This is a genomic window from Cryobacterium sp. TMT2-42-4, assembly GCF_004402645.1.
Taxonomy (GTDB): domain Bacteria; phylum Actinomycetota; class Actinomycetes; order Actinomycetales; family Microbacteriaceae; genus Cryobacterium; species Cryobacterium sandaracinum.
The window spans coordinates 1-57,671 of sequence record NZ_SOFT01000037.1; the positions used below are offsets into that span (position 1 = coordinate 1).

General features: G+C 64.2%; 45 protein-coding genes and 1 pseudogene (1 of these 46 running past the window's edge). 36 read left to right on the forward strand and 10 right to left on the reverse strand.

What is annotated here, in order from left to right; translation table 11 throughout:
• Window positions 1-286: transposase (locus E3O18_RS12805; RefSeq protein WP_174722120.1), on the reverse strand; the 286-nt coding region annotated here is incomplete at its 3' end.
• A gap of 1,390 nt (window positions 287-1,676) precedes the next feature.
• Here E3O18_RS12805 and E3O18_RS12820 point away from each other — a divergent pair.
• The 3 genes from E3O18_RS12820 (at window position 1,677) to recR (ending at window position 5,574) form a co-directional block, all read left to right on the forward strand.
• Window positions 1,677-2,087, forward strand: coding sequence for a YccF domain-containing protein (locus tag E3O18_RS12820; protein WP_134418243.1), 411 nt, complete (start codon window positions 1,677-1,679; stop codon window positions 2,085-2,087).
• Window positions 2,088-2,271: 184 nt separating this feature from the next.
• On the forward strand, window positions 2,272-4,971 hold the full coding sequence (locus E3O18_RS12825) for a DNA polymerase III subunit gamma and tau (protein WP_174722121.1): 2,700 nt from the start codon (window positions 2,272-2,274) through the stop codon (window positions 4,969-4,971).
• 3 nt (window positions 4,972-4,974) lie between these two features.
• Complete coding sequence (gene recR, locus E3O18_RS12830; protein WP_104099829.1) at window positions 4,975-5,574, forward strand: recombination mediator RecR; 600 nt, start codon at window positions 4,975-4,977, stop codon at window positions 5,572-5,574.
• A gap of 81 nt (window positions 5,575-5,655) precedes the next feature.
• Here recR and E3O18_RS12835 read toward each other — a convergent pair whose 3' ends face one another.
• Window positions 5,656-6,633 carry a DUF5692 family protein gene (locus tag E3O18_RS12835; RefSeq protein WP_134395693.1) on the reverse strand — a complete coding sequence of 326 codons (978 nt, stop codon included), beginning with the start codon at window positions 6,631-6,633 and terminating at the stop codon, window positions 5,656-5,658.
• A gap of 51 nt (window positions 6,634-6,684) precedes the next feature.
• Window positions 6,685-7,305 carry a TetR/AcrR family transcriptional regulator gene (locus tag E3O18_RS12840; protein WP_134418246.1) on the reverse strand — a complete coding sequence of 207 codons (621 nt, stop codon included), beginning with the start codon at window positions 7,303-7,305 and terminating at the stop codon, window positions 6,685-6,687.
• 202 nt (window positions 7,306-7,507) lie between these two features.
• On the opposite strand from E3O18_RS12840, the gene E3O18_RS12845 reads away from it, so the two are divergent.
• The 21 genes from E3O18_RS12845 to E3O18_RS12950 all read left to right on the forward strand — a co-directional run bounded on the left by E3O18_RS12845 (window position 7,508) and on the right by E3O18_RS12950 (window position 35,721).
• Window positions 7,508-8,845: an aspartate kinase gene (locus E3O18_RS12845; protein ID WP_134395690.1), complete on the forward strand. Its 1,338-nt coding sequence runs from the start codon at window positions 7,508-7,510 to the stop codon at window positions 8,843-8,845.
• Between the two features lie 270 nt (window positions 8,846-9,115).
• Window positions 9,116-10,222: an aspartate-semialdehyde dehydrogenase gene (locus E3O18_RS12850; protein ID WP_134395688.1), complete on the forward strand. Its 1,107-nt coding sequence runs from the start codon at window positions 9,116-9,118 to the stop codon at window positions 10,220-10,222.
• Between the two features lie 40 nt (window positions 10,223-10,262).
• Window positions 10,263-12,785, forward strand: coding sequence for an EAL domain-containing protein (locus E3O18_RS12855; protein WP_134395686.1), 2,523 nt, complete (start codon window positions 10,263-10,265; stop codon window positions 12,783-12,785).
• The gene (locus E3O18_RS16610; protein WP_134395685.1) at window positions 12,782-13,234 is read left to right on the forward strand and encodes a DUF1801 domain-containing protein; all 453 of its coding nucleotides are present in this window, start codon (window positions 12,782-12,784) and stop codon (window positions 13,232-13,234) included. The genes E3O18_RS12855 and E3O18_RS16610 overlap by 4 nt, the downstream gene beginning before the upstream one ends.
• Window positions 13,235-13,333: 99 nt before the next feature.
• A complete protein-coding gene (locus E3O18_RS12865) occupies window positions 13,334-14,803 on the forward strand; it encodes a malate:quinone oxidoreductase (RefSeq protein ID WP_134395684.1) in 1,470 nt (489 codons plus the stop codon).
• 1,057 nt (window positions 14,804-15,860) lie between these two features.
• Window positions 15,861-17,159, forward strand: a complete 1,299-nt coding sequence (locus tag E3O18_RS12870; RefSeq protein WP_134418247.1) for an ATP-binding protein — start codon at window positions 15,861-15,863, stop codon at window positions 17,157-17,159.
• Window positions 17,156-18,496 carry a hypothetical protein gene (locus tag E3O18_RS12875; protein ID WP_134395682.1) on the forward strand — a complete coding sequence of 447 codons (1,341 nt, stop codon included), beginning with the start codon at window positions 17,156-17,158 and terminating at the stop codon, window positions 18,494-18,496. The genes E3O18_RS12870 and E3O18_RS12875 overlap by 4 nt, the downstream gene beginning before the upstream one ends.
• A 92-nt stretch (window positions 18,497-18,588) precedes the next feature.
• A complete protein-coding gene (locus E3O18_RS12880) occupies window positions 18,589-19,218 on the forward strand; it encodes a thymidine kinase (protein ID WP_134395681.1) in 630 nt (209 codons plus the stop codon).
• 241 nt (window positions 19,219-19,459) lie between these two features.
• The gene (locus tag E3O18_RS12885) at window positions 19,460-20,113 is read left to right on the forward strand and encodes a response regulator transcription factor (protein WP_134395680.1); all 654 of its coding nucleotides are present in this window, start codon (window positions 19,460-19,462) and stop codon (window positions 20,111-20,113) included.
• Window positions 20,110-22,401, forward strand: a complete 2,292-nt coding sequence (locus tag E3O18_RS12890; protein ID WP_134418248.1) for a hypothetical protein — start codon at window positions 20,110-20,112, stop codon at window positions 22,399-22,401. Before E3O18_RS12885 ends, E3O18_RS12890 begins: the two co-directional genes overlap by 4 nt.
• Window positions 22,402-22,559: 158 nt before the next feature.
• Window positions 22,560-24,002 carry a polysaccharide biosynthesis tyrosine autokinase gene (locus E3O18_RS12895; RefSeq protein ID WP_134418249.1) on the forward strand — a complete coding sequence of 481 codons (1,443 nt, stop codon included), beginning with the start codon at window positions 22,560-22,562 and terminating at the stop codon, window positions 24,000-24,002.
• Window positions 24,002-24,607, forward strand: coding sequence for a low molecular weight phosphatase family protein (locus E3O18_RS12900; RefSeq protein WP_134418250.1), 606 nt, complete (start codon window positions 24,002-24,004; stop codon window positions 24,605-24,607). The genes E3O18_RS12895 and E3O18_RS12900 overlap by 1 nt, the downstream gene beginning before the upstream one ends.
• Window positions 24,608-24,615: 8 nt before the next feature.
• Window positions 24,616-25,605 carry a hypothetical protein gene (locus E3O18_RS12905; RefSeq protein ID WP_134418252.1) on the forward strand — a complete coding sequence of 330 codons (990 nt, stop codon included), beginning with the start codon at window positions 24,616-24,618 and terminating at the stop codon, window positions 25,603-25,605.
• Between the two features lie 94 nt (window positions 25,606-25,699).
• A complete protein-coding gene (locus E3O18_RS12910; RefSeq protein ID WP_241978189.1) occupies window positions 25,700-27,262 on the forward strand; it encodes a sugar transferase in 1,563 nt (520 codons plus the stop codon).
• 247 nt (window positions 27,263-27,509) lie between these two features.
• Window positions 27,510-28,118 carry a WecB/TagA/CpsF family glycosyltransferase gene (locus E3O18_RS12915; RefSeq protein ID WP_166784926.1) on the forward strand — a complete coding sequence of 203 codons (609 nt, stop codon included), beginning with the start codon at window positions 27,510-27,512 and terminating at the stop codon, window positions 28,116-28,118.
• A gap of 24 nt (window positions 28,119-28,142) precedes the next feature.
• Window positions 28,143-29,303: a glycosyltransferase family 4 protein gene (locus E3O18_RS12920; protein ID WP_134418254.1), complete on the forward strand. Its 1,161-nt coding sequence runs from the start codon at window positions 28,143-28,145 to the stop codon at window positions 29,301-29,303.
• Window positions 29,304-29,307: 4 nt separating this feature from the next.
• The gene (locus tag E3O18_RS12925) at window positions 29,308-30,426 is read left to right on the forward strand and encodes a glycosyltransferase family 4 protein (RefSeq protein ID WP_166784927.1); all 1,119 of its coding nucleotides are present in this window, start codon (window positions 29,308-29,310) and stop codon (window positions 30,424-30,426) included.
• Entirely contained in the window at window positions 30,423-31,256 is an 834-nt protein-coding gene (locus tag E3O18_RS12930; protein ID WP_134418256.1) for a glycosyltransferase, read from the forward strand. The genes E3O18_RS12925 and E3O18_RS12930 overlap by 4 nt, the downstream gene beginning before the upstream one ends.
• A gap of 472 nt (window positions 31,257-31,728) precedes the next feature.
• Complete coding sequence (locus E3O18_RS16615) at window positions 31,729-31,929, forward strand: DapH/DapD/GlmU-related protein (RefSeq protein ID WP_233191214.1); 201 nt, start codon at window positions 31,729-31,731, stop codon at window positions 31,927-31,929.
• Window positions 31,930-33,190: 1,261 nt separating this feature from the next.
• Window positions 33,191-34,249 carry a hypothetical protein gene (locus tag E3O18_RS12945; protein ID WP_134418260.1) on the forward strand — a complete coding sequence of 353 codons (1,059 nt, stop codon included), beginning with the start codon at window positions 33,191-33,193 and terminating at the stop codon, window positions 34,247-34,249.
• Complete coding sequence (locus tag E3O18_RS12950) at window positions 34,246-35,721, forward strand: oligosaccharide flippase family protein (RefSeq protein ID WP_134418261.1); 1,476 nt, start codon at window positions 34,246-34,248, stop codon at window positions 35,719-35,721. The genes E3O18_RS12945 and E3O18_RS12950 overlap by 4 nt, the downstream gene beginning before the upstream one ends.
• Before the next feature lie 124 nt (window positions 35,722-35,845).
• Here the strand turns inward: E3O18_RS12950 and E3O18_RS12955 are convergent, their stop codons facing one another.
• Window positions 35,846-37,168, reverse strand: coding sequence for a hypothetical protein (locus tag E3O18_RS12955; RefSeq protein ID WP_134418262.1), 1,323 nt, complete (start codon window positions 37,166-37,168; stop codon window positions 35,846-35,848).
• A 725-nt stretch (window positions 37,169-37,893) separates the two neighbouring features.
• On the opposite strand from E3O18_RS12955, the gene E3O18_RS16620 reads away from it, so the two are divergent.
• The 3 genes from E3O18_RS16620 to istB are packed head-to-tail and all read left to right on the forward strand — an operon-like array spanning window position 37,894 to window position 39,721.
• A complete protein-coding gene (locus E3O18_RS16620; RefSeq protein ID WP_241978191.1) occupies window positions 37,894-38,055 on the forward strand; it encodes a hypothetical protein in 162 nt (53 codons plus the stop codon).
• Between the two features lie 11 nt (window positions 38,056-38,066).
• Complete coding sequence (locus tag E3O18_RS16625; protein WP_241978192.1) at window positions 38,067-38,885, forward strand: hypothetical protein; 819 nt, start codon at window positions 38,067-38,069, stop codon at window positions 38,883-38,885.
• A complete protein-coding gene (gene istB / locus E3O18_RS12965; protein ID WP_134418263.1) occupies window positions 38,882-39,721 on the forward strand; it encodes an IS21-like element helper ATPase IstB in 840 nt (279 codons plus the stop codon). Before E3O18_RS16625 ends, istB begins: the two co-directional genes overlap by 4 nt.
• A gap of 175 nt (window positions 39,722-39,896) precedes the next feature.
• On the opposite strand, the gene E3O18_RS12970 is transcribed toward istB, so the two are convergent.
• The 3 genes and pseudogenes from E3O18_RS12970 to E3O18_RS12980 all read right to left on the reverse strand — a co-directional run.
• The gene (locus E3O18_RS12970; RefSeq protein ID WP_347232350.1) at window positions 39,897-40,145 is read right to left on the reverse strand and encodes an integrase core domain-containing protein; all 249 of its coding nucleotides are present in this window, start codon (window positions 40,143-40,145) and stop codon (window positions 39,897-39,899) included.
• 25 nt (window positions 40,146-40,170) lie between these two features.
• Window positions 40,171-41,547 (reverse strand): IS30 family transposase, encoded by a 1,377-nt coding sequence (locus tag E3O18_RS12975; protein WP_206750813.1) that lies wholly within the window; start codon window positions 41,545-41,547, stop codon window positions 40,171-40,173.
• Between the two features lie 68 nt (window positions 41,548-41,615).
• Window positions 41,616-42,519 (reverse strand): annotated as a pseudogene (locus E3O18_RS12980) (IS3 family transposase); the annotation flags it as partial.
• 235 nt (window positions 42,520-42,754) lie between these two features.
• On the opposite strand from E3O18_RS12980, the gene E3O18_RS12985 reads away from it, so the two are divergent.
• The 9 genes from E3O18_RS12985 to E3O18_RS13025 all read left to right on the forward strand — a co-directional run bounded on the left by E3O18_RS12985 (window position 42,755) and on the right by E3O18_RS13025 (window position 56,019).
• A complete protein-coding gene (locus E3O18_RS12985; protein ID WP_134418266.1) occupies window positions 42,755-43,936 on the forward strand; it encodes an acyltransferase in 1,182 nt (393 codons plus the stop codon).
• 308 nt (window positions 43,937-44,244) lie between these two features.
• Window positions 44,245-45,375 (forward strand): acyltransferase, encoded by a 1,131-nt coding sequence (locus E3O18_RS12990; protein ID WP_166784929.1) that lies wholly within the window; start codon window positions 44,245-44,247, stop codon window positions 45,373-45,375.
• A gap of 520 nt (window positions 45,376-45,895) precedes the next feature.
• Window positions 45,896-46,735 (forward strand): glycosyltransferase family 25 protein, encoded by an 840-nt coding sequence (locus E3O18_RS12995; RefSeq protein WP_134418268.1) that lies wholly within the window; start codon window positions 45,896-45,898, stop codon window positions 46,733-46,735.
• Window positions 46,736-47,069: 334 nt separating this feature from the next.
• Complete coding sequence (locus tag E3O18_RS13000; protein WP_134418269.1) at window positions 47,070-48,314, forward strand: IS256 family transposase; 1,245 nt, start codon at window positions 47,070-47,072, stop codon at window positions 48,312-48,314.
• 1,008 nt (window positions 48,315-49,322) lie between these two features.
• Window positions 49,323-50,375 carry a GDP-mannose 4,6-dehydratase gene (gmd, locus tag E3O18_RS13005; protein WP_104099793.1) on the forward strand — a complete coding sequence of 351 codons (1,053 nt, stop codon included), beginning with the start codon at window positions 49,323-49,325 and terminating at the stop codon, window positions 50,373-50,375.
• 2 nt (window positions 50,376-50,377) lie between these two features.
• A complete protein-coding gene (locus E3O18_RS13010) occupies window positions 50,378-51,382 on the forward strand; it encodes a GDP-L-fucose synthase (RefSeq protein ID WP_134418270.1) in 1,005 nt (334 codons plus the stop codon).
• Window positions 51,383-51,480: 98 nt separating this feature from the next.
• Window positions 51,481-52,794, forward strand: coding sequence for a UDP-glucose/GDP-mannose dehydrogenase family protein (locus E3O18_RS13015; RefSeq protein WP_134418271.1), 1,314 nt, complete (start codon window positions 51,481-51,483; stop codon window positions 52,792-52,794).
• Window positions 52,794-53,837, forward strand: coding sequence for an LCP family protein (locus E3O18_RS13020; protein WP_134418273.1), 1,044 nt, complete (start codon window positions 52,794-52,796; stop codon window positions 53,835-53,837). The genes E3O18_RS13015 and E3O18_RS13020 overlap by 1 nt, the downstream gene beginning before the upstream one ends.
• Window positions 53,838-54,183: 346 nt before the next feature.
• Window positions 54,184-56,019 carry a DUF4012 domain-containing protein gene (locus E3O18_RS13025; RefSeq protein WP_134418274.1) on the forward strand — a complete coding sequence of 612 codons (1,836 nt, stop codon included), beginning with the start codon at window positions 54,184-54,186 and terminating at the stop codon, window positions 56,017-56,019.
• A gap of 84 nt (window positions 56,020-56,103) precedes the next feature.
• Here E3O18_RS13025 and E3O18_RS13030 read toward each other — a convergent pair whose 3' ends face one another.
• The 3 genes from E3O18_RS13030 to E3O18_RS13035 all read right to left on the reverse strand — a co-directional run.
• Window positions 56,104-56,838 (reverse strand): hypothetical protein, encoded by a 735-nt coding sequence (locus E3O18_RS13030; protein WP_134418275.1) that lies wholly within the window; start codon window positions 56,836-56,838, stop codon window positions 56,104-56,106.
• A gap of 15 nt (window positions 56,839-56,853) precedes the next feature.
• Entirely contained in the window at window positions 56,854-57,000 is a 147-nt protein-coding gene (locus E3O18_RS16170) for a hypothetical protein (RefSeq protein WP_166784930.1), read from the reverse strand.
• Window positions 57,001-57,196: 196 nt separating this feature from the next.
• Window positions 57,197-57,671 carry the 3' portion of a hypothetical protein gene (locus tag E3O18_RS13035; protein ID WP_134418276.1) on the reverse strand. 68 nt of this gene lie beyond the right edge of the window, so the window shows 475 of its 543 coding nt (coding positions 69-543); the start codon falls outside the window, past its right edge; it ends in the stop codon at window positions 57,197-57,199.

Consider the following 57,671-nt stretch of genomic DNA (forward strand, 5'->3'; position numbering starts at 1 on the left):
GGCGGCGGCGCTCCAATAGCGCCGGGAAGAACGACCCGGCGCGCAGCTTCGGGATCTTCAGGTCGAGGTCCCCGGCCGTCGTCGTCAACGTCCGCGGCCGGGTGCCGTTGCGGTGGGTGGTGCGGTCACCGGAGCGCTCGAACGGGGCGGCACGGATGAACGCGGTCGCTTCCGCATCGATCAGTTCTTGATACAGGGTTTCGGTCGCGACGCGGATGCGGTCGGTGACATCGGTGAGTTTGAGTTCTCCCAGCAGGTCGAGCAGGGCAGACTGGTCTAGAGCCATCGTGTGGTGTCCTTTGTGAGTTCTTTGATCGGTACTCACTGACCATCCCACGGTGGCTCTTCACGTTGACGAAGCAACACTCAAGAGCGGGAAACCACACCACTCACNCACGGGGACGTAACCGATCTTCGTCGCCGATGCCTGCCACCTTCACCTGCGCCACCACCGAGTAGCCCACATGCCGCAGCCGGCGCCGCACGATCGTCTCCATGCCGGAGCCCGAGGTGAATTCCAGCTCGCGAATGCCTCCCGCCAGCCGGACCGGCGCCCGTGCGCACAGCTCGCGCACCTGGTCGATCGTGAGGAATCCCTCGTGCACCGCCGACTCGAGGCAGGCGATCGCATGCTCCTCGTCGAGGCAGTGGATGGCCTGCCAGACCGCCTCCATCGGCGAGACCAGCCAGGATCGCTCGGTGGTTCCCGGGAACCGCGGCTGCGCCCAGTGGTAGTGGATTCGCTGCCCGCCCTGATCCCGCACGGGCCGAGTGCCGGTCGCGTGCGCGGGCACCTGCAGGTGCAGCGAACGGTCGATTCCGGCCCAGACGTTGGCCCGGCGCAGGGCGCTGAGGCAGCTGATCCGGCCGTGGGCAACGGCGGCATCGCGCTGGTCGCGGTCGGCGTGGGCGCAGAGGTAGACGCCCCGCGCGGCGCGCACGACGGTTCCGCGCGCAATGGCCATGCGCAGCTGCCGGGGAGTGACGCCGAGCCGGAGCAGTTCGTCGGTCATGGCGGCGTGTCCGAGGGTGCAGATGAGGGTCGCTGTGCTGCGCATTCGTTCAGGATGCCCGCGGGCCCGGCCCTCTCCCGGGGGGAGTGGCGGCCTGGGGAGAAGGTTTTGCCCCGGCTGTCTGTGGGGGAGTGCCGTGTGGGTGCCCGTGGGCGCGTGGCGGGGGGTGCGGGTGCGATTGTCGGCCACCGGCTGTTTTTGTTCTGCGCTGGGCCACGCGAGTGATGCAAAGTCGGAGATTTTCGGCACACGCCGCATCCGTGGGCGCCGTGGGCGGCGTGTTGCGAAATTCTCCGAGTTTAGAGTCGAGCCCGGTCGTGGCGGCGACGGATGCTTTGCTCGCCTGGTCCGCTCTCCTCCCGGCTGTTCTTTGTTCTTTGTTCTTCGCTGGGCCTCGCGGGTGAAGCAAAGTCGGAGATTTTCGGGACACGCCGCATCCGTGGGCGCTGTGGGCGGCGTGTTACGAAAATCTCCGAGTTTAGTGTCGAGCCGGGAGCCGGGAGCCGGGAGCCGGGAGCCGGGAGCCGGGAGCCGGGAGCCGGGAGCCGGGAGCCGGGAGTCGGGAGCCGGGAGGGCAACACGCGGCCGGCGACGGATGTCCGCGCTCGCCACGCCCGATTCCAATTCCGCGACCTCCACCTCCGGCGCGGGTAGTATTTTCGCGTGAGCACACTCCTGAACGTGATCTGGCTTGTGCTGAGCGGGTTCTGGCTGTTCCTGGGCTACCTCGCCGCGGGCATTCTGCTCTGCGTGCTGATCGTTACGATCCCGTGGGGCCTCGCGTCGTTCCGCATCGCCGCCTACACGCTCTGGCCGTTCGGCCGCACCGTCGTGGCCAAACCCACCAGTGGAGCGTTCTCGTTCATCGGCAACGTGATCTGGGTGATCCTCGCGGGCTGGTGGCTGGCGCTGGCGCACATCGTCTCGGGAATCGCGCTCTGCCTCACTATCATCGGAATCCCCCTCGGCATCGCCGACTTCAAGATGGTGGCGGTCTCGCTCGCGCCCCTCGGCAAGCAAATCGTGAGCAATCGCCCCGGCGCGTTCGACCAGGCCGTCGCGCGCCGCGCCTGAGCCCGCCGCGCCTGAGCCTCGCCCGCCTGGCAAACGGATGTCGCCCGCCCCGCTACACACGCCACCACACCTCACCTCACCCCACCCCACCCACACCCACCCCTCACCCCACCCACACCTCACCTCACCCCACCCCACCCCACCCCACACCGCACTGTCAGTGGCTCCGGCTACGATTGACCTCGTGGTTACCGCCCTGTATCGCCGCTACCGGCCCGAGACTTTTGCCGAAATGATCGGTCAGTCTCAGGTGACCGATCCGCTGATGACGGCCCTGCGCACGAACCGGGTGAATCACGCCTATCTGTTCAGCGGGCCCCGAGGTTGCGGCAAGACGACATCCGCCCGCATTCTCGCGCGCTGCCTGAACTGCGCCGACGGTCCCACCGACACACCGTGCGGGGTCTGCCCGAGCTGTGTGGAGCTCTCCCGCGACGGCGGCGGATCCCTCGACGTGGTCGAGATCGACGCGGCCAGCCACAACGGGGTCGACGATGCCCGGGACATCCGTGAGCGCGCAATTTTCGCTCCCGCCCGCGACCGATACAAGATCTTCATCCTGGACGAGGCGCACATGGTCACGCCGCAGGGCTTCAACGCGCTGCTGAAGATCGTCGAAGAGCCGCCCGAGCACGTCAAGTTCATCTTCGCGACAACCGAGCCCGAAAAGGTGATTGGCACCATCCGTTCGCGCACGCATCACTACCCGTTCCGGCTCGTGCCGCCCGGGCCGATGCTCGAATACGTGCAGCAGATGTGCGACACCGAGCAGATGACCGTCGCGCCGGGCGTGCTGCCGCTCGTGGTGCGGGCCGGCGGCGGGTCGCCGCGCGACACCCTGTCGCTGCTCGATCAGCTGATGGCCGGATCCGACGGGCACTCCGTCGAATACGACCGCGCCGTGGCGCTGCTCGGCTACACGAACGCGTCGCTGCTCGACGAGTCAATCGACGCGATCGCCGACCGCGACCCGTCCGCCGCGTTCGACGCCGTCGACCGGGTCGTGCAGACCGGCCAGGACCCGCGCCGCTTCGTCGAAGACCTGCTCGAACGCCTGCGCGACCTCATCATCGTGGGCGCCACGAGTGCCGCCGCCGCTGCCGCCGTGCTGCGCGGCGTGCCGCAGGAGGAACTCGACCGCATGGCCGTGCAAGCCGCGAAGTTCGGCCCCGCCGAGCTCTCCCGCACCGCCGACGTGATCAACGCCGCCCTCACCGAGATGACCGGCGCGACCAGCCCCCGCCTGCACCTCGAACTCATGATCGCCCGCGTGCTCATCCCCGCGAGCGACGATTCCACCCGCGGCGCGCTCGCCCGAGTCGAACGCCTCGAGCGCCGCATCGGGGTCGGTTCCGGTTCGGGTTCCGGGTCTGGGTCTGGTTCTGATCCCGGCGGCAGCCCGGCGACGGATGCCCCAGCCACCAGCCCGGTCGGCTCGCCCCCGCGCGCGGCTGCGGTCTCGGCGACGCATGCCTCCGGCCGGCCCGCGGTCTCCGGCGGTGCGTCTGGTGCTGCAGCTTCTGCCGCCGCGCCTGCTGCCGCTGCGCCCGCGACCCAAGCCGCGGCCCCGCCCCGCCCTGTCGGACCCGTCACCCTGCAGCAGGTAAAGGACTCTTGGCCGCAGATCCTCGAGGCAGTCAAGGCCGCCAAGATCAGCGCCTGGCTCGTGCTCTACACGGCCCGCGCCATGGAACTGCGTGGCGGCGACCTGCTGGTGCTCTCCTTCCCGAGCCAGAACGACGTCGCCGGACTCAAGCAGTCGGCGGCCCCCGGGCAGGGCGTCGGCGACTATCTCAAGCGCGCCGTCAACGAGGTGCTCGGCTTCACGCCCCAGCTCACCGCCCGGGTCGACTCCCCGAGAACGGATGCCCAAGCCACCCCCAACGCATCCGCCCCCGCTCCGGCACCGGTCGCCCCGGTCTCCCCGGGGTCAGGTTTCGGCGTGCAGGACTCCACCGCGCCGAGCCCTGTCGCGCAGGCCGCAACCGTCAGCGGCTCGGCCGCAGCCGGGTCCGGAAGCGGCGACACCGGCTCCAGGACGATACCCAAGTCTGCTGCTGCTACAACAACCGACGAGGCGTCGCCCGCCGACGACGACCCCGATCCGGCTGCTGCCGACGCCGACGCCGACCGGGCTGCTGCTATCGCCGACTCCGATCCGGCTGCCGCCGTGAACGCTGCAGCCGGTTGCGCACCGGCCGGCGTTGGCAAGGTTGACGCCCCAGAAGCGCCTGCGGCATCGACTGCCAGCCCCACGGTGACCAGCCCCACGGTCAGCAGCCCGATGGCTGCCAGCTCGACAGTGCCCGAGTCGCCGGTGACCAGCCGCGCAATCGCCAGCCCGGCGGTCGCCTCGCCCGCGACCGGCTGGGCGACCGCTGCCATCCCGAGTCCCTCGGATGCCGGCACCGGCTGGGCCACGGTAGCCATCCCGGGGTCAGCCCCGACTGCTGAAACCGCTGCACCTGCGTCTGATGCCTTCGCTGGGGCCTCCGCTGCGACCCCCGCGGCGACCCCCGATGACCGCGCGCACGCATCCGCACCGCGGACCGTCCCGCGTTCCACGTCGAGCGCGCCGGCGCCCACGACGCTTCCCGCGTCCGGGCGAGACCCTGAGCCGCAGCCGCCCTACGACGACGAGCCCCCGCCCTACGACGAAGAATTCCCGCCGGACCTGAACCCGAACGGCGCCCAGCCCGGAACCCCGCCGCGCACCCAGGTGCAGGCTCCGAACCGGGCGGGCGGCGCGGCATCCGTTGCCCGTCGCGGGCCCGCCTTTGCGGACAAACAGCGCTACGGCGAGTCGGTGGTGCGCGAAATCCTCGGCGCCACCTTCCTAGAAGAACAGCCGCACGATCCGGCACCCCGAACCAGAGGCGACTAAACCATGTACGAAGGCATCGTTCAGGAACTGATCGACGAGCTCGGCACACTGCCCGGAATCGGGCCCAAGTCCGCGCAGAGGATCGCGTTCCACATCTTGCAGACCGAGCAGTTCGACGTGACCCGGCTCGCCAACGTGCTGCTCGAGGTGCGCGACAAGGTGAAGTTCTGCGACATCTGCGGCAACGTGTCCGAGCAGAAGACCTGCATGATCTGCCGTGATCCGCGCCGCAATCCGGCGATGATCTGCGTGGTGGAAGAGGCCAAGGACGTCGTCGCGATCGAGCGCACCCGCGAATTCAAGGGGCTCTACCACGTGCTCGGCGGGGCGATCAGCCCCATCGACGGCGTCGGACCGGACGACCTGCGCATCCGTCAGCTGATGCAGCGCCTTGCCGACAACACGGTGCAGGAGGTCATCATCGCCACCGACCCGAACCTCGAGGGGGAGGCGACCGCGACCTACCTGTCGCGCCTGCTGACCACCCTCGAGATCAAGGTCTCCCGGCTCGCGTCAGGGCTGCCGGTCGGCGGCGACCTCGAGTACGCCGACGAGGTCACCCTCGGGCGGGCCTTCGAGGGCCGCCGTACCGTCACGAACTAGCCCCCGCGCCGCCTGCCCGCTGCCAGAAGTGGCGGGGCGACGGATGCCGCGTGTCGCGAAATTCTCCGCAGTTACGGCGTTCTATTTCGCGCTGGCGGTCGCCCGCGGGGGCGCGGCCGGAGCAGCAGCCGCCGGCACCAGCGGCTTGTTCGCTTCGAGCACCGTGCGGTACGCGGGCAGGTGCGTGAACAGCTCGTCGGTGAGCGGGTTGCGGCGTCTCTTCACGATCGTGTAGATCTGGTAGACCACCACGGCGATGTTGGCCGCGAGGGCCACGGCGCTCACCCAGAATAGGGCGACCGGGTCGTGCGACGACTTCACTGCGAACTGCGAGCTCGACACGAAGGTCGGGAAGGCCATGGTGAACATCATCCAGAACGCCAGGGTCTGCGCGCGGTGCTGCAGCCAGGCGCCGCGCTTGATGAAGAAGGCGGGGATCGTGCACGACACGAGCAGCGCCGCGCCGGCGTAGAACGAGTGGTCGCCGACCGCGTTGTAGACGTAGGCGAAGTTCCAGAGGTCGTAGGCGATGATCCAGAACCACAGCATGTCCGGCCAAATCATGTCCTTCTTGGGGCCGCGGCTGATGATGATCCCGGCCCAGCCGCAGATCGTGAGCAGGTTCAGCAGCCCGGCGATACCGTTCATGATGTTCCACGGCCCGCCCACCATGAACACTCCGTCGACCATCCCGTTCAGCCCGTAGACCTGGAAGTCGCGAATCACGGCCTCGAAGATGTTGAGCGCCAGAATGAACGCGGGGAACATCAGCGCGTACCGGTTCTTGGCCAGACGCGGAATGAAACGGATGGCCATGAAGCCCAGGCATCCGGCGAGTGCCGAGTAGACCTTGACCCAGTGGAACCAGGTGCCCGTGCTGGACCCGGCGCCCGCGGTGGTGGGCCACACGAAGATCGTCAGCGCCACCGGCAGCGCGATAAACAGTGCCAGCGACGCCCATTTGCTCGACCGTGCGACCTCGTTGGCGATCATCAGCCCCGCGACGACCGCGACCCACATCAGGGTCGACGACCACGGAATGGTGTCGAATAGGAACATATGCAGATACTCCTTTGTACTGGGTGAAAAAGTGGTGCTGCAGGAAAAGTCTTAGGCCGGCGCGTTGTGGTCGAGGTGGAGCGTCTGGCGCACAATCGCCACGAGCACATCGTCCAAGACGGTGGGCTTGGAACGCACGAGCCCGATCAGCCCGAACACCAGCACAGAGAACACCTCGGAGACGTTGTCGATCCGGATCTTGTGCCGCCGCGCGTAGGCCTCGACGGTGGTGACCTGCAGCCGGTCGACGACGGCCTTGACGGCCCGGTCGACGAACTCGTTGTAGAGCCCCGCGTACTCGGTGCGGCCGAGCTCCTCGCGGAAGAGGTCGGTGCGATGCAGGTGGTGACGGAACAGTGCCACGCAGTCGACCAGCGCGCGGTCGATGTCGCCGGGGATGCGGGCGGCGTCCCAGAGGTTGAGGTCGGTCACGAACTCCGCGATGTGGTCCTCGCAGATGAGGTCGATGATCGCGTCTTTGTCCGGGAAGTAGTGGTAGATCAGGCCGCGGGTGACGCCGACCCGGGCGGCGATGTCGGTGATCTTCACGCGGGCCACGCCGCGCTCGGCGACCAGTTCCCGGGCGGCACGCAGAATGTCGTCCCGGCGCTCGTCCGGCTGCTTGCTCTGGCGCACCGGCACCGGCGCTTTCGATGTGAACTCGTCGGGCATCGGAGCCTCCTCGGCAACTGGGTTGAACCGCGTGGCGGGGCGGGATCCGCCTTCTGCCCCGATCCTACGACCGTGATTAACATAGTGTCAATGACGGGGTGTCAATGGTTGCCGCACACCGTCACATGGCCGCTGTCGAATACAACAGCATTTATGATGGGAGCTTGCCTGTGCCCGCGTACCCGAACCCTTGGAGTGCCACGTGAGCTTGATCGTGCAGAAGTTCGGCGGATCATCCGTCGCCGACGCCGAAAGCATCAAACGTGTGGCCAAACGCATCGTCGACACCCGCAAAGCGGGCAACGAGGTCGTCGTCGCCGTCTCCGCGATGGGAGACTCCACCGACGAGTTGCTCGACCTTGCGCATCAGGTCACCCCGATCCCCGCGCCGCGCGAGCTCGACATGCTCCTCACCGCGGGCGAGCGCATCTCGATGGCACTGCTCGCCATGGCGATCAAGAGCATGGGCTACGACGCTCGCTCCTTCACCGGCAGTCAGGCCGGCATGATCACGGATGCCCAACATGGCGCCGCCCGCATCGTCGACGTGACTCCCGGGCGCATCCGCGATGCCCTCGACGATGGTGCCGTGGCGATTGTCGCCGGCTTCCAGGGCTTCAATCGCGACACCAAAGACATCACCACGCTCGGCCGCGGCGGCTCCGACACGACCGCCGTCGCGCTGGCCGCCGCGCTCAACGCCGATATTTGCGAAATCTACACGGATGTCGACGGCGTCTTCACCGCCGACCCGCGCGTCGTTCCGCGCGCGCACAAACTCGACCGCATCTCCAGCGAGGAAATGCTCGAACTCGCCGCCGCGGGGGCGAAGGTCCTCTATATTCGGGCGGTGGAATATGCGCGTCGGCACGGTGTGACGCTGCATGTGCGGTCCTCGTTCAACAACAACGTGGGAACCATCGTCTACAACCCCGATACCACGAGCCCGCATGTCGCGATCCCGAATTCGTCGGCCACCGAGCGCACACATCCCAATAACGCATCCGCGAATGGAGAGATAGTGGAAGAGCCAATCATCGCCGGGGTCGCCGCCGACCTGAGCGAAGCCAAGGTCACGGTCGTCGGCGTTCCCGACATTCCGGGCAAAGCCGCGCAGATCTTCAAAATCGTCGCGAAGACCAACGCGAACGTCGACATGATCGTGCAGAACGTCTCGGCCGCGTCCACGGGACTGACCGACATTTCCTTCACCCTGCCCAAATCGGAGGGCCAGCAGGTGCTGACCGCGCTGAGCAACGAGCAGGCCAACGTCGGGTTCGCCGGTCTGCAGTATGACGACCAGATCGGCAAGCTCGCGCTCGTCGGCGCCGGCATGCGCACCAACACGGGCGTGTCCGCGAAGTTGTTCGAGGCGCTGTTCGAGGCCGGGATCAACATTGAAATGATCTCGACCAGCGAGATCCGAATCTCCGTGGTCACCCGCGCCGACACCATCAACCAGGCGCTGCGGGTCGTGCACACCGCATTCGGCCTGGACTCCACCAACGACGCCGTCGTGCACGGCGGCACCGGCCGCTAGCCGGCGCCCGTCGGCCCAGCCGGGCTCGGCCCCCACCCCGACTCACCCCACCCTGACCCACCCCACCCTGACCCCGTTCAACCGGTTTCCCTGGGGCTAATTCAGGAGAATCAGAGCACACAGGCGCGATCCGGCCGGAATTCGGGCCAAATCGCGAGAATCTCCTGAGTTAGCCACAGGGCAAGGGCAAGGGCAGGGGCGCGAGCAAGGGCACGCGCGAGAGCGAGACCACCAGCACCAGCAGCCACGGCATCCAGCGGAGGAAACACAGTGAACAGCACCGCAGCAAACAGCACCGCAGCAACCAGCACCGCAGCAACCAGCACCACAGGAATCCAGATCGGCGTCGTCGGGGCCACCGGCCAGGTCGGCGCCGTCGTGCGCAGCCTGCTCGAGGAACGGAACTTCCCGGTCGGAGGCATCCGTTTCTTCGCGTCGTCCCGGTCCGCCGGCTCCGTGCTGCACTTCAAGGGCGAGAAGATCGTCGTCGAAGACGCCGCCACCGCCGACCCCAGCGGACTCGACGTGGCCATCTTCTCCGCCGGCGCGACGCTCTCGAAAATTCAGGCTCCCCGGTTCGCGGCGGCCGGCGTCACCGTGATCGACAACTCCTCCGGCTGGCGGATGGACCCCGACGTGCCGCTGGTCGTCAGCGAGGTCAACCCCGAAGCCATCAAGCTCGCCACCAAGGGCATCATCGCGAACCCGAACTGCACCACCATGGCGGCCATGCCCGTGCTGAAGGTGCTGCACGACGAGGCCGGCCTCGAGCGCCTGATCGTCAGTACCTACCAGGCGGTCTCCGGCAGCGGCCTGGCCGGCGCCCGCGAGCTCGCCAGCCAGGTGCGCGCCGCCGCGCTGAGCGACAACCTGCTCCAGCTGGTGCACGACGGGTCCGCTGTGCCCATGCCGGCACCCATCGTCTACGCCCGCCCGATCGCGTTCGACGTGATCCCGCTGGCCGGTTCCATCGTCGACGACGGCGAATTCGAGACCGACGAGGAGAAGAAGCTCCGCAACGAGAGCCGCAAGATCCTCGAGCTGCCCGATCTGCTCGTCTCCGGCACCTGCGTGCGCGTGCCCGTCTTCACCGGCCACGCCCTCTCGATCAACGCCGAGTTCGCCAACCCGTTGACCGTCGCCCGCGCCCTCGAATTGCTCGCCACCGCCCCGGGCGTGGTCGTGACGGATGTCCCCACACCCCTCGAAGCGGCCGGCCAGGACCCGAGCTTCGTCGGCCGCGTGCGTCAGGACCGCGGCGTGCCGAACGGGCGTGGATTGGCCCTGTTCATCACCAGCGACAACCTTCGTAAGGGTGCGGCCCTCAACGCCGTGCAGATTGCGGAACTCGTCGCCGCGGACCTGCTCGCCCGCTGACCTCAGCGTGGTGGTGTATGACCGGCCGCACACTCCGCTAGTGTCAGACCTCGTGGGCGAGATTCGGAACTCCAGAGGCGTTAAACGCCTGGCTTTCCTCGTGTTCGCCAGCGTCGGCCTCGCTCTCATTGCCACGTCATTCGTGCTGCTCCTGAATGACCCCTCAGACAGCTGGCTGATCGCCGGGGTCGGCGTGGTCTGCGCGGCCACCCTCGAACTCACCTGGGTGCGCGTGGGCGCCGTGGCGCACCGCAGCCCGATGATCAGCCTCCCCGTCCTGGCGCTGCCGGCGCTGGCTTCGACCCTCTCCCTGCCGGTCTCGGCCGGGCTGATCGCGCTCGGCGTTCTGCTGGCCATCCTGATCGAGTCCGGGCGGGCATCCGTCGCGCTCTACAGCGCCGGCCTGCAGGGTGCCGGCGCCCTCGTCGCCATCGGCCTGTTCACCTGGTTCGGCGCGGGCGGACTGCCGATTCTGGCGGGCGTGGCCGCGGCATCCGTGGGCTATGTCTTCTTCATCATCGCGACCGAGGCGCTGCGCCAGCGCTTTGTCGCCGGCCCGCTCGGTCGGCGCAGCGGCGGGCGCCCCCTGTCGCCGTTGCGGGTTCTGCTGGTGCTGGTCGGAACCGCCGTGGTCACGGTGACGGCCGCGCACTGGAGCGTCGTGGGGCTGCCGTTCCTGGTGGAGGTCACCAACACGCTCGATGCCGTTATCGTGCTGTTCGCCCTGATGATCGTCGCCTCCGTGGTCAAGGTCTTCACGGTGATGGCGGTCATGCGCCACCGGTTGGCCGGCATGGTCGCCGCCACGAGCGCGCTGGCCGCCGACCCGGGCACCGAGCCCTCCGGGCGGGTCAACCCCACGAGCCCAGCCACCACGGACATCGGCGCCACGAGCGCTACCGCCATCACGAGCGCCGCCGACAACACCTGCCCCGTCATGAGTGCCGCCGCCGCCCCGGACCCCGAGCCCGGCTCCCCGGCGGCCGTCACCGACCTGCTGCGCCGCGTGGTGGCGGATGCGATCGGTGCCGAATCCGTCATCGTGCGCAGCGAGCCCGCTCAGCCCGGCGAGATCAGCATGCTGCTGCCGCTGGCCGGCGCCATCGGGCCGGACCAGTACATCGTGGCCCGGCGCGACGCCATGGACGGCGCCTTCACCGGCAACGACCGCCGCGCCCTCCAGGCCCTGGCCACGACCGCCGAGATGGTCGTGCGGGCCCGCCGCAACATCGCCGGCCTCACCCTGCGCGCCAACACCGATCCGCTCACGAGCCTGCCCAACTACGGCGCGTTCCAGGAGGCCCTGGCGAACATCAACGACCACCGGGACTACTCCGAAGCCCTGGCCGTGCTGTTCATCGACCTCGACGAGTTCAAACGACTGAACGACCGGTTCGGCCACCAGACCGGCGATGAGGTGCTGCGCGAGCTCGGGCGTCGGCTGAGCGCCGTGGTGCGCCCGAATGACGTGGTCGCCCGGGTCGGCGGCGACGAGTTCGTGATCATCCTCACTCACCTGGCGTCGCTGGCCGAGGCGAAGTCCATCGCCGAGCGCATCCTGGTGGTCTCCGGGGAGCCGATGCTCATCGGCCAGACGACCCACAGCCCGATCATCAGCGTGGGCCTGGCCTACTCGGCGCACCGAGAAACCGACGTCAACCAGCTGGTCCAGGATGCCGACCGGTCGATGCTCGCGATCAAGAAATCCCGGCGGCGCGGCGGCCCGTCGAAGGAGAGCAGCCTCAACATCTCGAGCCACCGCTCCTCGCAGATGAACGACATCATCGCCCACGCCATCGACGAGGACCTGCTGGAGTTGGCCTTCCAGCCCATCGTCAGCCTCGTCACCGGGCAGATCTGGGCGTTCGAAGCCCTCGTGCGGTACACCGACCCGGACCTCGGCCCGCTATCGCCACCGTCGATCGTCGAGAAGGCGAAGGGCCTCGGCCGGCTCGACGCGATGACCCGCCAGGTGGCCGTGAAGGCCATGGCCGCCGCCGCGGACTTCCGGCTGGTCGAGCCGCGCGTGGTGTGCATGACCATCAACGTCGAGGCCGGGCAGATCCTGCCCGAGCGTGTGGGCAACTACATCGAGGAGCTCGCCGACCGCTACCCCGGCATCTCGCTCTGCCTCGAGCTCAACGAGCGGTCGATGACCAAGGTCACCCCCGCCATCCGTGCCCAGGCCGACCGCCTGCGCGACCTCGGCATGATGATCGCGCTCGACGACTACGGTTCCCAGGATTCGTCGGTCGACGCCCTGGTGCGGATGCCCATGGACATCCTCAAAATCGACCGCAGCCTGGTCGATGACCTCGACGACATCCGCCAGCGGGAGGTGCTCACCGCCCTGCAGGGTTTCGGTGACAACCTCGAGTACTCGATGATCGTCGAGGGTGTGGAGAACGATGCGATGGCGAACCACCTGAGTGCGCTGGGCATCCGTAGCGCGCAGGGGTTCCACTACGGCGTGCCGGAGAGCTTTGAGAAGACCCTGTCGCGGCTGGAGTTGCACGGCGCCCGTGCGGTCGTGCCGAGGCTCGGCATTACGCTTGCTTCATGAGCACAGAACCGGTTCCGTTCGAGGTGGAGACGATTGTTTTCGACCTCGAACCCGAGCGTCGGGCGGTGATCTACCCGGTGCTCGACGTCGTGCGCGATGCCATGCCCGCGGGGTATCGGCTCGGCATCTACGGCGGCATGCTCGGCTGGGCGGTTCCGCTGGAGCTGTTGCCGAACACCGACAACAAACAGCCGCTCGTCTATGTGAGCCTGGCCGCGCAGAAGCACTACAACTCGCTCTACCTGATGGGCCTCTCCAGCTTTCCCGAGAAGGATGCCGCGTTCCGCTCCCAATGGGACGCCACCGGACGCACGCTGAACATGGGCAACAGCTGCGTGCGGTTCAAGACGCTGGCCGACCTCGATCTCGACCTGATCGTGCGCGAGGTCGCGAGCGTGTCCGTCGACGACTTCATCGCCAACTACGAGCTCGTGAAGAGTCGCGGCTGAGCCGCTTTTGAGCTCGTTGCCGAGCCAACCGTGACCTGATGTGCCTGCGTTCCGGCGGGAGGCATCCGTTGCCACCGATATGGTGGAAGGGTGAATCCAATGGCGAAGATTGATGTCGTTCTTATTGGTGGCGGCATCATGAGCGCCACCCTCGGTACCTTGATCAAGCAGTTGCAGCCCGACTGGAGCATCGAGGTTTACGAGCGATTGGGGGAAGTCGCTCAGGAAAGCTCCAACCCGTGGAACAACGCGGGCACCGGCCATGCGGCTCTGTGCGAGCTGAACTACATGCCCGAATCGAAGGACGGCTCGGTGACCGCGGCCAAGGCCGTGGCGATCAACGAGCAGTTCCAGATCAGCCGCCAGCTGTGGGCGCACCTGGTCGAGACGGGCGTGCTGCCCGAGCCCACCAACTTCATCAACTCCACCCCGCACATGACTTTCGTGCACGGCAAGAGCAGCGTCGAATACCTGCGCAAGCGGTTCGCGGCACTCCAGGGCGAGCCCCTCTTCGCGGGCATGGAATACAGCGAGGATCCGTCCGTGATCGGCACCTGGACCCCGCTCCTCACCCAGAAGCGCCCGAAGAACCAGAAGATCGCTGCGACGCGAATCGTGTCCGGCACCGACGTGGACTTCGGCGCCCTCACCCGCTACCTTTTCGCGAACCTCGCCGCCGAGGGCGTGGGCGTGCACACGAACCAGCAGGTCACCGGTGTGAAACAGCTCACGGATGGCTCGTGGAAGCTCAACCTGCGCCGCCTGGTCGGCAACCACCCGAGCGTCGTCAACGCCCGGTTCGTCTTCGTCGGTGCGGGCGGCGGCGCCCTGGCGCTGCTGCAGCAGAGCGGCATCCCCGAGATCAAGGGCTTCGGCGGGTTCCCGATCAGCGGTCAGTTCCTGCGCACCACGAACCCGAAGCTCGTCGCCCAGCACCACGCGAAGGTCTACGGCAAGGCGGCGAAGGGTGCTCCACCCATGTCGGTGCCGCACCTCGACACCCGCGTCGTCGAGGGAGAGACCTCGCTTCTGTTCGGACCGTACGCCGGCTTCACCCCCAAGTTCCTCAAGTCGAGCAGCTGGCTCGACCTGCCTTTCTCGATCCGGGTGCACAACATCGGGCCGATGCTGGCTGTGGCCGCGCACAACTTTGGCCTGATGAAGTACCTGATCGGCGAGGTGTTCGCCTCAAAGAAGACGAAGCTCAAGGCGCTGCAGGAGTTCATCCCGACCGCGAAGCTCGGCGACTGGGAACTCATCACCGCCGGACAGCGCGTGCAGGTCATGAAGAAGGATCCGGAGCAGGGCGGCGTGCTGCAGTTCGGCACCGAGGTCATCACCTCGGCCGACGGCACCATCGCGGGGCTGCTCGGCGCCTCCCCGGGAGCCTCGACCGCGGCCCCGATCATGGTGGACCTGATCAAGCGCTGCTTCCCCGAGCAGTACCCGGCCTGGGAACCCAAGCTGCGCGAGATGATCCCGAGCCTCGGCACGAAGCTCTCCGACGACCCGGCTGTTGCCGCCGCGTCGCTCGCCGCGACCGCGGCCGTGCTGAATCTGACCGCATAGGAGGTTGTGGGCGGGGGTTGCCCGGGGTGCGGGGGTTGCCCGTGCCCGTGGGCTGCGGGTGCCTGTTCTCCGCCCGTAACTTCGGAGTTTTTCGCAACACGCCGTCCTGGCGGGCGCGTCAACCGGCGTGTCGCGAATTTCTCCGAAGTTAGCTCACACTGCTGCTCCGAACGGATGCCGCGCCGCCGCATCCGTCACGCCCGTCGCCGGCTCGCCCCAGAGCCTCGACACCCGGCCCGTGGTGGGGCTAACTCAGGAGATCCCGCCCAAGTCGCGGCCGAGTGTCGACTACTTCGGCAGTGCTTCGCGCCCGCGGTCGGGCCGCCGGCTGGGATCTCTTGAGTTAGCCACATCCGATGCCGATGCCGATGCCGATGCCGATGCCGGGCCGATGCCGATGCCGGTGACCGTGGTCGCTGCACCCTGCTCCCGATCGAGGAGGGCCGATACCGGTGTGGGGAGGCCCCTGAACCGGTGCCGCGGCATTTTTTGCCGTCGCTGCGGGCCCGTACCCGAGCCGTGCTCTGCATAACTCCTGAAGTTTCTCAGTAGCGGGTCAAAGAGGCTCAAGGCGGGCCGAAATGGACCTATTTTGGCCAAATTGCAGGAGCTATGCGTGTCCGGGGTGGGAAGAGGCGGGTACTGGTGGCCAACTCAGGAGATCCGGGCGGGGACGTAACCGAGTCGCGGCGACTCCGGCACTGATCCGTGCACGCGCCGTGGCCGGCGGCTGGGATCTCCTGAGTTAGCCACACCCGGGCGCGGGGGGATGGCAGGGAAGGCATGGAGGGGCGCGGGGAATGGCAGGGAGGCTAGCGCCGGAGCCGCCGGAGCCGCAGCGTCACCCGTCCGTAGGCGACGGATGCCCCGCCGCCCCGCGCGACCCCAGCCGAACGAATTCGACGGAGATCTTGCACGATGATTGCGCAAAAGGGCCCCGTGGCCACGTTATTGTGCACAATCTCCGTCGAATTCGATCTGGGCGAAGCGGATTACCCGGGGCAGCGCGGAAGCGCCCCCGCGGAATGAGAGAATCAACCGAACAGAGAGGGTTGCCATGACGCTTGGACTCCCGGACCACCTGGTCAAGAGGGCCCTCAGCCATGCCCTCGCGCGGGCCGCACACTGGTTTGCGCTGACCTGCCTGGCCGCCTCCCTCGCCGCCATCATCCTCCTCAGCTTGTCCACAACCGCAGCCACAAGCGAAACCGTCGCCACCACACCCACCGAAACCCTCGCCACCATCGTCGCCCTCCTCCTCATGGCCGCCGTGCTGATCGCCCTCTCCCTGCGCCGCACCGTCGCCCTGACGATCGCCTACCTCGTCGCCGGCACCGTCGCCACCTACCTCTACACGCTTACCGTGCTGGGCATGCCCGACCTGTTCCCGAGCTCGAACGTCTTCCTCGTCACCCTGCCGAAGCTGGCCCTGGTCATGGTCGGCGGCGCCGGAGTCTCCGCCCGCGCCGGCGTGCTCTGGAGCACCACCGCCTTCGTCCTGGCCGAGGCCGTCACGGTGTACGCCGCCGCGCAAACCGAGGTGCCCTACGGCGCGGACGTCTTCACCATCTCGACTTACCTCTTCCTCGTCAGTGTGCTGCTGCTGACGGTCTTCGTGCGCCGCGAGTGGTCCGTTCAGATCGCCCTGCACCGGGCCATGCAGACGGACCAGACCCGCCTGCTGCGCCACGAGCTCGACCTGCGCACCCTCGCCCTGGGTCAGGACACCACCCTCCAGCAGCTCGTCGCCCTCGCCCGCGCGCATCCCGGGCCGCTCAGCGCCAACCTGGCCGGCAGCATCCGTGACACCCTGCAGACCCTGCGCGGCACCGACTGGCTCACCGACGCCGATGCGCTGAGCGTCGGACCGCACGGGGGCACGGATGCCTGGCTAACCAGCGCGGTCTACGCCGCCATCGAGCGCAGTCGCGATCGTGGCCTCGTGGTCGAAGTCACGGGAGACCGCGCCGCCCTCGGTCGCCTGAGCCCGGCCAGCGACCGCGAGCTGGGCCTGGCGGTGCTGCAGTGCCTCGTGAACGTGATCCTGCACTCCGGCATCGTCGCCGCCGAGGTCGTGATCGAGTCCGAGCCGAGCAACATTTCACTGATGGTGATGGATGCCGGGCGCGGCTTCACGGAATCGGAGACCGGTGCCGACCGTCTTGGCCTGCGCCAGGCGGTGCGCCGCCGGATCGAACGGCTGGGTGGCTCGGTGAGTATCCTCACCCGGCCGGGCGCCGGCACCTCGGTGATGCTGAGCGTGCCCGTGGCGATCAAGGAACCCGGCGGGCACGCCGAGCCGACAGAACAGCCCGAACACACAGAGACCCCAGACCCCGAGCGGGTGGCCCAGTGACACCCACGAAGGCAACCTCGTCGTCAGGCAGCGCCGCGGCCGCGGCCGCCGCCGCAGCCGCACAGCAGAACCACACCCCCGTGCCCACGCCTCACACCAAGCCGCACGCCTTCACCCAGCAGCGCCTCGACCCGCTCGGCGCCCTCGCGGTCTGGACGATCGTGCCCGGCATTGCCCTGGTCGTATTCGGCTACGCGGTGGTGACCACGGTGCTGCAGGCAGACGAGATCCGGCATCCGTTCCTGGCCGTGCTCGCCCTCGCCGCCGCCGCAGTGGCGTCCGCCGCGCTCGTGTCGGCCGTACGGCCGTCGCGGTCCCCGGTGCGCCAGACGTCGCTGCTGCTGATCATCAGCCTCGGCCTGGCCGCCCACCTGCTCGACCAGGCCGCCCGCTGGGGCAGCAACTCCCTGGTGCAAGACGACTTCGGCCCGATCACCATCGGCTTCCTGCTCGTGGCCCTCGCCCCCTTCCGCCCCTGGCGTGAACTGGCGCTGGCCGCGGTGCTCGCCTCCGTCGTCGTGGCCGCGGTCACGCTGCCGCAGGAACCGTTCCGCTCGGTGCGGGTGCCGTCGGGCGTCTTCGTGGTCGTCGCGGTCACCCAGGTGCTGGCACTCGGCCTCGCCGCCGCCGCGTATTCCCGCCGCATCGTGCGTCAACTGCTGGCCTGGCAGACGGATGCCCGCCGCGCCATCGCCCGTCGCACCGAAGAATCCCGCGGCAGCGTGGTGCGCCAGGTGGTCGAGCAGCAGCTCGCCTCCCTGCAACCCGGTGTCTTCCCCCTCTTCGACGGCGTGCTCGAACGCGGCGAGGTGACCAAGGCCGACATCAATCGCGCGAACGAGCTCGCCGCCGGGGTTCGCCGGGCGATCGTGGCGCACATCGACGAGACCTGGCTCGACGCCGTCATCGCCCGCGAACGCACGGCGCTCCTCGAGCGCGGCAAGGATCCGCTGCTTGTCGTGGCCGACCCCGAGCACCGGGCGGCGCACTTCGGCACGCAGCAGCGTGCGGCCACCTCGGCCCTGATCAGCATGCTCTGCCTGGCCCCCGGCTTCGACCCGCGCAGCCTCGTGGTGCAGGCCGACACCGAGCCCGACTCCGAGCCCGACACCCAGGTCGACCCGCCGAGCGACCGCCAGCAGTGGCACTCCGGCATCGACACGTTCTCGATCCGAGTGGCGCTCGACCTCCCGCCGCGCCGGGTGCGCGCCCTGCTGCGCTCTTACACGGCGGTGCTGCGGGTGGTGTTCCCGTGGGTGCGGGTGAGCATCCGTCGCCCCGGCCTGACGCTGGAATTCGGCGACAAGCGCCCCCGCCCAGTTCCACCAGTACGCTGAGCTAGGCGCACGCAGCGCCACGACACGCAGCGCGGCCTGACGCAGCGCAGCAGAGCGGCACGAGCGCGACCAGCCGAGGGGGCGACCACGCAATGGCGAAACTGTATTTCCGCTACGGAGCCATGAACAGCGGCAAGAGCACCTCGATGCTCCAGGCCGCCTACAACTATGAGGAACGCGGCCACCAGGTGCTGTTGGCCAAACCGTCGGTCGACACCAAGGGCGACCGGGGCATCCTCTCCCGGCTCGGCGTCACCCGGGCCGTGGACTACCTACTCACCCCCGAGACGGATGCCTACGCCCTCTTCAACGAGCACCGCGCCCGGGTGCTCGCCGAGACCGGCCTCGACGTGAGCTCCCTGCTGGTGGACGAGGCGCAGTTCCTCACCGAGCAGCAGGTTGACGATCTGCTGCGCATCGCGATCCTCGAGAACATACCGGTGCTGGCCTACGGCATCCGCACCGATTTTCAGACGGTGGCCTTTCCCGGCAGTCGGCGCCTGCTCGAGGTGGCGCACAGCCTCGAGGAGCTGAAGACGATCTGCCGGTGCGGGCGCAAGGCGGTGTTCAACGGGCGCCAGATCGACGGGGTTTTCGTCTTCGACGGCGACCAGGTGGCCATCGACGGCGCCGAGGTGACCTACGAGTCGCTCTGCGGCTCGTGCTACCTCGAGGAAAGCAATGGTGTGCTGAACAACCGCAGCCGGCCCGCACCCGCATGAACACCCGCGCCCACAGCACCAGCAGCGAAAACGGTGAGAAGGGGCGCTCAAACGACTTCGGGATCGTGAGCGCCCCGCCAACCCCCCGGTTGGTTTTCCCCATGTGTCAACGTATGGTCCGCTGCCAGGCCTGACCAGCCGTTACTTCTTGTGGCACCACAACGGGGGCCACTGCCCTGAATTTGTCAGACCCTGCCCGAGACCCCGGCAGGCACCATCTCCGAAACTGCAAGGATCCCCGATGTCCCGCTTTCGAGTAGCCCTGATCGATGACCACGAGATCGTGGCCCACGGCTTCGCCGGCCTCTTCGCCACCATCCCCGAGATCGAGGTGGTGGCCACGGTCACGACGGTGTCCGAGCTGCTCGAGTCTGCCGTGCAGCAGACGCCCGTCGACCTGGTCATCCTGGATCTGCGGCTCTCCGACGGGTCCACCGTCACCGGCAACGTCGACCGGCTGCGCGGCGCGGGCGCGGCCGTGCTCGCGTTCACCGGCGGCGACGACGCCGCCCTGATGCGGGCCGCCGCGCGCAGCGGCGTGCTCGGTGTGGTGCGCAAGAGCGAGCCCACCGCGGTGCTGCTCGACGCCGTCACCCGGGCGGCGGCGGGGGAGACCGTGGTCTCCACCGAGTGGGCTGCCGCCCTCGACGGCGACCCGGACCTCTCCGACGCGGGTCTGAGCGGGCGCGAGTGCGAGGTGCTCTCGCTCTACGCGGCGGGCGCGAAGGCCCCGCTGGTGGCCTCGCGGATGGGCCTGAGCGAGGCCACGGTGATCGACTACATCCGTCGCGTGCGCACGAAGTATGAGCGGGTCGGCCGCCCGGCGAACACCAAGATCGACCTGTACAAGCGGGCCCTGGAAGACGGCCTCCTGCCCATCCCCGGCCAGCCGTGAGCAAGGCGCGGCAGCCGCCCCGGCCGCAGGGCTCAACCGAGCGCCTCGCCCGCCTGCTCTACGCCGCGCTCGGGCCCACCGCCCTCGTCTTCGGGCTGCTCTGCCTGGGCGCCGTGCTCGAGCAGGCCTGGCAGCCGCGACCCGCCTGGTCGATGGCGATGTGGCAGCTGATCTTCGGTTTGCCGGTGCTGCTCGCTCTGCTCTCGGTGCGCGCGCCGCTGCGCGTGCTGCGCCCGATCGCGCTCGCCGAGGGGGCGCTCTTCGTGCTGCTGCTGGTGTTCTGGCTGACCGTGCGGGCGGAGCCGCTGCCGGCGGGCGCGGACATCCCCTGGGCGATCACCCTCACCGGTGTGCCCGTGATGGCTGTGGCGGTGGCCACCCGCGACCGCACGGCCTGGGCCTACCTGGTGCTGGTCTGCACGATGAGCGGGCTGCTGCGTGCGGCCACCTCGACTGACCCGTACCCGGTGCTGGTCGGTGTGGAAGACGGCCTTTACTCGTTCCTGCTGCTGAGCATGCTCGTGGGACTGACCACCATGACGCGCCGCAGCGCCGGCAAGGTCGACCAGGCGGCCACGATCGCCCGCGTGCAACTCGTCGGCCGCGCCGACCGCCTCGCCCGCAAACGCGAGCGGCTCACCATCGACGCGCTGGTGCACGACAGCGTCATCTCGACCCTGCTGATGGCCGGACGCGGCGGCACCCCGGTGCCGGTGCTGAGCCGGCACGCGGCCGACACCCTGGTGCGGCTCGACGCCCTGCGCGCCCCGCTACCCGACCCGAGCATGCCCGGCCCCCAGGTGACCCGGCGCCTCGAGCAGCTGGCCGCCGAGCTGGCACCGGATGCCCAGATCACCTCCAACCTGCCCGGCACCCTCACGGTGCCCGCCCTCGCAGTGACCGCCCTGCTCGGCGCCGTCGGCGAGGCCCTCCGCAACTCGGTCGCCGCCGACGTGCAGGAGCCCGTGTGGAGCCCGGTGGCCCGCACCCTCACCGTGGCCAGCTACCAGGGCGGCATCCGGGTGGCCGTGCACGACAACGGCGTCGGCTTCGACCCCGCTCGGGTGCCCGCCGAGCGCCTGGGCATCGCGCAGAGCATCATCGGCCGCATGGAGCGCCTCTCCGGCGGTGCCGCCGCCGTGCGCTCCCGCCCCGGCGCCGGCACCGAGGTGGTGGTCTCCTGGACGCCCGCCCCTGCAGCCCCCGCGCCGCCGGTCCCGTCCCTCTCGACCGCACCTCCTAACTCGCCGCGACCCGCCACGCAACTGAAGGGTGTGACCCGGTTGCCGAGGGCCCTGTCCACGTCCATCCTCGTGGCATTCATCGCCGTGCACGCCGTTCTCGCCTTCGCCGACGGTGAACCTCTGTGGGGGCTGCCCTACGAGATCCTCGGGTTCGTGGTGGTGTCTGCGGCGGCCGCCTGGCTCACCCTCGTCGTGCCTGACCCGGTGTCGCCTCGCAACGCCATCATGGTGCTCGCGCTGTGCGGGCTGTCCGCCGTGGCCACGGCATTCCCGGTGCCGCCGGTCGGGTCGACCCCGTTCGCCCACTGGTACCTCGGCGCCATCACCATGATGTTGGTCGTGCTGGCGGTGCGCGGTCGGCCCGGATTCGCATGGTACGGCTACGGCATGATCATGGCCATCTCGATCGTCTGGGCGCTGCTCAACGGGCTGACGCTGCTCGACGGGGTGAATCTGGCCATCCGTCACGCCGGCACCCTGCTCGCCGGCACCCTGTTCGCCGTGGGTCTGAAGCGTTCCACCCAGACTCTGGCCGGGCTCAACCGGGAGCGGGCCCGCAGCGGCGCAGCGGCGGCCACGGCGGCGGCGGCCCTCGAGGAGCGCGAGACCCAGCTGACCCGGGTGAACACGCTGGCCCGCCCCACCCTCGAGCGCCTCGCAAATTTGCTGCAAGGCGCCGCCCTGCAGAGCAACCCCCTGCAGATTGAACCGACCCTGCGGGCGGAAAGCCTGCTCGTAGAGGCCACCCTGCGCGACGCCATCCGGGGGCGCTCGCTCTTCGTCGAGCCGGTGATCTCCGCCGCCCGCGCTGCCCGCATCCGGGGCGTCGACGTGACCCTGCTCGACGACAGCGCCGACCGGCCGCCCCGGCAGCTGGCTGCCGCGGCCGCCATCGTCGCTGACCAGCTCGACTCCCTCACCCACGGTCACCTGATCGCCCGATTACTGCCCGCCGACCGCCCCACGATCGCCTCGATCGTGGTCGACGCCGGCGAGCCACGGATGCTCACGGTCACCCCCGACGGCCTCCTCCAGCCAATCTGACCCGGTGGTCGAGCCTGTTGAGACCACTCCCACAAAAACCCGAGAGAACTTCACACCCCCCATGGGGGGTGTCCAGATACTCCCATGTGCAAAGATGGTCAAGGGGATAAAGCAATTCGAGCGGTTCCTCTCTGCCGAGTACTACCGGAGGAACGCGCGTGGAACTCAAGGATTACCTCAGGATTCTCCACAAAAGTTGGATCCTGATTCTGGCCCTGACCCTGGTCGGGATTGCGGCCGCGGCCGCCGCGGCAATCGCCACGACGCCGAGCTACGTTGCCAGCACCCAGCTCTACGTCTCCGTTAAGTCGTCCGGTGACGCGGGAGGCGGTGAGCTCGTCGCCGGAACCAGCTTCGCTCGCCAGGCCGTGACGTCCTATGTCGACGTCGTGGACAGCGCCATCGTGCTAGACACGGTCATCGCCGATCTGCAGCTTGATCTCACCGCTGCCCAGCTCGCAGGAATGGTCGAATCGTCCTCGCCGGTGGACACGGTGCTGATCGATGTGACGGTCACCAACAGTGACCCGGTGCTCGCCGCCAAGATTGCCAATGCAGTCGGCCAGAACTTCAGTAAAATCGTCGTCGATCAGTTGGAGAAGCCCGACGGGGAGGCTGTCAGTCCCGTGAAAATCGAAACCATCCAGCCTGCCCTCGTTCCGGCAGCGCCGGCCAGCCCGAACGTGCCTCAGAATATCGTGCTCGGCTTGCTGGTCGGGCTGGCGCTCGGCATTGGCGCTGCCGTGCTGCGCAGCGTACTTGATACCCGCATCCACAGCCTGCACGACATCGATCTCGTCACCGACGCCCCCATTCTCGGCGGCATCACCAATGACCCCGATGCGCGGCTTCGCCCTCTGGTGGTGCACTCCGACCCCAAGAACCCAAGGGCCGAGTCGTTCCGCAGTCTGCGCACCAACCTTCAGTTCGTGAACATCGAGGGTGGCCCGCGCAGCTTCGTCGTCACCAGTTCCATCCCCGGTGAGGGCAAGAGCACCACCACCGCCAACCTCGCCATTGCCCTCGCCGAGACGGGAGCCCGTGTGGCCCTGATCGATGGCGATCTGCGCCTTCCGCGCGTCGCCGAGTACATGGGTATCGAGGGTGGAGTCGGCCTCACCGACGTTTTGATCGGGCGGGCCGAGCTTGCCGACGTGCTGCAAAAATGGGGCAAGAACAAACTGTTCGTGCTACCCAGCGGCCGCGTTCCCCCGAACCCGAGCGAGCTGCTCGGTTCCGCTGCCATGGCCCGCATGCTCGCCGTGCTCACCGACGAATTCGATGTCGTGCTGATCGACGCCCCGCCCCTGCTCCTGGTCACTGATGCGGCCGTGCTGAGCAAGCTCTGCGGTGGCGCCATTATGGTGGTGGCCTCCGGCCGCACCAAGCGCAATGAACTGTCCAGTGCGCTGCAGGCGCTTGAACGCGCCGGCAGCCGGCTCGTGGGCATGGTCGTCACGATGCTCCCCACCAAGGGGCCCGACTCCTACGGCTATGGCCAGTACAGCTACGGAACTGCCTATGAGGAAGAGAAAATGGTTGAGGCCGAGTCTGCACCTACTGGCCGCGGCTTCGGCAAACCTAGACGGAGGGCCGCCTAGTGGCAGGCTTCACGATCCTCACGGTGTGTTCTGGCAATATCTGCCGTTCACCTCTCGCCGAGCAGCTGTTGCGAGTCGGTTTGGCCTCCTGGCCCGAGGTTACGCTGGGCAGCGCCGGAACGATTGGCCTGACCGGTCAGGCCATGCCCGACGAAGCTGCAGACCTTTCGCGACACTTCGGCGGCGAACCCTCCGGGCACGTCGCACGAGTGCTCACGGAAGAACACCTGAGTGAGGCGAACCTGGTGTTTGCCATGTCACGGGAACACCGCCGCGCCATAGCGGAACTCTTTCCCAAAGCCATTCGCTACACCTTCACCGTTCGTGAATTCGCGCGGCTCGTCAGCGGAGTCACGGACGAAGACCTCGACGAAGCTGCATCGCTGTCTCTGGATAACGTCGTTGGTCGTTTCTCCACGCTGGTGGGGTTCGCGGCCTCACAGCGCGGGGCAGTGAACCCGCCCGAGTCGCCCGACGACGACGACGTTGTTGACCCCTATCGGCGCAGCGATGAGGTCTACGCAGAATCCGCTCGTCAGCTTGTGCCAGCCGTGAACGAAGTCGTGTCGCTGTTCTACCGATCCGCAAGAGTATTGCAGTCCTAGGGGGCACCATGGCTGCAAACAAACCCAGCGGTCGCAAGAACCGCAACATTCTTGCGCGCCGTCGCTGGCTCGTCGGGGGCCTGGCCGTCTTCCTTCTGTTCGACATCGGCCTCGTGTTCTTTGCTCTCACCGCCACCAAGCCGGCTTCCAGTGCCGGAACAGTAGCCGAGGCGCCGCCGAGTGAGCCCGCGGTGGTCGAGCCTGTCGAGACCACTGAACCAACGGTGGTCGAGCCTGTCGAGACCGAGACCGAGGCAACGGCAACAGTCACCCCCACACGCCTCCTAGCAGCCCTAGATGCGTCAACCGCTTGGCGGGCCTCCACAGGCGCGTGCTCCGTTGCTTCCGCAGAACCTGAACTAACCACCGATTCCGGTGCCACCTGGGAAAGCTTCAACGCCTCAATCGACACAGACGCCTCATCCATCCTGGCCATCAATGTCATCGATGACACTGAGACCTCGCTGGTCACCCTCGACCTTGCCGATTGCGCACCGCAGCTCGTCTCCACGTTCGTGGCAGGCAACCAGTGGAGGGCCTATCCCGAGCGAGTTGCCGTCGAGTGGTACGTCGACCCGGCGTCTCCTGCCACTGTGCACAGCCCAAGTGGCGATGCTGCGGCCCCGTGCGAAGCTGTCACCACGATCGCGGCAACGGACGACTCCAGCGCGGCGGTTCTCTGCACCGACGCGTCGGTCTTCACGACGCAAGATGCCGGCTCAACGTGGTCGGCGCCAACATCAGTTCCTGGCGCTGCAGCACTCGCCGCGACGGCGGGTGGCTTTGAAATCGCGGTAGCCAACCCGGCTGGTTGCATCGGAGTGTCGCTGGTGGCGGTATCGGCGGACGGTGTGCTTGATGCGACCGATCGAGCCTGCTTGGCCGCGACGATCAACCCCGGTGAGACGGCCGTCTCTGTTGCCGAAGACGGAACGCTTTGGATCTGGGCGGGCGACGCGTTCGCCCGCTCGACAGATGGCGGTGCGTCATGGACCTAGTTCGTTCAGACGCATGGCTGCAGAGATGCCTCCAAGTCCGACTCCGACAGGCTCGCATGATTTTGTTATTCGGGCCGGTCTTGGAGCTGGTGACGTGACTGTAACCGGCCACGGCGACACCACGAAGCGATCATCAGATGGGGGGACGGCTCGGCAGCAATCTACCGAGCCGGGGGGAATGAACGAAGAAAAAATAGCAGCCTCCCCGTTGATCCAGCGCCCTGTCCGTGACTGGCGCAACATTTATGCCGTCAGATTGGCGATCACTGACCTTTTTGTCCTCGTTTGCGTCGTCTTTGGCGTACAAATATTCCGGTTTGGGCTCGACACGGCCGATGTCTCCTTTCGAGGCAGCGCGAGCGAACTAGTCATCGACTACAGCTTGGTCTCCGTCAGCATCATCGTGGGCTGGATGATGCTCCTCCATATCTACGGCACGCGCGAGTCTCGCGTTCTCGGAACCGGCCCTGACGAGTACAAACTGGTGGCCAGCGCGTCTGTGCGTCTGTTCGGCATTCTTGCAATTGCCGCCTACTTACTGCATATAGACGTTGCTCGTGGCTACATTTTAATCGCGTTCCCCCTCGGCATTGCCGTGCTCGTCTTCTCTCGGTGGCTGTGGCGCCAGTGGTTGTGTGCGCAGCGTCTCGATGGCAGATTCGTGTCCCGCGTGGTTTTGCTGGGCTCGCGGGCATCTGTGCAGCATTTGGCAAAGGAACTGGGCCGACAGCCAACGTCCGGTTACCTGGTCGTGGGTGCATGCATTCAGGGCGCTAATCCAGGGACCATCCCAGGCACTGAGATTCCCGTTTTCGCAGACGTCGACAACCTGCAGATAGCCATGACCGATGTTTTGGCGGACACGGTCATCATCACGAACAACAGTGAGTTGGCTCCAGACCGCATTCGCCAAATCAGCTGGAGTCTGGAACCGGGACGGCAGCATCTGGTTGTATCGCCGAGCCTGACAGACATCGGTGGCCCGCGAATTCACACACGCCCAGTTGTTGGGCTTCCCTTAATTCACGTCGAGACGCCGCGGTACGACGGCCGCAAGCTCTTCACCAAGCGAGCCCTCGACATATTCGCTTCAGCGCTCCTGATCGTCGCCCTATCCCCGGTATTACTTATCGTCACCGTCGTTATCCGGCTTAGCACCCCTGGGTCCGTGCTCTTCCGCCAGGAGCGTGTCGGTGTAAACGGCAGTCCTTTCATTATGCTGAAATTTAGATCAATGGTGACTGGCGCTGAACAGCTATTGGATTCGCTGCAACACGTAAAGCGAACAGAGGGCAACTCCGTCATGTTTAAGATGAAGAACGACCCCAGGGTCACTTCCATCGGCAAAATTCTGCGTCGCTTCAGTCTTGACGAACTCCCGCAACTCTTCAACGTGTTTGCCGGCAGCATGTCGCTGGTCGGGCCTCGCCCACCCTTGGAAACTGAAGTAGACGGCTACGAGTCTCATGTGCACCGGCGTTTCCTTGTCAAGCCCGGCATTACTGGCCTGTGGCAGGTGAGTGGACGCTCCAACCTGTCTTGGGAAGACACAGTGCGCCTCGATCTCTACTACGTCGAGAATTGGTCGATAACCGGCGACGTTGTCATCCTGTGGCGCACAGTCAAGGCTGTGTTGGCAAGGGACGGGGCCTTCTAATGCTCCACGTGGCGACAATACGATTCACGGAAAACGAAGTACTCACGCATGAGGGAAAGACATGAACACGAACACGAATCGCCGGGCGGAGGCCCTCCCTGTGGGATTGATCAGGGCTGTGCGTCACAGAGTCGGGTCTGTCGACTTCGTGTCTGCAAGCCCAGAAACTGCAGTTGAGCAGGTTATAGCATTGGCGCTGCTAGGCCAAGGGCACCATGTTCACCTTGCGAATGCATACACGGTCGCATTGGCCGACAAGTCTGCTGAATATCGAGTTCTGTTGGCTGAACCTGCGATCAATTACCCTGACGGAAAGCCAATTGGGTGGGTCTCGGCACTGCGAAGGCAGTCTCCGAGGCTCGAACAGGTACGTGGACCCCAGCTGTTCCTTGACGTTTTTCAAGAGGGCATTATGGTGAACATTCGGCACTATCTGCTCGGTTCCACACCTGGGGTCTTGGCGCTTCTCAAAGAGAACTTGACCAGTCGATTCCCTGGGGTGGCAATCGTTGGAGTCGAAAGCCCGCCGTTTCGCAGCATGAGCAAACGCGAAATCGATGAACAGGATGAGCGGATTCGCGTCAGCGGGGCGCAGATCGTTTGGGTCGGGTTGGGAACACCGAAGCAAGACATCGAGGTTGTCCGGCTCTCGTCCGTGCTGCCGGTCACCGCAGTCGCGATCGGAGCTGCCTTCGACTTTGCCGCAGGCACGCAAAAGGAGGCGCCGCCCTGGATGAGATCCTCGGGGCTCGAGTGGGCTTACCGCCTTGGCAGCGAGCCACGCCGGCTCTGGAAACGGTACGTTTTTGGAAATGCTCGTTTTTTGAAGGCGGCGCTCATTGCGCCGAGGCGCTAGGGGCCAACGGGAACGGGGCGGGACTTGAAAGTTGCAGTTATTCACAGCTATTACTCCAGTAGGCAATCTAGTGGAGAAAATGTCGTCGTTGACGCTCAAATCCGTGCCCTGCGCCGACACGGTATTGACGTGCGCGTCATTGCTGCGAGGACAGATGAACTTGAAACCCTGCCTGGTTACAAGGTGCGCTCCGCGATCAATGTCGCGACAGGTCGAGGAGCGTCTCCACTCGACGAACTCGAGCGATTTGCACCCGACATCGTGCACGTACATAACCTTTTTCCTAATTGGGGCCACGAGTGGCTAGGCAAATGGGGCGGCCCCATCGTCGCCACAGTGCATAACTTCCGCCCGGTGTGCGCTGCGGGCACTCTGTTTCGGGACGGGGCGCACTGCACCCGCTGTCCGGATGGGAATTCGCTCGAGTCAGTACGGCACAGCTGTTACCGAGGTTCCCTGATCGCCACTCTTCCGCTTACGATTCGCAACCGCCACGGTCTCGCGGGAGATCGGCTGCTAGAGCGCGCCGACAAGGTGATTCTCCTGTCTGGTCGCTCCCGAAAGCTCTACACAGGCTTCGGTTTGTCAGACGAAAAAGTCGTTGTCATTCCCAATTTCGTTGAAGACATTGGCTTCGCTCCCGAAGCGGATCCAGGGCAATCCTGGGTTTATGTCGGTCGGCTCTCTGAAGAAAAAGGTATCAGCAACCTCCTAAAGAATTGGCCCGCGGGCGAGAGCCTGCTCGTTTTCGGTAGTGGCCCTTTGCAGGCGGAAGTCGTAGCTGCAGAGGCAGAATCTTCTAATATCGTGTACGGGGGCCAGCTCAACCAGGAAGACCTTCCCGAAGTGCTCGCGGGGGCGAAGGGATTCGTTTTCCCGAGCGAATGTGCTGAAGGGGGAATTCCTTTGTCCTACGTAGAAGCACTTGCAGCCGGTCGTTCTATTGTCGCGCTTGCAGGTAGTAGCGCCGCGGACGATTTGAAGCAATCAGGTTCTGGCGCCGTGTTTGCGACGTGGGATGGCCTTCAGCGTGCTCTGAGCGAAGCAGTGGAGAACCCGGTTTTGAGCGGCAAACTCGCTCGATCTCATTATGAAAAGAATTTCATGCGTGACGTGTTTCTCGCTCGCACAGAGACGCTCTACAGCGAAATGATGAGTGAGAACGTCTTGAACAGACATGCGTAGGGTAATGATTCTCCAGGAGTACATTCCGGAGTACAGAGTTGCATTCTGGGAGGAATTGCACAGTCGGGCCGCTACGGAAGAGATTGACATAGTGGTCGCATGCGGTCGCCCTAACGGCGCCCAATCGATGCGAGGAGATTCAGCAACTGTCAGTTTTGTCGTCCCTCTTCTCCATAGAGAGTGGATCCTACTGGGCCGCCGAGTTGTCGTCCGGAAGATTTCGGCCGCCGCCAAGCATGCTGACCTAATCATTCTGGAGCAGGCGCGTAGGAATCTGGATGCGTATCAACTGCTGGGCGCTCGGCGGCCGAGAGGCCGCGTCGTTGCTCTGTGGGGACATGGCCGGGATTACACGAGGCGCACACGGGGGGCCGATCGCGTCGTTACGCGCTGGCTCACCTCCCGGGCCGACTGGTTCTTCGCCTACACGCAAGGGGGAGTTGAAGCAGTTGTGAAGGATGGCTATCCCCGCGAGCGGACTACGGTCGTACAAAATTCGATCGATACCTCTGCGCTCCGAGCCGGGATCTCTTCAGTCCAAGAGGTCGAGGTTGAGTCTTTTCGAGAACGGTATGACCTTAGGGATAAAACCGCATTGTTTGTGGGTGCGCTCGACGAGTCGAAGCGCCTTCAATTCCTTCTTGAGGCGGCCGAGAAGTCGTCTGAGTTGGACTGCAATTTTCGCTTGGTCATCGCTGGAGACGGCCCCCTTCGGTCGACAGTGGAAAGTTGGGCGTCCCGATACGACTGGCTTACCTACTTGGGGCCCGTCGACGGGACTCGGAAGGCAGTCGCTCTGGCCTCGGCGCAGGTTCTTGCCATGCCCGGGCGAGTAGGGCTCGTCGCCGTGGACAGCTTCGCAGCGGGACTGCCAATAATCACCACGGACTGGGGTTGGCACGCCCCTGAGTTTGAGTACCTTGTCAATGGGCGGAACTCCATCGTGGCCGGTGACACGGTAATTCTTTACTCCAGAGCCCTTGTCGAGACAATCAATGACAGCAAGCTTCTTTCCCGGCTTCGGGAAGCGTGCAATCAGGACAGCACCAAATACACGGTTGAGATTATGGCTGAGAATTTTCTTGATGGCATTCGCCAGGTTCTAATGGGGGACCGCTTGTGAGATTTCACGTCATCATTGCCTGCCATAATCGCAGGGCGCTGACCATTCGATCTGTGATCAAAGCCCAGGAGACCGCGGACGCAGCGGGGGTCGAAGTCGACTTCACAGTATTCGACGATGGCTCCCGCGATGGAACATCGAATGCACTATCCACCCTGCGACACACTGTTCTCATTTTGAAGGGCGACGGGAGTGCGTTCTGGGCCAAGAGTATGGCGCTGGCCGAGCAGCAGGTACTTACCAGCACAGAAGGTGGTGACGACGAATATATCGTTTGGCTCAACGACGATGTGGACATCGATCTCAACGCCTTCGAAGACCTACTCCCGACGCTCAAGGAACATCGTGGTGCGGTGGTTGTCGGAGCGATGAGGGACCCGGACACGAACAGAATAACGTACTCCGGTATGCGGAGAAATGGCCTGCACCCGCTCAACCTCGCCCTCATCATGCCAACGGCGCAATCTCAGCTGGTAGACACTTTCAACGGCAATTTGGTGGCCGTTCCAGTAGAGGCTGCCCGCGTGGTCGGCGGCATTGACGGCGAATTCTCGCACGCGTTCGCGGACATTGATTATGGGTTTCGGTGCCAGCGACTGGGCATTGACGTGGTGTTAGCGCCGGGCACCTATGGGATGTGTCCCCGAAATGCCCCGCCGCTTCGCGGATCAATTCGTGGAGATTGGCGTGCTTTCACCGGTGCCAAAGGAGGCGGTAATTATCATTCTCTCCGCCGAATACTGCGGAAAAGCAACGCATGGACGTGGTGGTCCGTGATCATGATCTCGTACGGCCTATGGCTCACGCGACGAGTTCTACGGGCGGGCTAGATCAGCGTCATGTCGGAGCCCGACAGCGAACAGCAACCTGAAAGTAGATTTCCATTTGATTCGCAATTCACTCAGGCCCACAGTGAGATTTATCCGTGGGGTAATGATGTCCTTTCGAGTGCAAAGCCTTCGCTTTCGAGGAGTTCAGGCGCCCCAGAGCGTTCAGCTCCACGGCCGGGTGCGCGTTTTTGCCTGTCCTGGGAGTCGAGTTTCCCTCGGCGAGAACGTCATTCTAAATGCCTCAGCGCGCCGGAACACGTTGGAGGCGCGCGGTCCCATTCTGATTCGGACGACCAACGGCAGGGCTCAGCTGTTGATAGGGAACGACACAGGAATGACGAGCATGACGATTAGCGCGTCCCAGGAAATAGTTATTGGGGACCGAGTCCTCATCGGGGCGGGCGTGATTATCACAGACTCTGACCATCACGTTGTTCGCCCACCAATCGGCGTCTCGCGGCGATTCCTGCCCATGCCTGCGCCGGTGATCGGCGATCGGGTGGTTATCGAAGATGACGTATTCCTCGGCGCTAGGTCTATCGTCCTCAAGGGTGTGAGAATTGGCACGGGATCCGTCATCGGCGCCGGATCGGTTGTGTCCCGGTCCATACCTCCGGGATCCATTGCAGCCGGAAATCCTTGCCGTGTGATTGGGAAGATCGCAAGTGAGTAGGCACATCGCGTTGTGCGGGCCGGCAACGCTTGAAATGCTGCAGCCTTTTCTTCCGGACCCGGTCAAGTCGTCTGGATACCCTTTTCCGCTAATTCCTGCGCTCGCTGTCGAGTACATGAGACTAGGTCACACTGTTTCTATTGTTACTACCGCGGGCGACACTGACGGAATTCTTACCTATTCCGGGCCCAATCTGAATCTCTATATCATCCCTTCTCGGGCCAGGGCCAGAGACCGCGCACTGGATTTCTTTCGTCAAGAACGGCAGGGCATTCAAAGAGTTCTGCGGGACATTAATCCGGATGTCATCCACGCGCACTGGACCTACGAGTTCGCACTCGCAGCATTGGAATCGAGGGTCGCTCCAGTTCTTGTCACAGCTCATGATGCGCCATTGACAATCCTTCGGCACATGCGAGACCCCTATCGGGCCGTGAGGACTCTCATGGCCTATAGAGTACGTTTCTCGTCGAAAAAGTTGTCAGCGGTCTCGCCCTATCTAGTGTCTCGCTGGCGAAGTGAGATGTTATATCGACGAACCATGAGAGTAATCCCAAATCCAGTTCCGCAACTTGAGCTGCCCCGGGTCAGCAGGGCTGATTATCCAGTCGTTCTCGATATTGCAGATTCATCCCCACGAAAGAACGTTCGGGGTCTCCTCCTTGCATGTTCAGAAGTGAGAAAAACCTGGCCTGACCTGGAGCTGAGATTGATCGGATCAGGGCTTGAAGAAGGTGGGCCCATGAACGATTGGGCAAGGGCAAAGGGCCTTGATAGCGGAGTGCGGTTCCTCGGCCGTTTGAGCCGTTCGGAAGTTTCACGCCACCTCGCGGAGGCGACCCTGTTTTGTCATTCTTCCCTTGAAGAATCGCAAGGGATATGCCTCCTCGAGGCCATGGCTGCGGGAATCCCAATCGTGGCAGGGGCTGAGTCAGGTGCGGTCCCTTGGACACTGTTTGATGGCTTAGCTGGGCGTCTCATCGATGTAAGAAGCCCCGCGGCGATCTCGCGAGGGATTCGGAACGTCCTTGCGGATGCCGGAGCAGCCGCAATCACTGTAAAGGTCGCGGCGGAGATGATGCAGTCTCGATACTCGCCTGAGAGCGTGGCCCAGCAATACATAGAAGAATATGAGGCACTGATCAACGATCAACCGGGGAACCCTTCTCGTCGCATGGGCAGGAAACAATCACGGATTCAGACTTTGGGCGCCTAGCCACTCCCAGATCGAAATTCCAGGCGCTTCTCTCAAAGCAACGAAATGGTTCAAAAAATGTTGTGGTCTCTTCCCAAACTAATTAGCCCCCGCGGCGCGGGTCTCGGGAATGAAGTTTTTCCCTGGGCAAAGGCTTACCTCGGGGCAAGGGCTTTGCGTCTGAAGCTGGTGGCGCCGCCGTGGCGAGTCAACCCCAGACGATACGATCAGGAGCTCGAAACAGGTGCGTTGGACTCGATAAAGTATTTCGCGCTTCGAGGGCTGCCGGCTGTAGATATCAACGCCGAGATGATCGAATCGGCGCAACGGTTCGACTACTTCGAGGCGGTCACTGCGCTGGCGCCAACGATTCTCGCCCAAAAGAGAATCTCGGTGCTGCATTCCTCTGGAATGCACGGTGGATATCTTGGAATCCGTCGTTCCCGCGCATTTCTCAGACGGGAGATCTTCGGGGCTGCAGGCGCAATGACTGCCGTCGAGGAAATGGACGGGTCGAGCGACGTGGGTGTGCGTATTGGTGTTCACATCCGCGGGGGTGACTTCTCTTCGACGAAGCTTGTTAGGCCCGCGGTATTCAACGAGCAGCTGCCGCTGGACTGGTACGTGGATGTAGTTCAGAGTCTCGCGAAATCGCTCAGTGTTCCTTCCTTTGTCTACCTGGCAACGGATACTCCGTCACCGGTGATAAACGCAGCCCTGACGGTGGCTGGATGCCCACCACGGGGGCTCGCTCTGGATTCCGTTGGTGATCTCGCAGTGCTTGCCCGTTGTGACGTCATCATTTCCAGTGTTAGTAGCTTCTCGATGCTTGCGATCTTCTTGAGCGACGCGTCGTACGTGTGGCACGAAGATCAACTTGGCGAAGCCGATGGCTGGCTGAGTATTTGGGGTCACGAGGCATTGAACTCTGGGGGCGGCCGTACCGCTCAAGCAATGAAGCAGCAATCCGATGGGGAGGTTCGTGTCCGTCGCGGTGTGGCTCAGGGCAAGGTGCCGAAGTGGCGACAAGGGTTTCTGAACCAGCTTGAATACCGTGCCAGAGCTCGACGAAGCTTTGACGACCTCATCTTCTTCGGCGTGACCGAAGGGGATAGGCGTTCATGACAACTTTCCGCGCCGCGTCTCACGGGGTTGGATGGATGCTTGGCGCTCAACTCGTCGTCAGCGGCGGTCAATTCCTCTATTCAGGGGTTACCGCGCGTCTCTTCACTCCGACGGAGTTCGGGGGATTTGCAGCTGCGCTGAGCCTTCAAGGCCTTCTCATCCTCCTGACGACTACCGGGCTGCCGTCGATTGTTCTCAAGGAGAGGACGCTCAGCCGAACTGACCTTGTTTCGGTCCGCGTGTATGCCGCCGTAGGCGGTCTGTTGGCTGCGACTCTGTTCTTCTTTCTGAGCCCGTTGTGGCTGGCCCTCCTCAACGCCCCAAGTGGGCAGCAGTACATTGGCCTTTTGACCATCGCGCTGGCGTTGGGACCGATGGCTGCGATTGAATCTGCACTCCTACGCAAGGAGGAAAGGCCCATCGCTGATTCGATCACAATTATTATGGCCTTCGTGGTGCCAGCCGCCGTAGCCGTGATCGTTGCGCTCACCGTCCGCGAGGCCTGGGCCATAGCACTGACCACTGCGCTCGGCCCTCTGGTGCTCTTCTCTGCGGCGACAACAGCGCGGAAGGTCGGTCACCAAGGCCCCGGGCCCCAACGCCATCGAGAATTGCTTGGGTTCGCCTCCAAGCTGAGCACGCAGAACGTTGTGTTCCTGGTCGTCGGACAAGCGCCGGGATGGCTGGTCAGCGCCGTGCTCGGAGCAGGTAGCTTGGGTCAGTACTCAAGAGCTAACACTCTTGCTGGCATGCCAAGTACGGCACTCTCAACAGCCTTGAACCGGGCGATACAACCACATTGGTGGAAACTCGAAGAGGTCGAAACGACTAAGCGCGCCATTCGCGATACTGCGATCTTGGCGGGGAGCGTTTCGTTCCCGATCTTCGCCGTATTGGCGGCCGTTGGGCCAGACCTATCTGTGCTTTGGCTCGGCCCGGGGTGGGAGAGCGCCAGCCTATTGGTGCCCTGGCTTGCGATCAGCTTTGGTCTTCAGGTGCCATTCACTATCCTCGCTAACAGCTTGGAGATGCGGGGGTTATTCCGTCCAGTCCGATTCGCGCAGTTGGGGTTGGTCGCAGGACTTGGAATTGGATTTCTTGCTTTCTTCGCGACACGGGATGTCCGCGTGGCTGCTATGGCGACTGTCCTCTCCCAGCTGGTGGGCTTGATAGTTCTCGTCGGCACCATGGCCAAGTCAAGCTTCTTGGCCTCAAGAACGTTGTATTCGGCTTTGGGGCTGCCGTTTGCCTGGGCACTAGTCGTGGGATGTTTTGCAGTGCTTGGAAGTAAAAGCGCTGAAGCTCTCGGTTGGACCATTCTGAATAGTCCCGAAACGGCGTCCGTGCTGTCGGGTGGCTTTCTTGGAGCGTGCGCATGGGCTCTAACGTTCCGTTGGCAGCCGGCTAGCCGCACGCTTACCGAGCGAGGGGTGTCCTTGCCCAGCATGATGAGAAAATCGATGAGGAGTTGACATGGAAGAACAGTTCTCCCGCTTCATGCGTGCTGCTGACGCCGACCCAACATCGGGCACGAAGGGAGGGGAGCAAGACGCCACCGCCGTCCGGTAGTACCTCCGGCTGGCACCTCGTAACCTGTCAGAACGCCCTACTGGACCGGGTGTTCCCTGCCAATTGCCTTTTCGGCAGCATGGGAATCTGCGGTTCTCTCCCAGATGATTCATTTGTCGCTGCCGCGATACACCATGCGAGCAACGCTGCAACTGTCCAGGATAGTGAGTATGCCGAAATATATGTGGCAATCGCCAAGAAAGCAGCCGTCACAGCTACTGCCTCAGCACCGCGCGCGAGACGCGCAAAGGTAGACGTCATAACAATGGTGAAAATACCGAGACCGACTAGGCCGAGTCGCAAGTACACGGTCACGTACCAGTTGTGCGGCGCGTAAGAGATGATTTGGCCAGCCTCGATACGGTCGTATCCAAACCCAAACGGTTCGCCGAGGAGGATTGTCCAAATCCCTCGAGCGAATGAGGACTCGACCAACTGGGTCCACGACGAGAGGCGACCGTCCAGAGTTCCAGTGTTCTCAACTGACGCGAAAAGCGAGCTCACGACCCCAGTCAATGCACCCGACAGGATAGCGATAGCACCAAGTAACAATGCGCAAAATGCACCAGCCAATGCACGCGCACGAGCTACGCCGCGGAGTCGGAATGAGGTAAGCGCGATGCCAAGGAAGACTGCCACCCAAACCGACCTGTGCTGGCAGGCAATGGACATCGCAAGAAACAGGATGCCTACCCAACGGTCCCGTCCGGGCCTGCTGCTTCCCCATGCCCTGAACATGAGAAGGCCTATCAATCCCAGCAGCATCGCCTGATCAGACGCTAAGGGGCGGCCGGTGTTTGACACTCCACTAAGTACGGATACGACGAAGGTGTCAGGCTGGCCAACCCCATAGATGGCAATGTGAATGGCTGCCACGGCAGTGAGAGTTGCGCCAGTGATCGTTATCCACTGTTTGAAGGCCCGCTGGCCTGCATCGGTCATCCAATCCTGATTCAATGCCCAGGCCGTGAATCCGATGGGGAAGAGGAACGCGCGAAAATCGTTCATTACCATGCCGGTGTCGAATCGAAACAGGCCAGCGATGAGCGCTCCGACGAGGCCCAATGTCAGGGCAACAAGAATCAGCCTGTAGGGCTTCGTGATAGCCAATAGTCTTCCCGGATTCAGGGCGGTTGCTACGAGAGCCGAGACCACGACCATGTCTTCGGCAGTGATCGACACGTCACCCACTGACGCGATGCGGTGGAGGCCTGGTAGGTCCCATGCGATTGCCGACAGAATTGTGACAGCATAAAGTGGCATCGTCGGCCACCGGCGGAACGCCGCTACCAAAAGCAGGAGACCAACGACTCCGCCAATGAGCGTGAAAAGCAAGACGGCTACGGCCACTGAATCCCCCTAGGGCAGGTTTTATCCTCTCACATCGAGTGAGTCCTGCCGCTCCCTGGCGAATGCTTGCGTTCGTCCCAACTCCCAGGCGGCGGTGTGACTACTGGCACAGAGGCCCGTGTTAATGCCGACCGAAAACAGGACCGGCGTCGTCGCCGCACCTGCGCTTGACCGCGGTTCAACCGCTGATCGGTTGCGGGTGCCGATGCGCCCTTCGGCGCCCAACCGGTACTGGTCGTTAACTACTGTGGCGCTGACGGCGCTCACTGAAATTCCCCAGTTCTGCTCACTGAAATTCCCCACTCCGGGTCGCTTCCGCACATAGAAGTGGGCCTTCCTCGATGCTGATGGTCTTCGACCACACACCAGCTTCAAGAAAGGCCCTACTCCTATGCTTTCAGAGGAGGACGACGTGGACATCCACGCGCTCAAACGGCAAGGGATGACGATCAGTGAGATCGCCCGCCGCACAGACCACGACCGTAAGACCATCCGCGCCTATCTCGCCGGCCAGCGCACTCCCGGAGTGCGTCAACGCGCCGCCCTGGACCCGTTCGACGCGTTCATCGACTACGTCACCGCGAGGCTGACGGAGGACCCGCATCTCTGGGCGGCGACGCTGCTGGACGAGCTCGTCCCCCCTGGGCTTCTCGGGGTCGTATCAAACCCTGACCCGCCAGATCCGAGACCGTGGCTTGCGGCCGGCCTGCACCGCCTGCGCGCACGTGACCCGGCGGCCCAACGCGATCATCGAGCACCCGCCCGGCGAGGAGACCCAGTTCGACTGGGTCGAGCTGCCCGACGCCCCGTCCGGCTGGGCGTTCCCGACCAAACGCGCCTACGTGCTCGTCGGGTCGTTGGCGCACTCGGGGTTTGGCGGGCGGTAATTTCCCCGTCGATGGACCTGCCCCACCTGCTGGCGGCGATGACGGTCCTGCTGGGGCTGCTGGGCGGGGTGACGAAGTCCTGGCGGTTCGACCGGATGAGCACCGTTTTGACGGCCGGGACGAGTGATCTGACGCCGATGTTCGCCGCGTTCTCCAAGCACCACGCGGTCACCGTCGTCGCCTGCCGGCCCCGGTCGGGCAACCGCAAGGGCGTGGTCGAGAAGAACAACCACACCGCCGCGCAGCGCTGGTGGCGCAACCTCCCCGACGACGTCACCCTCGAGCAAGCCCAACAACGTCTGACCGCGTTCGCCAGAGGCCAGGACGGCCGGCGCCGCGAGGGACGCGACGGAGCCACAACAGCCGCGGTCATGTTCGCCGCGGAACGCCTCCAGCCGTTGCCGCCGACACTGTTCCCGGTCCTGGTGACCGAGGAACGCACCGCGACACGGCAGGCGTTGATCGATTGGCGCGGGAACCGGTACTCGGTGCCGCCGGAACTGGCCGCAGCCCGCGTCGTCGTCCACCAACGCCTCGGCGCGACGACCATCGATATCGCGACCATCTCCGGGGTCGTCCTCGCCCGGCACACCGTCGCGGAGGCTGGCCTCGGGGTGACGATCCGCGACAGCGGGCACGTCACCGCGTTGGAGACGATCGCCCTGGCCGCGGCGCCTCCCGGCCGGCCGCACCGCAAGAAGGAACGCATTCCACCGGGCACCGCGGCCCGCCGAGCCGCCATGGCGCTGACCGGCAGCGCCGAACCCACCACCGTGATCAGCCTGGCCGCCTACGAGACAGCCGCGAAGAACAGGAACACCCTCCGATGAACACACCACTCGCCACCTCGACCAACCCGCCGGCCATGGCCACCACGACACCGGCGAGCGTCTATCAGCAGCTGCGCGGCCACCTCACCGAGCTCAAGCTCGCCGACGCCGCCGAGGCGCTGCCGAGCGTCCTCGACCAGGCACAAGCCGAGGGCTGGAGCCTCACCCACGCCCTCGAGCGCCTGCTCTCCATCGAGGTCACCGCCACCGACGCCCGCCGCCTCTCCGGCCGGTTCCGCTTCGCGAACCTCCCCACCGGCGCCACCCTCGACGACTTCGACCTCGACGCCGCCTCCGGCATCGACCGCAACCTGCTCGCCGAGCTCGGCACCTGCCGCTACCTCGAGACCGCGACCAACGTGCTGCTGATCGGACCGCCCGGAGTCGGGAAAACACACATCGCCACGGGCCTTGGCCATGCCGCAGTGACGGCCGGCTACCGCACCTATTTCACCTCCGCCGCCGACCTCGCCGCCCGCTGCCACCGCGCCGCGATCGAGGGCAAGTGGGGCACGATGATGCGGTTCTTCGCGGGCCCAACGCTGCTCGTCATCGATGAACTCGGCTACCTTCCGCTGCCCGCCGAGGCCGCATCAGCACTGTTCCAAGTCATCAACCAGCGCTACCTGAAAACGTCGATCGTGATCACCACGAACCGGCCCGTCGGCGCCTGGGGCGAGATCCTCGGCGACACCACCGTCGCCGCCGCGATGCTCGACCGGCTCCTACACCGATCCGTCGTCGTCACCCTCGACGGCGGCTCCGACCGGCTCCGCAACCACGCCGCCCAATCCAACGAACTCCGCCGCGTGACAACCGGCACAAACTTCCGCTAACCTAACCCCGCGACCTGGGGAGCATCGATGAGCAAGACTGGGGAATTTCGCTGAGCGCCGTCAGCGCCGCGGTTCATGCTTGTGGCCGACGAGGAATAATGGCGGGCACACGTGGCCTTGCCCCCGGTTAGTCGACACGGGGTTACGCGGCTTTAGCGAAGACCGCGTTCTGGTCTCAGTATTGCAGTTCGAAGTCGACGGGGCTGACCTGGCCGAGGGAGGTGTGCCGGCGGCGCCAGTTGTAGCGTTCCTCGATCCAGGCGCCGACCTGTCTGGATGCCGTGTTTTTGCTGGGCCAGACGCGTCGGTGGTAGAACTCGGTCTTGTGCGTGGCGAAGAAACTTTCCGCCATCGCGTTGTCCCAGCAGACCCCGGTGTAGCCCATCGACCGGGTGATGCGGTGCGCTTTCGCGAACGCGGTGATCTGCGCTGACGCGTATTAGGCGGATTCAACCGGTCGTCGCAACACCGGTGCTTGCGGTCGACAGTAGCTCGTTCATCGCTTCGGCTGGCGTCTTGAAACCGAGTGTCTTGCGGGGGCGTTCGTTCAGGGTCTTGGCGACGCCGTCAAGATCGTCCAGGGCGTAGCGGGTGAAGTCGGTGCCTTTGGGGAAATACTGGCGCAACAGCCCGTTGGTGTTCTCGTTGCTCGGTCGCTGCCACGGCGAGTGGGGATCGGCAAAGTAGATCGGCAGCCCGGTCTTGATTCGGAGTCTGGCGTGTTGGGCCATCTCGGCGCCCTGGTCCCAGGTCAATGACTTGCGCAGGGTCTCGGGCAGACCGGTGATGGTTCGGGCGATCGCATCACAGACGGCGTCGGCGCCGTGTCCGGCTGTCGCCGGCCCGTTCTTGACCTGTGCACCGATCATCTTGTGCTCGTCCATCGGGGGCAGGTGCAACAGCATCGTGAACCTTGTGGTGCGTTCGACGAGGGTACCGATTGCGACCCCGCCTAGTCCGAGGATCAGATCCCCTTCCCAGTGTCCGGGAACGGCCCTGTCGTTGGCTTCTGCGGGTCGGGCGGCGATCATGACCTCCTCTGACAGGAAGCTCTTGCCTCGTTTTGCGCGGGCCCGCGGAACGCGCAGCGCCCGACCCGTCCGCAAGGCTGTGGTCAACTCGCGACGCAGCGCGCCCCGACCCTCGATGTAGAGGGCCTGGTAGATCGCCTCATGGGAGATTCTCATGCTCCTATCGTCGGGGAAATCGACCTGAAGTCGACCGGCGATCTGCTCCGGGCTCCATGCTGTGGACCAGCGGCGATCCTGTCGGGGCCCATGTCGACGCCCGTTCCACGCCCCGATCCCGGGAGCTGCAGCGGGCGTGCCATCTGCGCGTCTGACCGTTCCATCCAACCGGGACTGCACGTACTCGCGCAACCGGGGGCTACGCGCGAGCTTGGCGGCTTTGGGTCGGCGGGCACGCCGGTCGGAATGCCACTGAGCGCTCGTGGCCCGGTATTCAGCCTTGCCGCCACGCGAGGCCGCGTTGCGCCGTAGCTCACGGGAAATCGTCGACGGGGACCGACTCAACGCCTGTGCGATCTGGCGAACACCAAGATTCTGTGCTCGCAGAATCGCAATCTCCTCACGCTCGACGAAGGCCAAGAACCTTCCTGACAGCGGTGCCTTGCTGAGGTCTCGCATCCCGCCAGCGTGACGGAAGAAACGTGTCCCGACCGGCGCCGACACGCCGGCCCGCTCACCAGCATCCTCGCTCGAGACACCCTGCCCAACGAGGTCCCAGAAACTCTGCCGGTGCTCCCGGCGCCACCCCGGCGGCCGGCCCGGCGACCGCATCGGCTCCCGCCCGAGTTGCATGGCCATCCAACCCTTCGGACGTCCCATAATCCACCTCCATAATCGAGGTGTTGCTTCCACCGGTTGAATCCGCCGACACTGCCGCGGTCGGAGTGCCAGATCGCGTCAGGCTCGATCAGGGTCGTCGCAGCGGCGTTGCGGAGGGCGTCGGCGACGAGTTCGGTGCGCATGTGATCGGCGATGGACCAGCCGACGACCTTCTTCGAATAGCAGTCGATGACGGTGGCTAGGTAGATGAAGCCTTGCCAGGTGTGGATGTAGGTAATATCGCCGACGAACTTCACTCCCGGGCGGTCGGCAGTGAAGTCGCGTTTGACGAGGTCGGGCATGCTTGCGGCTGCCTCGGCGTCGGCTTCGGTGGTGATGCGGAAGGGCCGTGGTTGGCAGGCTACGAGGCCGATCTGGCGCATGAGTTGCCGCACCAGCTCGGGCGAACACTCGGTCTGCTCGGCGCCCAGGTCGGCGTGGATTCGGCGGTATCCATAGGTGCCGTCGGACTCTTCGAAGAAGTGCTGAATCCGGGCGATCAGGGCCTCTCGCCGGGCCGCGGTCGCTGACTGCGGCCGAAGCGAAGTGCCCAGTGGTAGAAACCGGACGTGGAGACGGCCAGCCAGAGGCACATTTTCACCACCGAATCCCGGTTGGTGGGCTCAGATTTTTGGGAGTCGATGTATTCGTACTTGCTCACTACCGCTGCTCCCGCGCGAAGTAAGCGCTGGCTTTTTTCAAGAATGCGGTCTCCGCCCGCAGCTCTTGAACTTCCCGCTCGAGTTCCTTCAGACGGGCCCGTTCCGACACGGTCAGGTCGGCTTCGGTGCCGCCGTTGGCCTCGCGGTATTTGTTGAGCCAGTTCCGGAGAGTCTCAGGGCCGACGCCGTATGCGGTGGCGACGTCCTTGATCGGTTTGGAGGTGTTGATCACCTCGCGGCACAGCTCGTCTTTGAACTCCTGGGTGAAACGCCTACGTGCTGCGGCCATGCTGATCTCTACTTTCAGTGAACCCTCATTTTAAGAGGGCCCACTGTCCGAGATATCCGCGGCAGGTCAATACCCAGTGGCGCTGAAACGCAATATTCAGTGGCGCTCAACCGCAATAACTGGTGGCGCTCAAGGGGTCAAATACTCAGTTGCTTCGCGCGTGCGGTCCGTGAGCGAAACGTGACGGGTAACTCGTTAGGATAGCGACGATACGCTGCACTTAGGGGAGCTGGGCATGAGCACAACGAGACCACACACCCTTGCCCCACAAACCCTGGTTTCTGCCGACAACGGGCCGATCAATATCCTCCGCACGGTAGCCGCCCTGTTCGTCGTTCTCGGCCACGCGCGCACGCTCTTGCTCGTCGACTACGATAACGCTCCACATAACGGAGCCCAGGTGGCGCTCTACGGCGTGACAGCGATCGGGCACCAAGCGGTGGTGGTCTTCTTTGTTCTCAGCGGGTATTGGGTGGGCGGTAGTTTGCTACGTAAAGCCCGCCAAGGGCGCTTCTCTTGGCCTTCGTACCTCGCTGATAGGACGACGCGGCTGTGGGTCGTCCTCGTTCCTGCGTTGGTCCTAACCCTCGCGCTGGACGCCATCGGACGGCGCTACTTCGGCGCCATGACTGCCTATGTTGGCGATCCTCGCTACGGTGGGGTCGCTCTAGACCAGCGGCCCATCGACGGTCTCACTTTCTTCGGCAACGTTTTTTTCATGGGTGGAATCCGGGTCCCTACTTTCGGGTCCAATACCGCCCTTTGGTCGCTCGGCTTCGAATTCTGGATGTACGTCATCGCGGCTATCATTCTGCTTGCGTTCTTCGTTCGCGGGCGCAGCCGGCTCATTCTCATCGTCGTCGCGATTGGCTCAGCGTTTCTCGTCGGTGATCGCGTTCTCGTCTACGTCCCAGTTTGGCTCCTCGGAGCTCTGGTCGCCACGAGCGCTCCCCGCCTCGATAGATGGGCCCACCGCATCAATCCGCGGACCCTGCTCACCTTGCGTTTGACTGCCGGGTTTGCCGCGCTAGGCGCGGCCGTTGCGGTGCGCGGACTCAACTCGCTCCCAACTATCGTCGGCGACTACATTGTGGCGGTGCCCGCAGCCGTCCTTATGGCGACGCTCACGACTGGGTTCATAAAGGAATCGACCGAACGCACGATCCTCGGGAAGTTTTCGACACTGGCGAACAGCTCCTTCTCCCTCTATGCAATTCACGTTCCGATCCTCGTTCTGCTTGTGTCCGCCCTAGGCATTCAGGTGAACAACCGGTGGCCGTCGGATCTGCTCCACTGGACCTATCTGCTCATAATCGTCGCTGGCCTCAGCGCCGGGGGTTGGGTATTCGCCAAGGGTACAGAGATGCACACCGATAGAATTCGACGTGCGGTGAAGTCTAGGCTGGGACTTAGGTAGCCATTGCAGTTCTGTTGCTATCGTCGCGAATGCTGCACCGTTCATCTCCCGTTTCTCGCAGCCCGATCTTCGTTCGTGGGGCGAGCGATTCATCCGTCTGAGGACCAGCTCTCACACTTTGACTCGATTCGGCGTCAAGTGAAAACGTGAGTTTCCGCGCCACAGTTGAAGCACGTAGGGCGGGCAACGCGGCACGGAGCGTTGGCCAGAGTCGTTCCCGCGATCATGTGCGACTGGGACTAATCAGCTTGACGGACAGGTTGATGGTCGGTTGTGGGGCTCGGCCATGCGCATGCAATACTCAGGCAATGACTTCGGGGGATATAGCGGATACGCTTGAGTGCGCAGCGTGGAACAAGCGGGCTGCTTCGCTCGACTCGCTCACCGGGCTGCGATTCTTTGCAGCACTTGTGGTCTTACTTCGGCACTCGGTGCCGGAGCTATTCCCGCTCCCGGGGCTGCAAGAGCTCAGTCTTGTTGGGCCCATAGGCGTGGGGTTCTTCTTCGTCCTTTCAGGATTCATCCTCACATGGACCTGGAAACCCCACCGAACGCTAAGGGACTTCTACATTGGCAGGTTGACCCGCATCGGCCCTCTGCATGTTTTGACGACGATCGTCGCGGCGGGCCTCCTTATTGCGGCTGGTACTCCCCACTGGCTCAGTACTATCCTTTCCCTGTTTCTCCTTCAGGCATGGGGGACCGAGAACATGCGGTCGGGGGGTAACGGGCCGAGCTGGTCGTTGTCGGTTGAAGTATTTTTCTATCTCTGCTTCCCATTTTTAGTGCGCCCCCTTTTCGGAGCAACGATTCGGCGATGCGTCACGATCGGCTTCGGGGCTGCCGCTGGGATGCTCTTATGGACTATCGCCTACGGTGCCGGATCCCAGATGGACCTTCCCGCAATAACTGTCTTCAGCACGTACACGAACCCTCTCTACAGGCTTGGTGAATTTGTAATTGGCATCTGTTTAGCCGTGGCCATGCGAAAAGGCTGGCGCATCAGAATGTCGCTGCCCCGCGCGACCCTGCTGGCGGTCGCTGGATACATCGGCCTTGCCCTGGCGAACTGGGGTGTGATGCATGCCGGTGTGCACTTAGGGGACACCAAGGGCTTGCCTCTTGGAGTGCTCGACCTTGCCTACCTGCCAATGACGGTTCTACTGATTGCGGCAGCAGCTGCCTCAGATATTGCCGGCCTTCCGTCTGCCCTTCGTGGCAGGTGGATGGTGAGTCTAGGCAAGTGGTCATTCGCCCTGTATCTAATCCAGATGATCGTCATTGCCCAGGTAACCAAGTTTGCCCAACCAGGTGTCAGCTGGCTAGGCGCCTTTCTGCTCGTGGGGACGATTCTTGTTTGTATCGCTATGTCTGCGCTTCTCTATCGCTTCATTGAAAGGCCGTTGGAGAGCGGGATGAAGCAACGGCTGGCGCGCTAGCGTAGGTGCCGGATGGTGGTTGTGCCGCGGTCGCCGAGTATCAATCACTCTTCGAGCCTGTTTGGCCTTGTCGAAGGGCACCTTCCTTGCCCGGGCCAGGTCGACTGCGTGGTGCTCGCCCTTGGCCACATCAACGCCGATGAAGACGTCAACACTGTCGCAATTATCGATCATGAATGCTCCGTTATCAGCGATCACCGATACCAATGAAGCCAGTGACAACCCCGGATCATCAACGACTGGGGGCAACAATCATGCCGTGCCTGACAGGCCTGCACCCTCAAACGAATACGCGATCAAGGGCTATAAAGAAAGTAACGGGGCTTCATCGACCGCTGTGTTGTCCGCGACGTCTTCCGTCGACAAATGGCTTGATGGGAGCCGAGTTGCTGCCCGCGGCCAAGCCAGGGTGTTACCGCGTAGGGCCCTATCAAGGCGCTGCAATCCGAGTTGGTTTAGTGGCGCGATAACAGGCGCGGATAGAGTGACATGACCCTAAACAAACGGCAGGAATTCGACCATGCTTGAAGCCCTCGTAATTGGCCTCGATCGCAACTACCGAGGCACCGAACTGGAAGATCAGCTCCGAGAGCACGGCATCCCCATTCACAGGGTTCAGGGAGTGATGGTTGATGAACTGCCCGGTGGTCTTGATTCCTACGTGGATCAAGCCGCAGCCCGCGTCTTGCAGCGCCGGGAACTCACTAAGGGTGAAGTGGGCTGCGCCCTTGCGCATCGTGCCGCGTGGGCCGCGCTCGCGGCGAGCGGTAACCTGTTCTCGCTCGTATTCGAAGATGATGCGAGGCTGGTCGGGAAACCAATCAACGACGAAATCATGGAGGCCCTTCAAACGAGCCACCCGACGATCGTGGTCCTCGACGCCTACTCCGATTACACCGTCATATCTTCCCGTCAGGACGCTCTGGCGAGGACTGTTTTCAAGACCCTTGTGCCGCCACCTGGCGCATGGGCGTACGGGCTAAATCGTGCAGCTGCCGAGGTTCTGCTCGAGGATGGGCGCAGAGTCTCCTCCGTTACCGACTGGCCTGCACGCGTGGCGCACAAGATTGACTTCTATACCGTTTACCCGCAGCTCGCACGGGTCGACGACGGTGTTCAGTCCACTCTTGAAGAGACACGCCATCTCCAGGAACTGGGAAGCGCGGAGTCCTCAACTAGCAGGGTAATTCGGCTTGCGCAGTCGATCGGGCATATCCGCTGGGTGAAGCATTGGCACGTCTACGGGGCATACCGCGTATACCTGCACCATGAGCTCCGCAGATTAGTCATTAACCGTTCATCCCGCGCACGGGGTAAACGCTGGGACCAGAGCAATCAAAGGAGCCCTCTCACCTTTTGACGGGGGTTCCCCCCAGGGCGTGTCTCCTAAGACCTGCTCACAGTCTTGTCAGCGTGCGTGTACGTCTCGCAACCGCCGTGTTGTCTGACAGTGAGTGGGCTCGATCGAGTGAGAATGGATACTGGGTGAGTTGCGAATTGGCTCTCTGCTGCCGGAGGCGAGTGTTGCATCTCGAAGTCCACGGGTGTGACATGCCCGATTGAGTAGGGGCGCCGGGTTACGTCCCCGTGAGTGGTGTGGTTTCCCGCTCTTGAGTGTTGCTTCGTCAACGTGAAGAGCCACCGTGGGATGGTCAGTGAGTACCGATCAAAGAACTCACAAAGGACACCACACGATGGCTCTAGACCAGTCTGCCCTGCTCGACCTGCTGGGAGAACTCAAACTCACCGATGTCACCGACCGCATCCGCGTCGCGACCGAAACCCTGTATCAAGAACTGATCGATGCGGAAGCGACCGCGTTCATCCGTGCTGCCCCGTTCGAGCGCTCCGGTGACCGCACCACCCACCGCAACGGCACCCGGCCGCGGACGTTGACGACGACGGCCGGGGACCTCGATCTGAAGATCCCGAAGCTGCGCGCCGGGTCGTTCTTCCCGGCGCTGCTGGAGCGTCGCCGCCGGGTCGACCAGGCGTTGTTCGCGGTCGTGATGGAGGCCTACGTTCACGGTGTATCGACCCGGAAGGTCGACGACCTCGTCAAAGCGCTCGGCGCTGACACCGGGATCTCAAAGTCGGAAGTGTCCCGGATCTGCGCGGGCCTGGACGCCGAAGTGGCCGAGTTCCGCGACCGCACCCTCGCCGCACAAGACTTCCCCTACGTGTTCCTTGACGCGACCTACTGCAAAGCGCGCGTCGGGCACCGGATCGTGTCCCAGGCCATCGTCGTCGCGGTCGGCGTCGCGGCCGACGGACGCCGTGAAGTACTCGGTTTCGACGTTGGTGACAGTGAAAACGAGGGCTTCTGGACCAGCTTCCTGCTGTCGTTGAAGACTCGCGGTCTCGACGGGGTCAAGCTGGTCATGTCTGACGCTCACACCGGCCTGAAGAAAGCCATCGGGACCGTCTTTCAAGGCGCCGGCTGGCAGCGCTGCCGGGTGCACTTCATGCGCAACGTCCTCGCGGTCGTGCCGAAGGGATCCCAGGAGATGGTCGCCTCAATCATCCGCACCATCTTCGCCCAGCCCGACCGCGAACACATCGAGAAGCAGTTCCGAGAAGTCACCACCATGCTCGGCCGCTCGCACCCCAAGGTCGCTGCCATGCTCGTCGACGCGCAACCCGACCTCCTCGCGTTCGCCGGGTTTCCGCGGCGGCACTGGCGCCAGATCTGGTCCACGAACCCGCTGGAACGGGTCAACAAGGAGATCAAACGCCGCACCGACGTCGTCGGAGTGTTCCCCAACTCCGCGGCCCTGCTGCGCCTGGCCGGGTCGGTCCTGATCGAGCAGCATGACGAGTGGGAAGCCAGCGAACGACGCTACTTCTCCGAAGCATCCATGCTCGAGCTGACCACCATGAACAACCCCATCGAGGTCCTCGACGAGGCGGTGATACTCCCCGAACTCGCCGCCGCCTAAACTGGAACCACTGACCCGCACAGTGTCGAGAAACTCCACCACTCCGCGGGACGTGACCGGGCGCCGGCGGGGATTGTAGCCGTCATCGATCTGCTGCGCGACGCCGCGGATCGCTCGGTACCGGGTGGGCCAGGCTCGACGGCAGTGGAGCTCTGTTCTCAAGGTCGCGAGAGTGGCTCTCGGCGTGGCCCAGCCGATCACACGGTGGCTGTGGGTGTCGATGACGGTCGTCAGATATACTCACCCCTCCCGCGTCCTCAGATATGCCCGGTTGATGCCGTGAAGCGCAAGTGGGCCATCGGGGCGTTGAACCAGATTTGGCTGGGCGACATCACGCATTAGCGAGGTCGATGCCTGTGCCATTTCTTCGGGCAGATCCCAGCCAATCCCAGTCAGTTCATGGCCGTGGTGACAGTTTTGCGGGAGATGAAATTTCCCGGCGTGGAGGTCGGCGAGGATCCGGGGGCCCTAGACCTCGTCGGAATCGCCGTGGAACGAGGCACCTTCTACTGTACTGACGAATAATCGCCGACGATGGTGTCCGAGCTATTCAAGCGTAGCCAGAGCGGGAGACCTCGTGGAGGCGGACCATGATGGTTAAGTTGGTCTTCTCTGCCAGCATCAGTGCCGTGTGGTTGCGCGAATAAGGAGACATGCCCTCGTGGAGTGGGTGTATTCAAATCGTTTGGAACGAGCGGACTTCTCACGAGCCGCCGTCGTTGATCGACGTGTCGGAGCTGCTCGAGTTCAATTGGCCCAGAGGGTGCGGTGTGGGCTCAAGCGGCCTTGACTGGCTAGTCAGGGGGCGGATAGAGCGCTCATCCACTCCCCGGGGCTCTCGAATGGCTGCACCCTAAGTCGGGCAACTGTTCTGTTTCGGCATCAGGTGCCCTGCGTCAGTGCGCTACAGCGAGTCGTCTAGGCTTAGGTTTGACAGAGCTGGCAGCGAAGCGCGGTCCTCGATGCCGCTGTTCCCTGACATGCCCGGATAAGACAAATGGGGACAAATTGGCAAAGCGCGCATTAATTACCGGCATCACGGGTCAGGATGGCTCCTACCTTGCCGAACTGCTGTTGTCCAAAGGCTATGAGGTTCACGGTCTGATCCGCCGCGCGTCGACCTTCAATACGTCGCGGATTGACCACCTCTACGTGGACCCGCACGACCCGGCTGCCAAGCTGTTTCTGCATTACGGTGATTTGAGCGACGGCAGCCGTCTGGTGACGCTTCTCGCAGAGATCAAGCCTGACGAGGTGTACAACCTGGCCGCGCAGTCGCATGTCCGCGTGTCTTTCGATGAACCAGAACACACCGGGGACACCACCGGGATGGGCGCAATTCGGTTGCTCGAGGCTGTGCGGATGTCGGGCATAGAGACTCGTTTCTATCAGGCGTCGAGTTCGGAAATGTTCGGGGCGACGCCGCCGCCGCAGAATGAGGAGACGCCGTTTTATCCGCGTTCCCCCTATGGTGCCGCGAAGGTCTACAGCTACTGGATCACGAAGAACTATCGTGAGGCTTACGGCATGTTTGCCGTCAACGGCATCCTCTTCAACCATGAGTCGCCGCGGCGGGGCGAGACGTTCGTTACGCGCAAAATCACTCGCGCGGTCGCGGCGATCAAGGCCGGCACGCAAGACCACGTGTATCTCGGCAACCTGGACTCGATCCGGGACTGGGGGTATGCGGCGGAGTATGTCGAGGGCATGTGGCGCATGCTCCAGGTCGATGAGCCCGATGACTTCGTTCTCGCCACCGGCGGCAACTTCACGGTGCGCGACTTCGTGGAGACCTCGTTCAGCCACGCAGGGCTCAACTGGGAGGACCACGTTCGGTTCGACGAGCGGTACCTTCGCCCGACCGAGGTGGATGCCCTCGTCGGTGAGGCCTCCAAAGCTGAAGCCAAGTTGGGCTGGAAGGCCACTGTCGATACCGCTGAACTGGCCCGCATCATGGTTGATGCTGACATCACGGCGCTTCAGCACTCCGGCAGCCGATGGATCGATGAGGTCAAGCTTGCCAGCTGGGGCACTGCGCCCGTCAGCGTCGGAACGAACTGACGATGGCTATCGTTGTAGCCTCAGCTGCCGGCGACCGCGAGCAGAGCGTCTTCGTACCGAAACCGTTGGACAGGTCTTCCCGTTTCTATGTTGCGGGCCACCGTGGACTGGTGGGTTCCGCGATCTGGCGTCACCTCGAGGCTGAGGGGTTCACGGACCTCGTCGGCCGGTCGTCGGTCGAGCTGGATTTGAAGGACCGGGACGCGGTCTTCGCGTTCTTTGCTGAGGCTAAGCCGCGCTACGTCGTTCTCGCCGCCGCGAAGGTAGGTGGCATCCTCGCCAACTGCACCTACCCAGTGGATTTCCTTAGCGACAACCTGCGTATTCAGGTCAATGTGCTCGATGCGGCCGTGAAGCATGGGGTGGAGCGGCTGCTGTTCCTGGGGTCGTCCTGCATCTACCCGAGGCTTGCACCCCAGCCGATCAGAGAAGACTCTCTTCTTACCGGGTATCTCGAGCCCACGAATGACGCGTATGCGATCGCGAAGATCGCGGGAATCCTTCAGATTCAGGCTGTGCGCCGCCAGTATGGCTTGCCGTGGATCTCGGCAATGCCGACGAACCTCTATGGCCCGGGCGACAACTTCTCGCCGACGGGTTCGCATGTGCTGCCAGCGTTGATCCGCCGGTACGACGAGGCGGCGAAGTCGGGTGTGCCGCGTGTGACCAACTGGGGTACGGGCACCCCGCGGCGGGAGTTTCTGCACGTCGATGACATGGCGGCCGCCTGCCTACACCTGCTGGAGAACTACGACGGGCCGGAGCAGGTCAACGTGGGCACGGGGAGCGATGTCACGATCCGTGAGATCGCGGAAACGGTGGCCCGGGTGGTCGGATTCACGGGCCAGACCGAGTGGGACACCACGAAGCCAGATGGTACCCCGCAGAAGCTGTTGGACGTGTCCAAGCTCGCCGAGGCAGGCTGGACTGCGCAAATTGGCCTTGAAGAGGGGCTGCGCTCAACTGTGGAGTGGTACCACGACCATGCGGACTCAATCAGGCAGTAGCAGACGTGTAGGCCAACCGTTGTGGGTTGGAGCGATGGGGTCAATGGTCGAATCGGTCGCGCAGTCGCAAATAGGCTGAACCTTATGGAAGACAACGCATGAAGATTTCGGTTATCGGCTGTGGCTACCTCGGGGCAGTGCACGCATCTGCAATGGCCGAACTCGGCCACGAGGTGGTGGGCATTGATATCGACGCCCACAAGATCGAGCAGCTCGCCGCGGGTAAGCCGCCCTTCTATGAGCCGGGTCTGCCTGAGATCCTGACCTCGGCCATGGCCTCGGGCCGGCTGCGCTTCAGCACCGACATTGCCGACGCGGCTGGCGCCGGGGTGCACTTCATCGGCGTCGGCACCCCGCAGAAGGCCGGCAGCCACGCCGCCGACCTCACCCACGTAGACGCCGCCATAAAGTCACTGCTGCCCCACCTCGCCGAAGGTGACTTGGTCGTGGGCAAGAGCACGGTTCCGGTCGGAACCGCCGCTCGCCTTGCCGCCGTGATCGAGGCCGCCGGCAGCGGCGCGACCCTCGCGTGGAACCCCGAGTTTCTGCGCGAGGGCTTCGCAGTGAAAGACACCATCAGCCCTGACCGGCTGGTCTACGGAGTCGCTCCCGGCGAGGCCGGCGAGCAAGCAACGGCATTGCTGAACGAGGTCTATGCCTCGGCGATGGCCGCGCAGACTCCATTGATCGTCACCGACTACGCCACCGCCGAGCTCGTGAAGGTCTCAGCGAATGCGTTCCTCGCCACCAAGATCAGTTTCATCAATGCCATGTCTGAGATTGCCGACGCCTCCGGGGCGAACATCAGTGAGCTGGCCGACGCCATCGGCTTCGATAACCGCATCGGGCGCCGTTTCCTCAATGCCGGTGTCGGGTTCGGTGGGGGCTGCCTGCCTAAGGACATCCGTGCGTTCACCGCCCGTGCTGAGGAACTCGGCCGGGGCGACTCGGTCGCCTTCCTGAAGGAGGTCGATGCGATCAACCTGCGGCAGCGGCAGCGGGTCGTGGCAATGACTTTGCAGGCGCTGGACAAGCCCGTCTACACCGCGAAGGTTGCCGTACTCGGGCTGAGCTTCAAGCCGCACTCCGACGACGTGCGGGACTCACCGGCACTCGACGTGGCCGTGCAGCTGCGGGGGCTCGGTGCCGACGTTGTGGCGACCGACCCGCAGGGAATCGAGAACTCAAGGTTGCGGCATCCGCAACTCACCTACTCGACCAGTATCGAGGAGACCTTGCGTGACGCGGACGCAGTGGTGCTGGTCACCGAGTGGGCCGAGTTCAAGCAGATTGACCCGGTCTGGGCGGCCACGCTCGTGCGTGTGCCCATCATCATCGACGGCCGTAACACTCTCGACGCGGCCACTTGGCGTGCTGCGGGCTGGACCTACCTGGGGCTCGGTCGGCCGTGATGGCTGATCAGTCTCGTCCCACGGGGACGAAGCCGAAACGCAGGGGGCTGCGGACCCTGCTCATCGCCATCGTCGCAGTAATCCTTCTCGTTGCCGGGGCTGCGGGTGTTTATGCCTGGAGCCTCAGCAACACGTTCGACACTCAGACGGTCAAGATTCCGGATGTCTTCCCCGACGAGGCTTCTCGCCCGACCGCGGCACCCGTTGACGCGGCGAGCGGTCAGACCACGAGCGGGCAGAACATACTCCTGCTCGGCTCTGACACGCGGGGAGCCAATGACGGGTCGATCGCAGACCTGACCGGCCAGCGCTCGGACACCATCATGGTGGTGCACGTGCCGGCGAACCGCAAGAACATCTATGTCATGTCGATCATGCGTGACAGTTGGCTCGAGATTCCGGGCCGTGGTGAGGCCAAGATCAACGCCGCCATGTCCTACGGCGGAGTGCCCCTTGCCGTGCAGACCGTCGAAGGCCTGCTCGGAGCTCGCATCGACCATGTGGCGATTGTCGACTTCACAGGTTTCAAGGGCATCACGGATGCCCTAGGCGGCGTCGACATCGATAATCCGATCGGATTCGACTCCTCTCATTTGAAGGGACATTACTTCGCTGAGGGAACCCACCGCTTGAACGGCACGGAGGCTCTGGCCTTCGTGCGGGAACGCTACGCATTCTCTGACGGCGACTTTCAGCGCGCACGCAACCAGCAAGCCTTCATCAAGGCCGTTCTAGGCAAGTCGCTGACGGCGGAAACCCTCACTAACCCCGGCAAGATCAGTGGCCTGGTCGGGGCCATTGCTCCCTATCTCGCCGTCGACGACGGGCTCAACTCGGCCTACGTCGCCGGTCTAGCCGTGGAACTAAGCAACGTGCGCGTAGGTGACGTGACGTTCTTCACGCTGCCGACAACGGGCACCGGCACCTCGCCTGACGGACAGTCCATCGTCGTTATCGATCAAGACAAGCTGAAAACCGTGCAGAAGGGATTCCAGACGGACACCCTCGATGCGGTCCAGTCGGAGTTGCAGACGACGGGTTGACGGTCTGGGCCTGTTCGGCGCAGATCTATCTCCTCGGCCGCGGCAGGTCTATGGTGGCGACACCGCCGACCCGTGCGGTGCCAAGGAGGCAACCCGATGCCTACTCTTTCGTTACGCTCTTCCTTCATTCAGTGGCGTCTTGGCAGGACCAACCGCTGTCTTCAATGTTCGCGACCGATCCACGACCCGATCCGCAAATACTGGTGCTCGGACAAGTGTGACGAGATCGCGGCCCGCCAACTGCGCTGGTAGGTGTAACTCGCGAGCATCCAGTGCGGTCGCCCCAGAGTTGTTGCGCGCGTTGGCAGATGCGGGGCAGACGGCCGGCATGGGTTAGCGTTCGTACGTGACTGAAATAACCGACGACCGCGCCGCCACCCCCACGCGACCTCGGCGGATCAAGAGGCGTCGTCGCCTGGTTCTGATCACCCTTACCGTGCTCGTCGGGCTCGTCGTTCTGCTCGGTGCCGCCGGGGGGTGGGTCGGTTCCCGCGCACTGACGGCCAAGGCGGAACTCGAGAAGGCGCAGACCCTCGTGGGAACCCTCAAGACCCAGGCCACTGCGATGAACTTCGCCGGGCTCGGGGACACATCCACGATGCTTTCCGCCGCCACGGGCAAGGCCGTAGATCAGGCCCATGATCCGCTCTGGCAGGCCGCGGAAATCGTTCCGTTCGCCGGCGCCAACCTCACCGCCGTGCGTCAGATAGCAGACGCCATTGACGTGGTGGCGCAGGATGCGGTCGCGCCGATCGCGACGGTGGCGTCCGGCCTGAGTGCCGCGTCGCTGAAGCCCGTCGACGGGAAGATTAACCTCGGGCCGATCGTGGAACTGAACACAGCCCTCGCCACTGCGAGCACCGCGCTCGACTCGGCGGCGAAATCCGTTGCCGGGATTGAACTAGACGGCACCATCGACCAGGTCAGCGCGGCCGGTAGCAAGTTGTCGACCATGCTCGACGGAGCGGCAACTACCGTGAGGGAAGTGAGCTCGTTCACCTCGGTGGCACCCGACATGCTCGGAGCCTCAGGGCCGCGCACTTATGTTCTGATCTTCCAGAACCTCGCCGAGACAACGGCACTCGGTGGCACCGCCGCCGCCCTGACCGAGGTCACCTTCGATGACGGGGCGATCAGCATTGCCCGGCAGGCGTCAAGCCTGGACTTCCCGTGGCGTGACGGCCAACCGGTTGTCGCGGAAGACCCCAAGCTGTCGGCCCTGTACACGCAACTGATGTACACGCGACTGAACCTTTCGACCAGTCGGCCTGACTTCCCCACTGCCGCAAAGATCACCCAAGCGTTCTGGCAGCAGGACCTCGGCGGCACCGTTGACGGCGTCATCTCGATCGACCCCGCGGCACTGGCGCACATGCTCGGCGCCACCGGTCCGGTCGCGGTTAGTACGGGTGACGTGCTGTCAAAAGACAACGCAGTGGCCCTGTTGCTAAATGAGATCTACTTTCGTTACCAAGGAAAGGACGGGGCCTACCAGACCGACGCGTTCTTCGCCGAGGCCGCCAAGACTATGTTCGACGCCGTAACGAACTCGCAGGCCGAACCGCAGGCCATGCTGAGGGCAGTCGCCCTGGGCGTTACCGAGCACCGAATCATGGCGTGGAGTTCGCACCCCGAGGAGCAGAAGATCATCGACGGTACTCCGATCGCCGGCATCCTGCCCACTACGAATGAGGCAACCACCACCACGGGCGTGTTCTTCCGTGATATGTCGGCCTCGAAGATGGACTTTTACCTCGAAACCCGCGCGACACTGAACACAGATGTTTGCACCGCGGCGACGCCGACCTTCACGGCTTCCGTGAACCTGCATTCAACTGTTACCGACGCAATTGCCGTTAGCCTCCCGCGGTACGTGGCCAGCCAGGCGTGGGGCGTCAAACAGTTCCGCACCGAGGTTTTCGCCTATGGGCCTCCCGGCACGACCTTCGTGTCGTCGTCGATCGACGCCGTAGACGGCGCCAGCCTGGAGACCACCACCGACGACCTCGGCCGGCCCGTGGCACGGTTCTCGGTCATGCTGACCCCCGGTCAGACCAGCTCGGTCACTGCGGTCTTCACCGGCCCTGCCGGCACCTATGCGGCACCGGAACTGCGCACGACGCCGATGCTGAACCCGACCGCGGTCACGGTCGACGCCCCCGGTTGCAGTACCGCGAAGTAGACGTGCGAGTGCGCGGATAACTGAGCGGCCCCCCGATTCGCGGGCAACACGGTACGCGTTACTGCTGCCCTGTGAGCCTGCGCCTCAGCGGCGGGGGAAAGTCCGCGGCTGCTGGCGGTTGGCGAAGCGAGTGCGATAGAAGAAGTTTCCGACGCCAAGCAGCACGATCAGGCTCAGGCTGCTCACCAGAACAATGACGGCGAGCGGAGACAGGCTTGAGGCCACTGCCGAACTGGCGGAGTCCGCCGAGTCGAGCACCTCGGACGGGTTGGGGGTCGCGGTGGCCTTCGAAGTGGCTGCGGTTTCAGGCTGCGGCTGCAGCTGAAGAGGCGCTGCTGGTGTGGCGGTCGTGATGCCGAGCACGTTCAGGTCTGAGGCCTCTACAGCCGGCTCATCCGAATCTCGAGTGCTAGGCCGCGAGCTGGTGTAATTCGAGCTGCTGTACTTCGAGCGGCTCTCCGCCGGCTCTTCACTCGAGGTCGTGGCCGGGCTCTCCTGGGTCACAGGCGCGGGAGCGACGGCGTCGGGTGCAACGGTCGGGTCGGCGAATGCCGGTTCCGTCGGCGCTTGGCTGACTTCCGGTGCGGGTGTGTCAGTGGCCGGCGTTTCGACCGGGCTCGGGTTGACCGGGGTGGCCGTTTCGGGCGGGGTTTCCGGTACTGGAACGGTCGAATCATCCGGCGTTATGACCGGCTCTTCGTTGGTCGCCGTTGCGGGCGGTTCCTCGGCCCAGGCCTTGATCGCGGGAGAGCTGATTGAGAGCGCGAATGCCAGCGATCCGGCGGCGATGGCCGCCCCCCAGGCTGCCGACTTGGTCATCTGAAGCCTGTGTCGCTAGAGCGTCATGGTGATAGCGGCAAAACCGGCGATTCCCGCGGCGGCGGCCGCGACGAAGAGAAACGCGTATTGAAGTCGCTTGTGACTGCGCCCGCGTCGGAGCAGGGCTTTGTGCCCCATCTGCTCGGGGCGGATTCTAGTCACGTTTCAGCTTATGGCGCGGGTGATGACGTGCAGCACGATCCGCTGTCCCCAAAACGGGGTGGGCGTGCACGAGCGGGCTCCTGGCGTATGCAGCCGTTTCACGTGGTGGCGCACCCCTGAGTGGCGCACGCGGCGAGCGTGTGCTGCTACAAAATGAACGCACGAGGAGGTCAAGTTGAAATGTGTGGTGCAGACGCTAGGGCAGCAGCGGGCCGCCTTCGAAGCAGATGCTGGTCGAGCTGAGGTAGATCACCGGAGGGACCGTCGTGTTCGACCCCGTCGAGATACTCAGCCCGGGCGCGTCGTCGGAGTCGCCCGCTGAAACACGAGTCATCGTTCTCGCAGCGCCGGTCTCCTCGCCGGTGATCTCGCTGCCTGTCCCGGACGTAGTCCAGCCGGCCTTTTCCTGCTTCTGGACCAGCGCGTCGGCCACGGCCAGCAGCTCAGTTCCGTCGATGAGCCAGACGAAGCGCATGTTCTGCCAGGCGCGCAGCGTGGCCTGCGGCTTGCCGTCGGTGCCCAGGCAGCCCACCACGGCGTTCATCACCTGGTCGACGTGGTCGATCAGGCTCGGGTCAATGGCGGCGATGGCCGCATCGACGGTGCTGGTGGTCGTGGTTTCCTCGACCTGTTTCGGGGTGACGCCCTGTGCATCGGAGCCGCCGGCGCAT

Bases quoted from the DNA above. Each gene is read 5' to 3' on its own strand.
- recR (WP_104099829.1), top strand. From the start codon at position 4,975: ATGTACGAAGGCATCGTTCAGGAACTGATCGACGAGCTCGGCACACTG.
- E3O18_RS12835 (WP_134395693.1), bottom strand. From the start codon at position 6,633: ATGTTCCTATTCGACACCATTCCGTGGTCGTCGACCCTGATGTGGGTC.
- E3O18_RS12840 (WP_134418246.1), bottom strand. From the start codon at position 7,305: ATGCCCGACGAGTTCACATCGAAAGCGCCGGTGCCGGTGCGCCAGAGC.
- E3O18_RS16610 (WP_134395685.1), top strand. From the start codon at position 12,782: ATGAGCACAGAACCGGTTCCGTTCGAGGTGGAGACGATTGTTTTCGAC.
- E3O18_RS12865 (WP_134395684.1), top strand. From the start codon at position 13,334: ATGGCGAAGATTGATGTCGTTCTTATTGGTGGCGGCATCATGAGCGCC.
- E3O18_RS12870 (WP_134418247.1), top strand. From the start codon at position 15,861: ATGACGCTTGGACTCCCGGACCACCTGGTCAAGAGGGCCCTCAGCCAT.
- E3O18_RS12880 (WP_134395681.1), top strand. From the start codon at position 18,589: ATGGCGAAACTGTATTTCCGCTACGGAGCCATGAACAGCGGCAAGAGC.
- E3O18_RS12885 (WP_134395680.1), top strand. From the start codon at position 19,460: ATGTCCCGCTTTCGAGTAGCCCTGATCGATGACCACGAGATCGTGGCC.
- E3O18_RS12905 (WP_134418252.1), top strand. From the start codon at position 24,616: ATGGCTGCAAACAAACCCAGCGGTCGCAAGAACCGCAACATTCTTGCG.
- E3O18_RS12925 (WP_166784927.1), top strand. From the start codon at position 29,308: ATGATTCTCCAGGAGTACATTCCGGAGTACAGAGTTGCATTCTGGGAG.
- E3O18_RS16615 (WP_233191214.1), top strand. From the start codon at position 31,729: ATGCCTGCGCCGGTGATCGGCGATCGGGTGGTTATCGAAGATGACGTA.
- E3O18_RS12945 (WP_134418260.1), top strand. From the start codon at position 33,191: ATGGTTCAAAAAATGTTGTGGTCTCTTCCCAAACTAATTAGCCCCCGC.
- E3O18_RS12950 (WP_134418261.1), top strand. From the start codon at position 34,246: ATGACAACTTTCCGCGCCGCGTCTCACGGGGTTGGATGGATGCTTGGC.
- E3O18_RS16625 (WP_241978192.1), top strand. From the start codon at position 38,067: ATGGACCTGCCCCACCTGCTGGCGGCGATGACGGTCCTGCTGGGGCTG.
- istB (WP_134418263.1), top strand. From the start codon at position 38,882: ATGAACACACCACTCGCCACCTCGACCAACCCGCCGGCCATGGCCACC.
- E3O18_RS12975 (WP_206750813.1), bottom strand. From the start codon at position 41,547: ATGGCCATGCAACTCGGGCGGGAGCCGATGCGGTCGCCGGGCCGGCCG.
- E3O18_RS12985 (WP_134418266.1), top strand. From the start codon at position 42,755: ATGAGCACAACGAGACCACACACCCTTGCCCCACAAACCCTGGTTTCT.
- E3O18_RS12990 (WP_166784929.1), top strand. From the start codon at position 44,245: ATGACTTCGGGGGATATAGCGGATACGCTTGAGTGCGCAGCGTGGAAC.
- E3O18_RS12995 (WP_134418268.1), top strand. From the start codon at position 45,896: ATGCTTGAAGCCCTCGTAATTGGCCTCGATCGCAACTACCGAGGCACC.
- E3O18_RS13000 (WP_134418269.1), top strand. From the start codon at position 47,070: ATGGCTCTAGACCAGTCTGCCCTGCTCGACCTGCTGGGAGAACTCAAA.
- E3O18_RS13010 (WP_134418270.1), top strand. From the start codon at position 50,378: ATGGCTATCGTTGTAGCCTCAGCTGCCGGCGACCGCGAGCAGAGCGTC.
- E3O18_RS13015 (WP_134418271.1), top strand. From the start codon at position 51,481: ATGAAGATTTCGGTTATCGGCTGTGGCTACCTCGGGGCAGTGCACGCA.
- E3O18_RS13020 (WP_134418273.1), top strand. From the start codon at position 52,794: ATGGCTGATCAGTCTCGTCCCACGGGGACGAAGCCGAAACGCAGGGGG.
- E3O18_RS13030 (WP_134418275.1), bottom strand. From the start codon at position 56,838: ATGACCAAGTCGGCAGCCTGGGGGGCGGCCATCGCCGCCGGATCGCTG.